Genomic DNA, 54,595 nt, shown 5'->3' on the forward strand with positions numbered 1-54,595 from the left:
CCCCGAGCGGTGTCGCGCCGACGCGGGGCGCGGTCGCGGCCCCGACCGGCGGCGCGGGACACCCGCTGCTGAGCGGCGACAACCTCGGCGGCGACCTCGGCCTGGCCAACTCGCCACAGGAACAGGAGCTGATCGGCACGCTGCTCGCGCCCGCGGTCGGCGAGGTGCCCGGCTGGTCGAGCGTGCTGGTCGGCCCGCTCTACCGCGGCACGGAGGTGACGCTGCGATGAGGAAACTGGCCGCCCCGCTGATCAAGGGCCTGATCTTCGTGCTGGTCACCGGTCTCGCCACGGCCATACTCGCGATCTCGATCGGGAACACGAACGTGGGTGACACGCTGACCTACTCGGCGAGGTTCACCGACGTCACCTCGCTGAACCCCGGCGACGACGTGCGCATCCGAGGTGTGCGCGTCGGCCAGGTCGACGAGATGTCCGTTGTGGACGGTCACCTCGCGCTGGTGCGGTTCTCCGTCGACAAGTCCAAGGCGTTGCCCGCGGACGTCACCGCGACCATCAAGTACCGCAACATGGTCGGCCAGCGATACATCGCGCTCGACCGCGGCGAGAAGCTGTCGGCGGCGCTGCTGGCGGAGAACGCCGAGATCCCGCTCGACCGCACCCGGCCCGCGCTGGACCTGACCGACCTGTTCAACGGTTTCAAGCCGCTGTTCCAGGCGTTGTCACCCGACGACGTCAACGAGCTGTCCGGCGAGATCGTCCAGGTGCTGCAAGGAGAGGGCGGCACGGTCGACTCGCTGCTCGCGCACACCGGTTCGCTGACCAGCACGCTCGCCGACCGCGACCAGGTCATCGGCAACGTGATCAAGAACCTGAACTCGGTGCTGGCCAACATCAACGGCCAGGGTGACGCACTGTCCACACTGGTCTCGACACTGCAGAGGCTGGTGACGGGCCTCGCGGGGGACCGGGCCGTCATCGGCGACGCGATCTCCGGTCTCGCCGACCTGACCGGCGCCACCGCCGGGCTGCTCGACCAGGCCCGCCAACCGCTCAAGGAGAGCATCGCCGGGCTCGGGATGCTCGCATCGAACCTGGCCACCGGGCAGGAGGACCTCGAGCAGTTCCTCACCGCGACCCCCGCCAAGTTCGAGTCGGTCGGCCGCGCCGCGTCGTACGGCTCGTGGCTCAACTTCTACCTGTGCGAAGCGATCCCGGTGGGCCACGAGGACCAGACCTACCAGAGCGCCGCGCCGAGGTGTCACTCGTGAAGAAGTCCTTCCGCGAACGCAGGCCGGTGCCGATCGGCATCATCGGCACCGTGGCGCTGCTCGCCCTCACCGCGCTCGTGTACTTCTGGCCGGACCTGCCAGGGATCAACGGCGCCACGTACGAGGCGGAGTTCTCCGAGGCCGCGGGGCTGCGGCCGGACGACGAGGTGCGGGTGGCCGGCATCAAGGTCGGTGAGGTGACCGACGTCGAGCTGGACGTGGACCGGGTCCTGGTCACCTTCCGCGTCGAGGACACGTGGGTTGGCGACCACACCACCGCCGCCATCAAGATCAAGACATTGCTGGGCCGCAAGTTCCTCGCACTGCACCCGACCGGTGACCGCGACCAGGACCCGGACGTGCGCATCGGGATGGACCGCACGGTCACGCCCTACGACGTGACGCAGGCGTTCGAGGGCCTGGCGGACACCGCGGGCGCGATCGACACCGACCAGCTGGCGATGAGCTTCCGCACCATCTCCGACACGTTCGCGAACTCGCCAGAGCACGTGCGGTCGGCGCTGGACGGGCTGACCGCGTTGTCCCACACCATCTCCTCCCGCGACGACCAGCTGGCCGAGCTGCTACGCAACACCCGCCAGATCACCTCGACGCTGGCTGGCACGAACGAGGAGTTCGACAAGCTGCTCGACGACGGCGAGCTGCTCCTGACCGAGCTGTCGAACCGGCGGGAGGCCATTCACAACCTGCTCACCGGCACCACGGACCTCGCGGAGCAGCTGTCCGGGCTGGTGGCGGACAACCAGAGCCAGCTCGCGCCGGCGCTCTCGCAGCTCGAGGTGGTCACCGACGTGCTGATCAAGTACGGGAACAAGCTGGACCAGAGCCTCAAGCTCGCCGGGCCGTACTTCCGCGTGGTCAACAACGCGACCGGCAGCGGCCGCTGGATCGACAGCTACGTCTGCGGCCTGGTCCCGGAGAACCGGGAACCCTGTGTGCCGCCACGGATTCCGGACAGGGGGCCCCGGTGAGCGGATCTTGCGGAGCGTTCCGCCGCCACGTAGCGGGCGAGGTGGCGTCATGAACGACACGAGGGCACGCCGCCGCCTCGGCCGGTTCGTCGCCATCGCGACGGTGCTCGCCGTGGTCGCGGCCGGCGCGCTGTGGTGGATCTTCGGCGGCGACGACCAGAAGCGGATCACCGCGTACTTCTCCCGTGCGGTCGGCGTGTACGCGGGCTCGGACGTGCAGGTGCTCGGCGTGCGGGTCGGTGCGGTCGAGTCGGTGACCCCGCGCGGTGACCGGGTCGAGGTCGTGTTCACGGTGGACGGCGAGGTCGGCGTTTCGCGGGAGACCAAGGCGGTCGTGGTCGCGCCGAGCGTCGTGTCGGACCGGTACGTGCAGCTCACCGACCTGAGCCGCGGCGGGCCGGTGATCTCCGATGGGGCGGTGATCCCCGAGTCGCGCACGGCGACCCCGGTCGAGCTGGACGAGCTGTACGCGAGCCTGAACACACTGGTGACGGCGCTTGGCCCGGATGGGGCCAACTCCGACGGTGCGCTGTCCGAGCTGCTTGACACGGGTGCCGCCAACCTGGAGGGCAACGGCAAGGCGTTCAACGAGAGCGTCCGCAACTTCGCCGAGGCCGCGCGCACGCTGTCCGGCTCGGCGGGCGACCTGTTCGGCACGGTCGACGCGCTGCAGAAGTTCACCACCATGCTCGCCACCAACGACAAGCAGGTGCTGGGCGTGAACAGCCAGCTCGACCAGGTGTGGCGCACGTTGTCGGCCGACCGTGACGAGCTGAGCACGGCGCTGAGCACGCTCGCCTCCGCACTGGCCGACATCCAGGCGTTCATCCGCGACAACCGCACCGCCATCAAGTCCAATGTGGACAAACTGGCGCGGACGACGCAGCTGCTGGTCGACAACCGTGCCTCGGTCGCGGAGGCGCTCGACGTGATACCCATCGCCGCCACCAACGTGCACGCCGCCTTCGACCCCGCGACACAAACCCTGCAGGGCCGGGGACTCCTGCTGGAGTACCTGAGCGACCCGGCGGCGCCGGTCGTGCCGCTGCCGTTCACCGACGGTGTGCCGTTGGAGGGTCCGCGATGAGTGGAACTTGCGGGGCACAGCGGCGCGGTATGAGGAGACTGGTCGCCGCGTGTGCCGCGGTCCTCCTGCTCGCCGGGTGCACCTCGACCGGCGTGAACGGCATCTACGACATGCCGCTGCCCGGCGGCGCCGACCTCGGCGACCACCCGTACCGGGTCACGGTGGAGTTCGCCGACGTGCTCGACCTCGTGCCGCAGGCCGCGGTGAAGGTCAACGACGTGGTCGTCGGCCGGGTCGAGTCGATCGAGCTCGGCGGCGCCGACCGGTGGACGCCGCAGGTCGTGGTGGTCGTCAACGGTGACGTGGCGCTGCCCGCCGACGCGTCGGCGAGCCTGCGCCAGTCGAGCCTCCTCGGCGAGAAGTTCGTCGAGCTGGCCGCGCCGGACGACAGCGCCAACCCGGCGAAGCTGGCCGACGGCGCGATGATCACCGCGGACCGCACGAACCGGCACACCGAGGTCGAGGAGGTCTTCGGCGCGCTGTCGCTGCTGCTCAACGGTGGTGGCATCGGCCAGCTGCGGACCATCAACCAGGAGCTGTCGAAGGCGCTGTCCGGCAACGAGCCGGAGATCAAGGCCTTTCTGTCCAATGTGGACGAACTGGTGACGAACCTCGACGAGCACCGGGGCGACATCACCGCAGCGCTCAACGGGCTCAACACGTTGTCCACCACGCTCGCCGGGCGGGGCGAACAGATCCGCGGCGCGCTCACCGGCCTCACTCCCGGCCTGCGGGCGCTGACCGAACAACGCAGCGCGCTCGTCACCATGCTGCAGTCGCTGGACACGCTGTCGGACGTCGCGGTCGACACGATCAACCGCAGCCGTGACGACATGGTCGCCGACCTCAAGGCCCTCGCGCCGGTCCTCGACCAGCTGGCCGCGGCGGGGCAGAACCTGCCGAGGGCACTGGAGATCCTGCCGACGTTCCCGTTCACCGACTCGGTGCTCGATGCGACGAAGGGCGACTTCATCAACGTGTTCTTCACCCTCGAGGTCGACCCCGACTTCCCGGAGCCGCTCCCGCCCCTGCCGATCCCGGAAGGGGGCAACTGAATGCTCACCAGAACGGTCCGGGTGCAGGTCATCGCGTTCGTGGTGCTCGCGCTCGCGGCGGTCGCGTTCGTCGGCGCCAACTACGCAGGGCTCGGCAGGCTGTTCGGCGGCGGCACGTACACCGTGCGGTTGCAGCTCGACGACGGCGGCGGCCTGTTCACCAACAGCGAGGTCACCTACCGGGGGGTCGCGGTCGGCCGGGTCGGGCAGCTGCGGCTCACCGACGACGGCATGGAGGCCGACCTCGTCATGGAGGACGACGCGCCGAGGATCCCGGTCGACGCGAAGGCCGTGGTGGCCAATCGGTCCGCGATCGGTGAGCAGTACGTCGACCTGCAGCCACGCGGCGATGGCGGCCCGTTCCTCGAGGACGGGGCGGTGATCCCGAAGGAGTCGACGACCGTCCCCATGCCGGTCACCACGCTGCTCGGCAACCTCTCCGACTTCAACCAGTCGGTGCCGACCGAGTCGCTTCGGGTGGTCGTCGACGAGCTGTACACGGCCATGAACGACACCGGCCCGAGCATGCGCCTGCTGCTCGACTCGACCATGTCGTTCACCGACGAGGCCCGCGACCACCTGCCGCAGACCACGATGCTGATCGACGACGGCGCGACCGTGCTGCGGACACAGCTCGACTCGTCGGACGCCTGGCGGTCGTTCGCGGGCAACGCCAAGCTGTTCGCGCGCGAGCTCGCCAGTGCCGACGGCGACCTGAGGGAGCTGATCGGCGCCGCGCCGGACGCCGCGACCCAGCTGTCGGCGCTGCTGTCCGACACCAACCCCGGCCTTTCCGTGCTGGTGGCGAACCTGCTGACCACCTCGGAGATCTTCGAGTCGCGGATCGCGGGCATGCGGCAGCTGTTCGTGAACGTGCCGAAGGCGGTCGCGGCGACGTCCACGGCGATCACGCCGGAGAGCGGGAACCTGTCGATCGTCATGAACTTCACCGACCCGCTGCCGTGCGTGCGCGGCTACCACACGCCCTACCGGCAGGGCGAGGTGGCGACGCCGCTGCCGTTCGACACCGCCACCGCGTGCACGCTTCCGTACGGCGACCCGCGCCTGGTGCGCGGCTCGCAGAACGTGCCGGACAGCGGGGTGCCCGCGCCAGCGGTGCCGGGTGGCGGGGTGCACATGCCAGGGCCCCTCGGCGCACCGGACCTGCCGCTGGTCGCCAACCTGGAGGAGTTGCTGTGGCTCGGGAAGTGAAGGTGATGCTTGGCGTCGTCGTGGTGGCGCTCGCGTTCGCCGGGTGGGGTGGTTTCACCTGGTGGCAGGCGTCCCGCGACGACTCGCTCGCCTACGCCACCGCCCGTGAGGAGGTGCTCGCCGCGGGCCGCACCCAGGTCGCCACGCTGACCACGCTGGACTACCACGACGTGGACGGTGGCATCGAACGCTGGCTTTCGGTGTCGACCGGTGGCTTGCGCGACGAGCTGGCCGCGACCGACGCCGAGACCCGGGGGCAGCTGAAGGCGAACGCCACGGTCGCCACCGGGCGGGTGCTGGACGCGGCCGTGAGCGAGCTGGACACCCGCTCAGGCTCGGCGAAGCTGCTCGTGTCCGTGGAGATCTCGACCGCCAAGGACGGCTCGCCGCCATCGGCGAAACGCAACCGGTTCGTCGCCGGGATGTCGCAAGTGGACGGTGAGTGGAAGCTGTCCGCGCTGGACCAGGTGCCGTTGGGAGCGCAATGACCACACAGGTGGACGACCTCGACGAGACCGACCTCGACGACGTGGACACGGGTACCGACACCGAGGCGGACCCGCCCGACGAGGACAGCGACCCGCCGGAGCCGACCGGGTTCTTCCGTCCCCGGCGGGTGGCGGTGGCGCTCGGCGTGCTGGCCGCGCTCCTGGTCGGCGCGGGCACCTGGGCGCTGGTGGCGGCCGGTGATCTGCGTTCCTCCGGTGCCGCGCACAACAGCGCGCTCGTGGACACCGGCCGCACCGCCGAGGTGAGCGCCGCCGTCAGCAGTGCGCTCAGTCAGATCTTCTCCTATTCCTACGACAAGACCGAGGTGACGGAGGAGGCCGCTGCCGCGGTGCTCCGGGGTGCGGCACTCGAGGTCTACGACAAGCTCTTCGCCGAGGTCCGCGACAAAGCGCCAGGGCAGAAGCTCGTGCTCACCACCCGCGTCGTGTATTCGGCCGTGCAGTCGCTGGAAGGCGATCGGGCCCGGTTGCTGGTGTTCCTCGACCAGTCCGCGACCCGGGTCGACACGAACACCACGAATGCCGCCGCCGCGCAGTTGTCAGTAACGGCCAAACGTGAGGGCGGCCATTGGGTGATAACGGACATGGCCCCCCGCTGAACTATCAGGAGATGACAAGAAAATAACTGCGGACTGTGCGTCCGGCAGAAAGGGCAAAAATGACTTGATCCTTTTGCGGTAGGCAATTGTGTTTCCTGTTACCGGCAGGTAACGTCATTTGTGCGAGGGCTTGCAAAAGCCGAAATTGCCTTCCGTAGTAATTCCTCACGGAAAGGAACATTCGAATGCGTGGACGATTGATTGGTGCCATTGCCACCGGTGTGGCTTTGGTCGCGACGACCGTGTTCGCGGGGACCGCCTCGGCGCTGCCGCTGGTGTGGGACGTCTCCCGGGACGACGGTGGCACGGGCACCGCCTTCACCGGCGTGGCCGGTGTGACCGTCCTGACCACGGCATCCGGCGTCGAGCTGACCTGCGACTCGGCTACGGCGGCCGGTACGGCGAACCTCGGCGTTGGCGTCTCGAACCCGATCGCGACGCTCCCGCCCGGCAGCACGCAGTTCAACGAGTGCACGGGTCCGTTCGGCCTCACGTTCACCGTTGCCCACCAGGGCACGTGGGCACTGAACGGCGGCACCTACGCCTCGGGTGTCACGACCGGCCAGATCACCAACATCGACGCGGACATCTCGGGTCCGTTCTGTGAGGCGACGGTCACCGGTGCCGTGAACGCCACGTTCACGAACTCCAGCAACGCGCTGGCGGTACTGCCTGCCCAGACGTTGACGGTCAGCTACGTCGACCCGGCGAACGACTGCCTCGGGTTGATCACCCAGGGCGAGGCGGCCGGGTTCTCCGGCACCTTCGTCATCACTCCCGGGCTGACGGTCGTCGGCCGGTAGGACCGGTGGGGCCTGCCCGGCCGCACCCGGGCAGGCCCCACACACTCCCGAAAGGCGGGTAGATGAGGCGGAACCGACGGGCGCTGGCCATCGCGGCCGCGGCGACCTCGCTGGTGGTCGTTCCCGGCATCGCCGGGGCGCAACAGGAACCGCCGCGCTCCGAACCGCTGGTGATCGACACCTCGCTCGGCTACCTGTGTGGCGAGGCGGGGCCGGTCACGCTGCGGGTCACCGCGACGCTCCCGCCGTCGGCCGTGGCCGGCGTGCCGATCGCACCCAAGGACGCCGGTCTCCAGGTGACGGTCCCGGCCTCGGCATTCGCCGGGCTGCCGGGCGCGGCCAGTGTCGCGGCCGTGACCAGGCTCGACGTACTGCCCGCGACGTGGACGGCAGTGCAGTCCGACCCGGTGCCACTCGCCGGCTCCGTGGTGCTCGGCGCCACCGTCACCGCCCCGCCGGTGACCGCCCCGCCGGAAGGCGACCTGGCTTTCGCCGCGGGCGACATGACCGTCGAGATCACCGGGTACGCCGAGGACGGCGCGCCGACCGAGCCGCCAACGATCGGGCTGACCTGCGTGCCCGACCCCGCCGAGACCGCCGAGTTCGCGGTCGTGCCGGTACAGGTGCCAACGCCGGAGCGGGGCTCGTCGCCCGCGCCCGGCGAGCCGGGACAACCCGACGCGGGCGGGCCGTCCGCCGCCCCGCCGTCCATCGCCGCGCCGCCGCCGCCGGAGTGCTACCGCCTCCCCGACGTGCCCGTGGAATACCGGGCGCCGTTCTGCGCGAAGGTGAACGGCCGCGCCAACATCGCGAAGCTGGACGCGGCGGTCTACCAGCCCACCGGCCTGGTGAACATCACCGCGACGAACCTCATGATCAACAAATGTCCGGAGAAACCGCCAGTGGGGTGCCAGGACGCGCTCGTGCTGCCCGAGTTGAACGGTGAGTCCAAGTACCCGCCCGCACCGGGGTCGTTCTACGCGTTCGGTTTCATGCCGGCCACCGGCACCATGCAGCTGACCCAGGTCGGACTCGCCAATGTCCACCAGTGGTCGAAGCTGACCCCGATCCCGGGGCAGCCCGGCGAGTACGACGGCCTCACCACGGTCAAGGTGAAGCTGTCCGCCCAGATCCTGGCCGCCACCGTCAACGGCGTCCCCGTGCCGGTCGGGCCCGACTGCCGCAGCGCGGCGCCCATCGACGCCGTGTTCACCGCGACCTACAGCGGGTCGGACAAGTACTCGATCACCAAGGGCGGCCCGCTGATGGGCACCGTGACGATCCCGCCGTTCAGCGGCTGCGGGGCCGACGAGGACCTCGACCCGATCCTCACCGGCCTGATCTCGGGGCCGGGGAACTACGTCCGGCTCTACCAGGGCGCGGTCTGCACGATCACCGGCAACAACGTCGGCTGCCCGCCGGTGGAGCCGACGGATCCGAAGTATCCGAAACCCTGAGTCACGTTCCGGGCTCGACGTGCCCAGCGCGTCAGTTCCTGCTTTCCGACCCTGACGAAAACCGGCTGTTCCCCTTTTGAGAGGTGACCTATGTCCCGAATCCGAAGAACCGTGCCCCTGGTCGTCGCGGCGGTCGCCGCGTCACTGCTCGCGGTCGTCACTCCCGCCTCGGGCGCCACGCTCGCCGGCGCGTGGGCCCCGCTGAACCGGTGCCCGGTCGACGACCCCGCGATGCTCGCCGCCGACGGGGCGACCGTCTCGGCGCTGTGCCTGTCGTCCAGCGCCGCGACCGGCACGTTCAAGCTCGGCGGGACCACGCTCACGACCGGCGCGACCGACCTCCAGGCCGGGCTGCTCAACCAGAGTGGCACGTACTCGCTCGTGGCCCCGCAGGGCGGCGCGGTCGTCGGCGCGCCGGTCGACATCCCCGGCGGGCTGCTCGGCCTCATGTGCCCGAGCAAGATCCCGGTGATCTCCGACATCTGCGAGAAAGTGGTGAACAACCCGCTCAACCGGGTGACCGCGACCATCCAGTCCGCCGGCGCGCCGAGGGACTTCAACCTCTCCGCTGGCGCTGGCGCTGGCACACCGATCGTGACGCTGCCGGTGAAGATCAGGCTCAGCAACCCGTTCCTGGAGCCGAACTGCTACATCGGCTCGAACAGCAACCCGATCCTGCTGAAGCCCGCGAACAGCACGCGCCCGACGGCCAGCTTCGTGCGGTTCAACGCGGACGGCACGGCGAACCCGACCGGCGAGATGGGCTACCTGTCGCTGTCCGGCGCCGCGCAGACCGACACCACGTTCGCGGTGCCGGGCGCCAACGGCTGTGGTCTGTTCGGACTGCTGTCCGGCGCGGTGAACCTCAAGCAGGGCCTGCCGTCGCCGGCCGGTGCGAACAGCCTGGTGCTGAACGACGCCACGACCAACGTCGGCGGGTTCCAGACCCCGCGCAACTTCGCGCCGACGCAGGGTCGGCAGCTGGCGGACCGCTGGCACGCGGCCGCCACGGGCTGACACCCGCCATGAAGGTGCCCTTCGGGACGGTCAACGTCCCGAAGGGCACCGTCAGCGTCTGTCTCGTTGCGCGGGGAGCACGAGGTCGTGCTCCTTGCGTCGTCCCGGTGCGGTGCGCAGCACCAGTTCCAGCTCGAACCGCTGCTGGGGATCGTGCAGCAGCGAGCCGAGTGACTGCTCCAGCTGCCGCATGCGGTAGCGGACGGTCTGGGGGTGCACGTCCAGCAGCGCCGCCATGTCCGGCACGCTGCCCTGCGCGTCCAGCCACGCACGCACCGTCTCCAGCATCCGTTCCCGCTGCTTTGCGGTGAGGCCACGCAGCGGGGCCAGTATCCGGTCCCGCAGCGTGGCGAGCAGCCGGTCGTCGGAGTGCACGAGAACGGTCGACAGGTGCTGCTCGCAGCGGATCACCTGGCGGTCCGGCAGCACGCCCTGCTGCGCGAGCGTGAGTGCCTTCCTTGCCCACCGCAACGCGTGCGCGGCCGCGTCGAGCCGCACACCGGGGCCGACCGCGAGCCTGCACTGCGGCAGCGCCGCCCGGATCGCCGCGAGGCGCGCGTCGGTCACCTCGCCGGGCACCAGCATCCGTGGCTCGATGCCGTCGAGGTCGGCGAGCACGTCCGCGTCGAGCGTCGGTTTCCGCTGGTTGTGGCCGGTGCCGGGGAGCGTGTGGACGGCGATCGGGGACAACTTGTCCGGCACGGTCCACCCGATCAGCTGCGCCAGCTCCGCGATCGCCGCCGCCGGTGCGGGCGGGGTCTGCAGGATCATGCCGAGCAGACGGCGGCGCCACGTCTCCAGTGCGCCCGCGGACGTCGCCTTGGCCTCGAGGTAGCCGTCGAGCGCGACCGAGGCGAGCTTGTCCATGTACGCGAACACGGCGTCGGCGAGCTGCGACATCACCGCCGACGACAGGCCGTTGCGTTTGCCGATGCGCATCATCCGCTGCCACGCCACCCGCGCGCCGACCCGGTAGGCGGCCTGCAGGTCGTCGAGGCTGCGGCCCTCGCGCATCTCGTTCTGCCCGAGCTTCTGGTGGACCTCGTGGCACTTCTGCGCGGAGGCGTCCGGGTTCGCGATCTGTTCGATGAACAGCGTCAGTGCGTAGTGCACACCCGCCCGGATCGACTTGCCGTACGGGCCGTCGAGCGGGCGCGCGTAGTTCGGGATCTTGGCGCGGATCTCGTCGACGATCTCGGTGGCGAGGCTGGCGAGCTCCGGTCTCAGTACGTCGGCCAGCGGCCTGGGCAGGGCGTTGTTGTCGAGCTGGTACTCGACCGTCATGTGCTGCCCCCAATCGCCACCGTGCGGCGTCGAGCGGTGGCACATCGTGTATCGGCCCGGGACTTCGAGATGTCACATCTGCACGGAACAAACCGACGGTTTGTTTTCCCGGTGACAAGTTCACCCCATCCGTTTGTAGGCAGTCGACAACCCGCGACCCCACGCCCCAGAACCCGCGAGTCCACGGTTCAGAACCCGCGAGTCCACGGTTCAGAACCCGCGAGTTGGCCGTTCGGGACCGCTGAGTTGGCGGTTGGCGCCCTTCTGCGCCGACGGGCTCGCGTTCGACGTGGTGCCGTGTTAATATCGAACAGGCGTTCGAGTTCGCTGCCTTCCCCGCAGCGCCTGGCGGGGGAATGAGGTGCGTGCGAATGCCGGCGTTGGGTGCAGCGTCGTCGCTGGCCACTCCTGGTGCGGTGGGAGTGGCCAGCGACCTCGCGTCCAGCCCGGACGACCGGGCCAGAATGCTGCCGGTGCACCCGGCCCTCGTCGACCTGTTCCCGTGGGGCGGTCTGCGGCGAGGTGTCACGGTGGCAGTCCGCGACTCGACGTCGCTCCTTTTCGCGCTCCTGGCATCGCCGACGGACACCGGTTCGTGGGCGGCGTTGGTCGGCATGCCCGACCTCGGCCTCCGGGCGGCGGCCGAACTGGGGGTCGCGGTGGAGCGGCTCGCCGTGGTCCGCCATCCCGGTGCGAACCTGCCCTCGGTCGTGGCCGCGTTACTGGACGGCATGGACCTCGTCGCGGTCGATCCTGCCCGTCTCACCGACTCTCACCTCCGCCGCCTTTCGGCGCGCGCCCGGCATCGCGGCGCCGTGCTGATCTCGACGGGCCCCTGGCCGGGCGCGGATCTGGACCTGACCCCGGTGCGCACCCGGTGGGCCGGCCTCGGCGACGGCCACGGCTTCCTCGAGGCACGCGAAACCGTGGTCGCCGCCCGGGGAAGGGGCGCGGCGGCCCGTCCCACGCGGGTCGAGGCGTACCTTCCCTCGGCGGGCGGCGCGGTGGCCCCGTGCCGGAGGCACCTGCCGGTGCCCCTGTTCGACAGCGACTGGCGCCGCGAGCGCGCGGAGGTTTCCTGACCGCGTTTTCCCTTGCCACGCATGGGTTTTCACTCGTCAGGGGGAATATCGCCATTCCGCTTGACGCGTTGATCGTTCGAACGTATGTTCGATCACGTGGAACGGATGCTCGTCGTGTGGTGCCCCGACTGGCCGGTGACGGCGGCCGCGTCGGCGGCCAGGCTGACCCCGCACCAGCCGGTGGCGGTGGCCGCGGCCAACCGCGTGGTGGCCTGCTCCGCGCCTGCGCGGATCGAGGGTGTCCGCAGGGGGATGCGCCGTCGTGACGCGCAGGGCCGTTGCCCGGAGCTGGTCGTCTTCCCCGACGACCCGGTGCGGGACGCGCGGCTGTTCGAACCCGTCGCGGCCGCCGTCGAGGAGATGGCGGTCGGCGTCGAGATCATCAGACCTGGCGTGGTCGCGGTCCCTGCCCGCGGCCCCGCCGGCTACTTCGGCGGCGAGGAGCGCGCCGCGGAACGCCTGATCGACCAGGTCGCCGACCGCACCGGCGCGGAGTGCGAAATCGGCGTGGCCGACGGGCTGTTCGCGGCCGTCCTCGCCGCCCGGCGCGGGCGGCTGGTCCCGCCGGGCACGAGCCGGGAGTTCCTGGCGCCGCTGAGCGTCCGCGAACTGCACCGGCCATCGGAGGGCCACCATCGTGCCGACCTCGTCGACCTGTTGCGGCGCCTGGGTCTGCGCACGCTGGGCACGTTCGCCGAGGTGCCGGAAAAGGACGTGTCGGCCCGGTTCGGCGCCGACGCGGTGGCTGCTCACCGGCTGGCCCTCGGCGAGCAGGAACGACCGCCGTCGCGCCGCAGACCGCCGCCCGACCTGGTGGTCACCGAGGCACTGGACCCGCCGGTGGAGCGGGTGGACGCGGCCGCGTTCGCCGCCCGCACGCTCGCCGAGAAGCTGCACGCCGGCCTCGCCGCGCACGGCCTGGCCTGCACCCGCCTCGGCATCCACGCGATGACGGCCAACGGGGAGGAACGCGAGCGGGTCTGGCGGTGCGCGGAACCGCTGACCCCTGGCGGCATCGCGGACCGGGTGCGGTGGCAGCTGGAAGGGTGGCTGAGCGGAGCTTGCGGAGCGAAAGATCAGGCACTGAGCGGAGCTTGCGGAGCGAGAAAGCAGGCACAGGGCGGAGCTTGCGGAGCGAGAAAGCAGGCACTGAGCGGAGCTTGCGGAGCTGGCGGAGCGAAAGATCAAGCACTGAGTGGAGCGGGGGGTCGGCCGTCCGCGGGGATCATCAGGCTGCGCCTCGAACCGGCTGAGGTCGTGGAAGGGTCCGCGCTGCAACTCGACCTGTGGCGTGGCGAGGGCCGCGCTGAGGCCGACGAGCGAGCCGGTCGCGCCATGGTCCACGTGCAGGGCCTCCTCGGTCCGGACGCCGTGGTCACGCCGGTGCTCGGCGGTGGCCGTGAACCCGGTGAGGCGGTGCGGCTGGTCCCGTGGGGCGACGAACAGTCCCCGCGCCGCGACCCGGACGCGCCGTGGCCGGGCCGGTTGCCCGCCCCCTCACCCGCCACAGTGCTCGCGAAACCGTTGCCCGCCAGGGTGTTCGACGCGGCAGGCCGCGTGGTCGACATCAGCGCGCGGCACGAGCTGACCGGCAGACCGTGCCATGTCTCTGTCGACGGTGGCCGCCCTCGGCGGGTGCGTGCGTGGGCAGGCCCGTGGGCCACGGACGCGCGCTGGTGGGTCAGCCCGTGCAGGCGCGCACGCCTGCAGGTGCTGCTGGCGGACGAGGAACAAGAAGAAGACGACACACAGACCGCGCTGCTCCTGGTGCTTTCCGAGGAGCGGTGGACAGTGGAAGGAATCTACGACTGATGGCCAAGTCCTGCCCGGAATGCCGCTTCGCCAACGGGAGCTGCCGGCAGTTCGTCATCGGGCACCCGAACCCGGTGTGCGTCGCGGGCTACCCGCAACGCGTGACTCTGTCGGACGGCCTGGCCGACGACCTCGACCACCTGGATTTACTCGTCCCGGCCCCGCGCCTGTCACCGGAGAACCTCCGGGTGCGGTAATGGGCTGGCACAACCCGCCGGTCCGGTGGTCGGAGGTGGAGCGCATCCTCTCCGGCCGCCCGGAACCGCGGCACGGGGACGGTGGTGACAGTCCCGCGTGGACACACAAGCGCGAGCGCTACACGGCGCCCTCGGGCGTCGGGCCGCCCAGCGTCACCGACCTCGCGGGCAGTGAGGTCCGTGTCCCGTACGCGGAACTGCACTGCCACTCCAACTTCAGCTTCCTCGACGGCGCGAGCCATCCCGAGGAGCTGGTGGAGTCGGCGGCGCTGCTCGGCCTCGACGCGATCGCGATCACCGACCACGACGGCATGTACGGCGTGGTCCGGTTTGCGGAGGCGGCGCGGGAGCTGGGGGTCAGCACGGTGTTCGGCACCGAGCTGAGCATGGGCCTCACCCAGCCGCAGAACGGGATCCCCGACCCGGAGGGCGATCACCTGCTGCTGCTGGCGACCGGTGTGCCCGGCTACGGCAGGCTGTGCCACACGATCACCGACGGCCAGCTCGCGCACGACGGTGACGACGTGGCGGAGAAGGGCCGCCCGGTCTACCGCTTCGACGACATCGTGGACCAGACGCGGGGCGAGGTCGTCGCGCTCACGGGCTGCCGCAAGGCGTCGGTGCGGCGCGCGCTGCTGGCCGACGGCCCGGACGCGGCGTTCGCCGAGCTGTACCGGCTGGCGGACGCGTTCGGCCGCGACAACACGTTCGTCGAGCTGATCGACCACGGCCTGCCGCTCGACACCCGGCACAACGACCTGCTCGCGGAGATGGCGCTCGAGCTGCGCCTGCCACTGGTGGCGACGAACGCCGTGCACTTCGCGCAGCCGCACCGCGGCGAGCTGGCGGCGGCGATGGCCGCGGTGCGGGCCAGGCGCAGTCTCGACGAGCTGGACGGCTGGCTGCCGCCCGCGCCGACCGCGTACCTGCGGTCCGGTGAGGAGATGAAACGCCGGTTCGCGCGCTACCCGGGTGCCGTGCAGCGCGCGGCGGTGCTCGGTGTGCAGCTGTCGTTCGACCTGAAGCTGGTCGCGCCGGAGCTGCCGCCGTTCGATGTGGACGGTCACACGGAGATCAGCTACCTGCGGGAGAAGACGTTCGCTGGCGCGTTCGTCCGGTACGGCACCCGCGAGCAGTCGCCGAAGGCGTACGCGCAGCTGGACCACGAGCTGAGGGTGATCGAGGAACTGGGCTTCCCCGGCTACTTCCTGATCGTCGCGGACATCGTGGACTTCTGCCGTGGCCAGGGGATCTACTGTCAGGGCCGCGGCTCGGCCGCGAACTCGGCGGTCTGCTACGCGCTGGGCATCACGAAGGTCGACGCGGTCCGCTGGGACCTGCTGTTCGAACGGTTCCTCGCCCCGGCCCGCGACGGTCCGCCGGACATCGACCTCGACATCGAGTCGGACCGGCGGGAAGAGGCGATCCAGTACGTCTACGAGCGCTATGACCGGCGGCATGCCGCGCAGGTGGCGAACGTGGTCGCGTACCGGGCGAAGTCCGCGGTGCGTGACATGGCGAAGGCGCTCGGGTACTCGCCGGGCCAGCAGGACGCGTGGAGCAAACAGATCGACCGCTGGGCGCCGGTGAAGGAGACCGTCGGGGAGAACGACCACGACGTGCCGGTGCCGGTGCTGGAGCTGGCGGGTCAGCTGGAGGACTTCCCCCGGCACCTTGGCATCCACTCGGGCGGCATGGTGATCTGCGACCGCCCGGTCAGCGAGGTGTGCCCGGTCGAGCGGGCCCGCATGGACAAACGCACGGTCCTGCAGTGGGACAAGGACGACTGCGCCGCGATCGGCCTGGTGAAGTTCGACCTGCTCGGCCTCGGCATGCTGTCCGCGCTGCGGTACATGGTCGAACTCGTCGCGGAGCACCATGGCGTCGAGGTGAACATCGACAAGCTGGATCTGGCTGACGACAAGGTCTACGACATGCTGTGCCGAGCCGACTCGGTGGGTGTGTTCCAGGTGGAGAGCAGGGCGCAGATGGCCACGCTGCCGCGCCTGAAGCCGAGGAAGTTCTACGACCTGGTGGTGGAGGTCGCGCTGATCCGCCCCGGCCCGATCCAGGGCGGCTCGGTCCACCCCTACATCCGCAGGGCCAACGGGAAAGAGAAGATCACCTATGATCATCCCCTGCTGGAGAAGGCGCTGAGGAAGACCAAGGGTGTCCCACTGTTCCAGGAACAGCTGATGCAGATGGCGGTCGACGTCGCCGACTTCACCCCGGCGGAAGCCGACGAGCTGCGCCGTGCGATGGGTGCCAAGCGCTCGACGAGACGCATGGAACGCCTGCGGGAACGCTTCTACGAAGGCGCGGCGGAGCACGGCATCGAGGAGGAGTTGGCTGGCCGGATCTACGAGAAGCTGATGGCGTTCGCGAACTTCGGCTTCCCGGAGAGCCACGCGCTGAGCTTCGCGTACCTGGTGTTCGCGAGCGCGTGGTTCAAGCTGTATTACCCGGCGGCGTTCTGCGCCGCGCTGCTGAAAGCACAGCCGATGGGCTTCTACAGCCCGCAGTCACTGGTGGCGGACGCGAGACGCCACGGCGTGACGGTGCGGGGTCCGGACATCAACAGGAGCGAGCCGCAGGCGACCCTGGAAGCGGACGAGGCAGGCGACCAGACCGTCCGGACAGGACTGGCCACGGTCCGGAAGATAGGCGAGGACCTGGCGGAGAAGATCGTGGTGGAAAGACAGCACGGCCCGTACCGGAACATGGCCGATCTGGCACGAAGAACCCAGCTGACCAGGCCACAACTGGAAGCACTGGCGACCTCGGGCGCGTTCGCCTGCTTCGACCTGGCCCGCCGCGAGGCGCTGTGGGCGGCGGGCGCGGTGTCAGGCGAACACCCGGACCGCCTTCCTGGCACCACGGTGGGCGCGGCAGCGCCACCACTGCCCGGCATGGACGGCATAGAGACCGCGGTGGCGGACGTCTGGGCGACGGGCCTGTCCCCGGACAGCTTCCCGACCCAGTTCGTCCGCGAGTGGCTGACCAGCCAGGGCGCGTTGCCGGTGGTGGAGCTGCCGAAGGTGAAGAGCGGCACGAGGGTGCTGATCGGCGGCGCGGTGACCCACCGCCAGCGCCCGGCCACCGCGGGCGGCGTCACGTTCCTGAACCTGGAAGACGAGACCGGCATGGTGAACGTGGTGTGCACGCAGGGCCTGTGGACGCGTTACCGGAGAACGGCAAGGAACTCGGCCGCTCTGCTGGTGAGAGGAACGGTGGAGAACGCGGAGGGGGTGACCAGCCTGCAAGCAGACCAGCTGGAGAACCTGGACCTGCGCATCCCCAGCCGTTCCAGGGATTTTCGCTGATCGGATGGCCCTGCTCAAAGTGCGCAACGCCTTGGCGACCCGACGCACGGCCGAGGCCGCCGAGCGGCTGGTCTTCGAGTACCTGGCCGCCACGCGGGTCGAGACCGGGTGGCCGGAGCCGACCGCCATCGGCAGGCTGCCTCCGGTGCTCCAACAGGAATGCCGCGACCTCGGACAGGTCTACCGTCCACCGGGTGGCTTGTGGCTGGCCTACCTCGACGGCAAGCCCGTCGGCTGCGTCGGCCTGGTGTCCCGCGCGCTGGGCACGGCGGAGATCAGGCGCCTCTACGTGCGGCCCGCCCATCGCGGCGGGATCGGCCGCATCCTGATGAACCACGCCCACCAGCACGCCGCGGACCGGTACTTCAACCGCGTCGTCGTGAGCGTCCCGCCCGCCAGCACGACCGTGATCGACTTCTGCCGCCGCCTCGGCTACACCGACGCCGAGCCCTACGACGCGTCCCCGAGTTCGATGGTCAACCTGCAACGGCCGGTCACTCACGTATAACGACCGTTCAACTGTCGGTGGTCACGGCTCTAAGATCCGGACGTGCGTGACTACGAGGTCGGTAAGGACGGGCTTGCCGTGATCGTCGTCGGCGTCGATGGGACGCCGCGCGCACTGCATGCCGCCGCGTGGGCCAGTGGGCTGGCGCGACGGGAACGGGCGCGGCTCGTGTTCGTCTACGTTGAGCCGCTGACCAGCCCCGCGTACTGGTCGCCGTTCGGCATGGCGACCGCCGCGGAGGCGGCAGGCGAGCTGGTCGCCGAGCTGCGCGGCGCGATCGCCGACTACTTCGGCAGCATGGGGGTGCGCTGGGAGCTGGTCCACCACCGCGGCGACCCCGGCCACGGGCTGGAGAAGGTCGCGGAGGAACTGCACGCGGACTGCATCGTCGTCGGGCGCGGCAGCGGTGGCGTCGCGAAGTACCTCATCAACGACGCGCGCAGACCTGTCGTGGTCGTTCCCTAGTCTGCGGGTATGACCGACGAGGACTTCCGCGACGCCGACCTGTCCCACCAGAACTGGGAGGGCAGGCAGTTCTCGCACACCGAGTTCGTCGACGCCGACCTGCGCGGGCTGGTCACCAAGGGCTGCACGTTCGACCACTGCGACTTCACCCGCGCCGACCTTGGCGAGTCGAAGCACACGGCGTCCGCGTTCCGGTCGTGCAAGTTCGAGCGCACCAACCTGATGCACAGCGAGTTCGGCGGCTGCACGTTCCTCGGCGCGAACTTCTTCGAGTGCCGCTTCCGCCCGTGGAAGCTCTCCGACACCGACCTGACGCTCGTGAGTCTCGCCGGTGCGAACCTGCGCAAGACCACGTTGTCGGGCCTGCGTTTCCGGGAGGCGAACCTGTCCGCCGCCGACCTCCGCGACTGCGACCTGACCGGCACCGACCTGCGCGGGGCTCGCCTGCTGGAGACCCAGCTCGCGGGCGCCGACCTGCGTGGCGCCCAGCTGGACGCGAACGGCCTGCGGCAGGCGGCGCTTTCCGGCGCCCGCGTCGACGTCGACACGGCCATCGCGTTCGCCGCCGCCTACGGACTCCAAGTGGGTGAATGACCGGCCCAGCCGTCACGTGGCGGGCCAGCGACCCTCTATCAGTAGGTGGACCTCGAGGTGCGCCACTTCCGGCTGGTGCAGGCGATCGCGCAGGCAGGCAGCATCACCAAGGCGGCGACGGCCCTGGGTGTCTCGCAGCCCGCGCTGACCGCGCAACTGCAACGCATCGAACGCCGCGTCGGCGGCCCGCTGTTCCGCCGCGACCGCCATGGCAGCCATGCGACGGCCCTGGGTGAGGTCGTACTGGCCCACGCGAAGTCCGTTCTTGCGACCGTGCATGAGCTGGACCGCAGCGTCCGCGTGCAGCGCGCGGGCACGCTGACGGTGACGCGGGTGGCGGCGACCCCGGGCACGATCACGTCGGAGATGACCACGCTGGTCCCGGCCGTCGTCCCGGGGACCACAGTGGACCTGACGGTCACCGGCGACCGCGACCACCAGCTCGAGCTGCTGGCGGACGGGCGCCTCGAGCTGGTCGTGTGCCAGGAGGCGCCGGGGCACGAGGTCCAGCTGCCCGCGACCCTGGTGAAGGCGGAGGTGGCGACCGAGCCGCTGTTCGTCGGCGTGGCGGAGGACTCGGGCCTCGCGGCGTGCGAGGAGATCCCGCTGCCTGAGGTGGCGGCGCGGCGCTGGTACACGGCGGCGATCACCGACGACTGGTTCGCGGGCTACGTCCGGGACGTGTGCCTGCGCCACGGCGTGCCGATGCCGGAACTGCAGAGCCTCGACCTGGAGATCGCGGCCGAGCTGGCGGCGACCGGCGCGGGCGTGATGCTGCTGCAGGCGGCGAGCCGGGCCCGGCCGGGCGTGGCGACGCGCCCACTCGCGGGGGCGCCGCTGCGGACCCGGCACCTGATCGTGTGGTCCGAGGAAGGCCCGCTGACGTCGGCGGACATGCGTGACCTGATGGCCCGCGCGACCGAGTGCTACTGGCACAAGGCCCCGGCTCGGCAAGAGGTGTACGCGCGATGGCTGACCAGGCACAGCCACCTGGAGACGTGAAACAGGGTGGCAGGTCGCCTGACCTGCCACCCCGTTTCGCTGATCACTAGGACCGAGGCGGTTCCCCGCTGTCGACCTCCACGATCTGGCCGTGCGCGATCAGGTCGCCGACGGTGTCCGGCAGCAGGTACGCCGTCCCGCCGCCGGGCTGGTCGAACCACGGGATCGCGGAGCCGGTCAGCACCTGCACGGGCTGGCGCACGCGGTACACGTGGTACGGCCGGTCGATCCACTCCGGCACCAGCGACCGCTCCGTGAACGGTGTGCCTGCCACGTACACGAGGTTGCCGTCGTCCTCGCCGAACCGGTCGAACTCCATGCCCGGCTCCAGTTCGACCATCCGCTTGCCACGGAACAGCGTCAGCGGCGGCTCACCCGGCAGCGGCGTGATCGGCCACTCCGCTCCTGGCCCTGCCGCGGCGGCACCGTTGGTGGGCCGCGGCGCGAGGACCGTCGCCTGCTGCTCGCCACGCGGGGGTGACGGCGGCTCCTTCGAGTGCGCGGGCTCGCCACGCGGTGGCGTGCCGGGCGGCGGGGTGAACCCGGGCGTGCCGGGCGGCGGACCGACCGGACCAGCCGGACCCGGCGGCGGCGTGAAGCCCGGCGTACCGGGCGGCGGGCCGACGATCCTGGTCCCGAACTCCTCGCGGCCCCCGGACCCACCGAAGTCGTTCCGGCCGGGCGACCCGAACTCGCCTGGTGAGCCGAAGTCCCTGCCGGGGCCGCCGTCTCTTCCGGTTCCGGATGATGCGAAGTCACCCGGCGAGCCGAAGTCCCTGCCGGGACCGCCGTCCCTTCCGGACCCGGACGATGTGAAGTCGCCTGGTGAGCCGAAGTCCCTGCCGGGACCGCCGTCTCTTCCGGTTCCGGACGACGCGAAGTCACCCGGCGAGCCGAAGTCCCTGCCGGGACCGGCAGCGGCGAAGTCGTCCCGGCCCGATCCGGATGAGCCGAAGTCCCGACCGGCACCGAAGTCGCGCCCCGGCTCTCTCGCCGCACCTGCTCCGGCGAAGTCCTCGACCGGCGCGGACATCGGTTCGAACTCCTCGATCGGGGCCGACATCGGCTCGAAGCCGTGGCTGTCCGCGGGAGGCACGGGCAGCGGCACCGGCGGCGGCAGCTCCGGGTTCTTCGGCCCGGCGGCCCACCTGTCGGTGTCCAGCAGCAGCTTGCCCAGCAGGAACGCCGACGCGTCCGCGACGTCCTCGAACACCGCGGGCGCGACCCAGTCCTGGTCGTGCCAGCCGACGCGCCAGCCATCGTCCGTCTGCTCCATCGTCCAGCCGCGGCCGGTCGGCGGGCCGACCCGGTATGCCGTCTCCGGCACGTCCAGGTCGTCGAGCCGCGCACGCAGATGGTCGACCTCGGCCGAGGCGGGCCCCTGCGACGGCAGCGCGGCGCGCGGCGGCGTCATCGGGGACATCTTCGGCGCGGGGACGGGTGCGGGCACCGGCATGGCACGGGTCGGTGCCGCGGCCGGTGCGGGTGGCGGCGGTCCCGGGCGCGGCCCGGGGCCTGGCGGCGGCGGGCCGAGGAACTGCTGTGCCGCCACGCGGGTCTGCTCGTCGACCGTCGGCAGCTGGAAGCGCATCCGGCGGATGTGCTCCACCAGGTCCGGCTCCGGTGCGATGTCGTGCTCGCGCAGGAAGTAGTTCACCGCGGCCGGCCAGATCCACGTGCCGTCCGTGTGGAACGCGACCGGCACGGACTGCTGGCCGTTCGGGTCGAGCCGGTCAACGTCGTAGCCGCGGGCAGGACCCACCAGCGGGCCGTTGTCCAGGTAATCCAGGATGTCCTGGATGTCCATCTCGTCGACCTGCGGGCGGTTGACCGACGGGCGGCCGTCCTCGCCGGGACCGTCGAAGATCCGGGCGACCCGGAACCTCGGCGGTCCGGGGGCCCGGTCCGGCATGGGGGCGCCCGGTGGCGGTCCAGGTGGCGCCGAGGCGAGCCTGCGCCGCAGCCAGTCCGGCACGTTGTCGTCCGTGCGCGGGAACAGCCGCATGTCGTCGGGGTACGCCTGAGGCGGCGGCGGGAGGTCCCAGCCCGGCTCCTCGCGGTCGTACTCCAGGTTGTAGCTCGACGGGTGGTCGAGCTTGTAGCGCGCGTTGAACCAGGTCCCGCGCCCCTCCCGGTACATCCCTGCCCGGAGGCGTGCGAACAGTCCCTGCAGGTCGGCCGGCATCGTCCACGGCTCTGTGCCGCCGTCGGAGTAGGTGACCTGGCCGGTCGACTCGGCGTAGCGGCCGACCGCGCGATAGTCGACGGTGAGCTGCTCCCAGTCATCGGGGGCGACGCGCAGCATCGCCAGCCCGATCTGTTTGACCAGGGCGTCCTGCTCAGTCGGGGTTAGCTGGGTCGGTTGTGCCACGGTGACATCTTCCCTTGTCCTTCGGTCGGCGTCACAGCCCGCTTATCTACCTGGCCCTCGTGGCACTCGCAAGGCCGCGTGAACGAGGATGACGACACGTGACGACGCCCGCTCTTTCCTCAGCACACCACCCGACCGCCCGGCTTCGTGCGGCGGGGGGCGCACTGGCCGCTCTCGGCGGGGTGGGGCTGGCAGTGCAGGGCCGGATCAACGGCCAGCTCGGCCAGCAGCTGCACGACGGGGTTCTCGCTGCTCTGATCTCCTTCTCCGTCGGGTCTGTCCTGCTGCTCGCCGCGTTGCCGATCTTGCCAGCTGCTCGTGCCGGTGTTGGTCGTTTGCGGCAAGCCCTGCGGACGATGGCACTACGCCCGTGGCAGCTGTTGGGCGGCACCTGTGGCGCGTTCCTCGTGTCCACCCAGGGCTTCACGGTCTCGATCCTCGGTGTCGCGGTCTTCACGGTCGCTGTCGTCGCAGGTCAGATCGTCTCCAGCCTGCCGGTCGACCGTGCCGGGCTCGGACCGGGCGGCCCGCAGCCCATCACGTTCCCCAGGGCTGCCGGCGCGTCACTCGCTGTGATCGCAGTGATCGTTTCGGTCTCCGACCAGCGCGTTGTCACCGATCCGGGTGGACTTTGGTGGGCGTTGTTACCGGCAGTAGCCGGGGTGGGCCTCGCATGGCAGACGGCGGTGAACGGGCGGGTCCGCGCGGCGGCGGACAACGCCGTCGTTCCCACGATCGTGAACTTCCTCGTAGGCACCTCCGCACTGCTGTTGGCGGCCGTGATCGACGTTGTCGTGAACGGCCTGCCTGAGTCATTACCCACCCAGTGGTGGCTCTACACCGGCGGCATGTTGGGCATCGTCGCGATCATGACCGCGGTTACGGCCGTCAGGTGGACCGGCGTGTTGCTGCTCGGCATGTCGTCGGTCGCGGGGCAGCTGTCCGGCGCGGTGCTGCTGGACCTGTTCGTCCCGGCGCGGGGCGCTGGGCTGTCGCCGACGAGTCTCGTCGGCATCGCGCTCACGATGGTCGCGGTCGGCATCGCCGCCATCCGCGTCCGGCCGCGCTCCGCCCGGTGAGCGGCCGGTGAGAAGATGGGCCACGTGACCGCGACGATCCTGGACGGCAAGGCCACCCGAAACGCGATCTTCGAGGACCTGAGCGTGCGTGTGCGGGCGCTCGCGGCCCGGGGTGTGGTGCCCGGCCTCGGCACCGTGCTGGTCGGTGACGACCCCGGCTCCCACTCCTATGTCCGAGGCAAGCACAACGCGTGCGCCAAGGTCGGCATCACCTCGATCCGCCGAGACCTGCCTGCCGACACCACCCAGGCGCGGCTCGGTGAGGTCATCGACGAGCTGAACGCGGACCCGGCCTGCACCGGCTACCTGATCCAGCTGCCGTTACCCGCCCACCTCGACGCGGGCGCCGCGCTGGAGCGCGTCGACCCGGCGAAGGACTCCGACGGCCTGCACCCCATGAACCTCGGCAAGCTGGTTCTGGGGGAGACGGGCCCGCTGCCGTGCACGCCGCTGGGCATCATCGAGCTGCTGAAGCGCTACGACGTACCGCTCGCCGGTGCGAACGTCACGATCGTCGGCAGGGGTGTCACGGTGGGCCGCCCGCTCGGTCTCCTGCTGACCCGCCGCTCGGAGAACGCGACGGTCACCCTGTGCCACACCGGCACCAAGGACCTGGCCGCCGAGGTCCGCCGCGCCGACATCGTCGTCGCGGCGGCGGGCAACCCCGCCCTGATCACGCCGGACATGGTCAAGCCGGGTGCCGCGGTCCTGGACGTCGGCATCACCCGCACCGACGATGGCCTCGTCGGCGACGTGCACCCCGGCGTGCGCGAGGTGGCCGGCTGGCTGGCCCCGATGCCGGGCGGCGTCGGCCCGATGACCATCGCGATGCTGCTGACCAACACCGTGCTGGCGGCGGAGCGGTCATGAGTACCCCGCACCGCCGCAGGCATCCGGTGGTGGCACACCTGCCGTTCGGCATGGTGCTGGCGGTGGTGGCGTTCGGCCTGTTCCGGATCGTGCTCTACCACTGGCGGCAGGGCACCGTGCTCATCGGCCTGGCCCTGTTCCTGGCGGCGGGCCTGCGCGCACTGCTGACCGACGAGCAGGCGGGACTGATCCGGATCCGAGGCCGAGGCGTGGACGTGCTCACCTACTCGGCCTTCGGCGCCTGCATGATCTTCGTCGCGATGACGATCGAAGGCGGCCCGCTGGGCAACTGAACGGGCGGGTCGTGCGTGTCCGTCACATGTACGAGGTGCTCGACGCCAGGGGCCTGCGGTGGACGATCGAGCGGCGCGGCACGCCGTGGCGCCGTGCCGTGCGCCCGGTGTCGCTGGTCGCCGGGCGGTATCCCAGGCACACGCTGGACTGGCCCGTCGAGGAGCCGCCCGACGAGCCCCGGGAGCGCACCCGGCTGAGCCGCGGCGAGAAGGCCATCGTGGTGGCGCTCGCGCCGTTGGCGATCTTCGACGCACTCAAGGCGGTCGTCGGCTACGTCATCGGAGGACTGCTCGCGCTCCCCGTGGTCGTGCTGGAGCTGGCGCTCCTCGCGGTCGCCGCGGCCGGTCTCGCGCCGCTGCGGGCGGTGGGCCTGGTCCGGTACCGCGTCGACGTGACCTGCCGCACCGGGCGCTACCTGCACGCGGAGACCGTGCTCCTCGTGCGCGGCCGCCGCCGTGCCCGGCAACTCGCGCACGAACTGGCGGCGGGCCGCCAGGGCGCCAGGAAGTCGTTCTGGCCGACCAGGCTGCCCGACGACGTGACCGTCCGCGCGCACCGCAGCATCTGGCAGTCGTCGGCGGAATGGGTCACAAAGTGATCTGGCACCCGCGTGACCCGCGTAAACCCGGCGCCTTGATAGCCTCGCCGCACCGGTTTTTCTCTTCTTATTCGGGAGGATCTTCCCCGTGGCAAGCAAGGCTGCCGTCAAGGTCACCGTCACCGGTGCCGCCGGCCAGATCGGTTACGCACTGCTGTTCCGCATCGCCTCCGGGCAGCTCCTCGGGCCGGACACGCCCGTCCGGCTGTCACTGCTGGAGATCCCCCCGGCGCTGAAGGCCGCCGAGGGCACCGCCATGGAACTCGACGACTGCGCGTTCCCGCTGCTCTCCGGCATCGACATCACCGACGATCCGAAGCGTGCCTTCGACGGCGTGAACGTCGCACTGCTCGTCGGCGCCCGGCCCCGCACCAAGGGTATGGAGCGTGGCGACCTGCTCGAGGCCAACGGCGGCATCTTCAAGCCGCAGGGCGAGGCCATCAACGCGGGTGCCGCCGATGACGTGCGGGTCTTGGTGGTCGGCAACCCGGCCAACACCAACGCGCTGATCGCGCAGTCGCACGCGCCCGACGTGCCCGCCGAGCGGTTCACCGCCATGACGCGCCTGGACCACAACCGCGCGCTGTCGCAGCTCGCGGCGAAGCTCGACGTCCCGGTCGGCGACATCGCGAAGCTGACGATCTGGGGCAACCACTCCGCGACCCAGTACCCGGACCTGTTCCACGCCGAGGTCGGTGGCCAGACCGCGGCGGCCGCCGTGAACGACGACGAGTGGCTGAAGAACACCTTCATCCCGACCGTCGCCAAGCGGGGCGCCGCGATCATCGAGGCCAGGGGCGCGTCCTCGGCCGCGTCGGCAGCCAACGCGGCGGTCGACCACGTCCACGACTGGGTGAACGGCACCGACTGGACCTCCATGGCGGTCGTCTCAGACGGCTCCTACGGCGTCCCAGAGGGCCTGATCTCGTCGTTCCCGGTCCGCTGCGCCGACGGCAGGTGGGAGATCATCCAGGGTCTGGAGATCGACGACTTCTCCCGCGAGCGCATCGACGCGTCGGTGCGTGAGCTGTCCGAGGAGCGCGACGCCGTTCGGGGACTCGGCCTCATCAGCTGAAGGTAAACCGCAGGTCGCGCGTTAGTGGTGTGGCCCGGTTCATACCTGATGGCGTGAACATCCGGCATCGTTCGTCAGACCTGGCGCTAGACCGCATCTCACCCTTGACCGACCCACGCAGACATGGGCGCCGTCGAGGAGGAGGGCCAGAGATGACCACCGAAGCTATTCACGCAGAGCTTGTCGCGTTGTACGACGGCAGCACGCCGGTCCGTTCGCGCTGGTCCTACCGCGGTGACCACCCGTACACGGTGGTCGCCGCGTTCCAGACCGATCGCGAGCACTGGGTCGAGTGGGTGTTCTCCCGCGAACTGCTCGTCGCGGGGCTGACCGAGTCCGCCGGTGTCGGCGACGTCCGGTTCAGCCCGATCGAGGAAGGCGGGATGCGCATACTGATCGTCGAGATCGAGTCGCCGGAGGGCTACGCCCTGCTGGAGCTGGACCACCAGTCGGTCGCCGACTTCCTCGGTGCCACCGAGAAGATGGTCCCGCTCGGCGGTGAGGACGAGCACTTCGACGTCGACGCGCTGATCGACGAGCTCACCAGGGTCTGACCGGTCGGCCGGTCGGCCACGGGCGGTGTGCCCAGGGGCTCTGGACAGCCCCGGGGCGCACCGCTCATGGCGCTTCTTTCTCCACGACGCAGTCGGGGCCGGGGAAGACGAGGCCCTCGTGGCCGTCCGGGTAGCGGACGAGGTATGGCGGCGCGCCCTCCTCCCCTCGTACCTCGAGGATTTCGGCGGTCTGGTCCGGGTTTCCTACTGTGCGACCGTGCACGTGCAGCCGGTCGCCGGTCGTGGCCTGCATGTCCCCAGGGTAAGTCCGGGCCGTCATGATCGCTTCTAGGCTGTTGGGGTGGTCTCCGAGGTTGTGGCGCGTGTCGACGGTGTGTGCGGCGAGTTGGTGCTGAGGCGCGCGGGCCCGCACCACGAAATCATCGCGAACGGCGTGTTCCTGATGGACACCCGCAACGGCGAGTCCGAGCGGCTGATGGTCGCCGCGGCGGCCGACCGTATGCCACCCGGCACGACGATGCTGATCGGTGGCCTCGGCGTCGGCTTCTCGCTCCGGGAGGCCCTCGACCATGCCGTGATCCGGTCGGCCGTCGTGGTGGAGCGGGAACCCGCGGTCATCGAGTGGAACCGGGACGTGCTCGGCAACGCCGACCTGCTCGCCGACCCGCGCGTGCGGCTGGTGCGTGACGACCTCCTCAGGTGGCTGCCGACCGCGGGCAGGTTCGGCGCACTGTGCCTCGACATCGACAACGGTCCGGAGTGGACGGTCGACGAGGCCAACGCGTCGCTCTACGGCCCGGCGGGCCTCGCGATGCTCGACGCCGCGCTCGCGCCCGGCGGCGTGCTGGCGGTGTGGAGCGCGGCCAGGGCACCGGCGTTCGCCGCCGCGCTGGCCCAACGGTTCGGGCCGGTGGAGACCCTGGCGGTCCCGGTGCCGCGCGGCGAGCCCGACCTCGTGTTCCTGGTGATCAGATCGAGATCGGGACGGGGTAACTGACCATCGGCGAACCGCGATCTCCGGAGTGAAGCCCTGGAGGTGCGATGCTCCGCCGCCGACCGCGCCGAACCGCGCCATCGTGGGTGCGCCACCCGGCGGCCGGAATGCTGTTGCTGGCGGCGCTGTACCTGACCGCGACGGTGGTCAACGTGCTGCTGGCCGTCACCATGAACACGTGGTGGCCCGCCCTGTTCGCGACGCTACTGGCACTGGTGAGCGTGCTCTGTGCGACCACGGCGTGGCGCCGCCTGCGGTAGTGCGGTGCCGATCAGGCTACATAGGCCGAACGGGTGACTTTCCGTGCTGCTCAGAGTAGAAGTTCGTGATCAGCGGCGGCGTGCTCACCTGCGCAGGTGCAGATGCACCCGACACCGATACGTCGTTTTGTGGATAGAGGTCGGCGTTTACCCATGTGGAAGGCATCGCTACGCTGGGCCGGTCCCACGAGTCTTCTGCCTGCGAGGTTGCGATGTCCGACACGGCGTCGAAATACGAAGCGCCGAGCATGGTTCCGGTCGGGGTGGATCCGACCAGGGCGAGCATCGCTCGCGTCTACGACGCGTTCCTGGGCGGCAAGGACAACTACGCGATCGACCGGGAGGTCTTCCACAAGGTGCGGAAGGTCGCGCCAGAGGCGCAGGACCTCGCGTGGTCGAACCGGAACTTCCTGACCAGGGCCGTGCGGTTCCTCACCGACCAGGGCGGCATCCGCCAGTTCCTCGACTGCGGCTCCGGCCTGCCCACCGCCGAGAACACGCACCAGATCGCGCAGCGCGTCGACCCTGAGGCGCGGGTCGTCTACGTCGACAACGACCCGGTGGTCATCGCCCACGGCGAGGCATTGCTGGAGGACAACGACTTCACGCACTTCGTGGCGGCGGACATCTTCGAGCCGCAGGATGTGTTGCAGCACCCGGTCGTGCGCAAATACCTCGACTTCACCAAGCCGATCGGCCTGCTGCACGTCGGCACACTGCACCACTACACAGCCGAGAACGGCGGCGACCTGATGAAGGAGTACATCGACGCGCTGCCGTCCGGCTCCTTCGTCGCGATGTCGCACTTCCTCGACCCGGAGACCCCGGGACACAGCGAACTCGCGCGACGCATGGAGGACGTGTTCATCCACAGCCCCATGGGTTCTGGCCGGTTCCGCAACAAGGAGAAGCTGCGGGAGTTCCTGCCCGGCCTGGAGATCATCCCACCGGGCCCCGGCAAGGACGCCGACTTCGAACTGTCTGACCTCTGGTGGCCGGACGGCCCGCGCCTGCGCCCGCTGAGCCAGGTCGAGGAATGCAGCGCGGCGGCTGTGGGCCGCAAGCCCTGACGTCCGGTTCGCCTCGGGCGAACCGGTACGGTCGCCGCCGTGCCGACATTTCTCGAACTCCAGGACGACGCCGCGCTGCTGTCGTTCGAACACCAGCTGCACCTCGCCGAGACCATCGGTGAGCACTCGTGGCAGGTCGACTTCGCCGTGCCGAGGTTCAGCTTCACCGGCGACCACCCCGTGACGGCCACCGCGGTGCACCTGCTGGGCAGCGCCGCCCCGGGCCCGCGCTCCTGGCTCTGGTCGTGGGCGAACCCGACGGGCTACCGGCAGGAGGTCGTCTGGCTGGCCGAGCAGCTGCGTGACTTCGGCAAGCAGCACGGCATCGCGGAGTTCTCCGAACCCGAGGTCCCGTTCGGCGACCTGCCCGGCTCGCCGACCGATCCCGTGCAGGTGACGTCGTTGATGACCGAGGCCGCGAAGGCCGTCATGACACGCTGGACCGGCTACCAGGGGCCGGTTGGTGGCGGCACGCGCGCCGGCATGCTGATCGAGCACCCGGACTTCGCACTGCCCGCCCCGGAAGGTCCTCGGGTGTCACGAGTGTTGCAGCAGGGCCTCGCGGAGCTGCGCTTCACCGACCAGCGCCGCGGCTTGCGCTCCTACGCGGTCAACCGGGGCCTGCGGCTGGCCGAGCACGAGACGCAGATGCTGATCGAGGGCCCGGCCTTCTTGCTGACCGTCGAGTTCACCGAGCATGACCTGGTGAAGGTCATGACCATGAACATGGGTGGTGCGCGGTAGGTTCCGAGGGCTCGGATCCAGTGTCCCGGTTCGGGACACTAGGCCGTCGCGGCTTTCGCGGCCGCCTTCATCTGCTTCTTGTAGGCACGCACTTCCAGCAGGCTCGCCTGATCGGTGATGTCCGCGACCGACAGGTGCGTGCCCTTCCTGCCGAACTCGCCTGCCGCCTTCTGCCAGCCGGTCGCCTTCAGGCCACGCTGCTTGCCCAGCAGGGCAAGGAAGATCTGCGCCTTGATGTCGCCGTAGCCGGGTAGCGCCTTGAGCCGCTTGAGCACCTCGGCACCGTTCGGGTTGCCCACCGTCCACAGTGCTTCCGCGCTGCCGTCGTACTCGTCGACCAGGCCCTGGCACAGCGTCTGGATGCGCTTGGCCATGGAGCCGGGGAAGCGGTGGATCGCGGGCGGTGTCGAGCACAGCGCCGCGAACTTCTCCTGGTCGTACTCGGCGATCGTGCGCGCGTCGAGCGAGCCGATGCGGTCGAGGATCTTCTTCGGGCCGAGGAACGCGACCTCGATCGTGATCTGCTGGTCCAGCAGCATCCCGATGACAAGGGCCAACGGGTCGCGTTCGAGCAGCTCGTTGGCCTCGGAGTCGGTGGTCAGCCAGATCGCCATGGCGCCATCATGGCACGCCCGCCTACCTCCGGGAGAGTAGCCACGGCCGGTTCGCTACCCCGGCGGGCGCACCGCGAGTGTCGCGCCGACGCTGACGACACGGCGGCGGCGGGAACCGACCATAGTGGGCATGACCATCACCGCGCGTGCCACGAGAAGACTGACCCCGACGAGGCACAAGTTGCTGCTGTTGCTGCACATCGTCGTCTCCGTCGGGTGGCTCGGCCTCAACGTCGGCAACCTGACGCTCGCGGTCACCGGTCTCACCACGGACGACCCTGGCACACAGCACGCCGCGCTCGGCGCCATGTACCTGGTCGGCGGGCCGCTGCTGATCCCCGTGAGCCTGCTGACGCTGGTGTCCGGGGTGTTGCTGGGGATGTACACGAAGTGGGGTCTGGTCAGGTACCGGTGGGTGCTGGTGAAGCTCGTGCTGACGGTGATCGCCGTCGTGCTGATCCCGTTGTCGCTACTGCCGGGTCTCGCCGAACTGTCGCGGCTGATCGCCGGCACCCCGGCCGGCCGGCTGGCCGACACCGGGCCGCTGGCGCTGGACATGCTGGCGGCCGGCGTCGTGTCGACGTCGATGTACGTGACGAGCGCGGTGTTGTCGGTGCTCAAGCCGTGGGGCCGCACACGCAGGCTCGCGTAACGTGGCTGGTGTGCTCAAACCCGATTATCCGATCAGGACAGCCCGGCTGATCCTCCGCCAGTTCGCCGATTCCGACCTGGACACCCTGCACGCCTACCACAGCCTCCCCGAGGTCGCCCGCTTCCTGTTGTGGGAGGCGAGGACGCGTGCGGAGTCCGCGAAGTCGCTGAAGTTCCGCATCGAACACCCGACGATCGAGAAGGAAGGCGACGGCGTCGTGTTCGCCGTCGAGCACCAGGAGACCGGCGAACTCGTCGGGGAGGTGAACCTGCGGTGGTTGTCGGTCGAGCAGGGCAGCGGCGAGCTGGGGTTCATCTTCGATCCGCGCCACCAGGGCCACGGGTACGCGAGAGAGGCCACAGTGGAGGTGCTGCGGATGGGGTTCGAACAGCTGGGACTGCACCGGATCATCGGCAGGGCAGACGGAAGGAACGCCGCGTCGGCGAAGCTGATGGAGCGACTCGGCATGCGCAAGGAGGCGCATTTCGTGCAGAACGAGATCGTGAAGGGCGAATGGGCCGACGAGGTCGTGTACGCCATGTTGGCGCGGGAGTGGAAAGCCCGGTCCTGAGGGCTGCCCCCTTATCGGCCACCGGCAGGGCACCTCCGGCGTCTCCAATGTCCACATTGGACAGAAGGTCCGCATCGACGGCCGGTGCCGGATCGGCAGCGTGACCAAAGGCGTTCACCGCGACCGCCGCGCGCCGGCTCGTCGCGCGCGGGAGGCTCGGCAGCCGTCGCACCGTCCAGTCCTGCGTGCCGGGCCTCCTGCCCGCCGAGTTCCCGCCCATCGCCGTCGGCCACCCGCTCACCTACACGTCCGGCCTGCCCGGCAAGTGAGCAGCCGGTGGTCACGCAGAAGATCATCGCGGCGGTCTCGGGCCTCGCGTGAGCGGTGCTAGCAGTACGCGTGTACCGTTTGCGGCGGCTGAAGGTACCGCACGCGCGCACCGAAGACGCGGAGAGGAGCATCCCGGCACATGGCCAAGATCAAGGTCCAGGGGACGGTCGTCGAGCTCGACGGCGACGAGATGACCCGCATCATCTGGCAGTTCATCAAGGAAAAGCTGATCCACCCGTACCTGGACGTCAACCTGGAGTACTACGACCTGGGCATCGAGCACCGGGACGCGACCGACGACCAGGTCACCGTCGACGCCGCGAACGCCATCAAGCAGCACGGCGTCGGGGTGAAGTGCGCCACGATCACCCCGGACGAGGCGCGGGTCGAGGAGTTCGGCCTGAAGAAGATGTGGGTCTCGCCCAACGGCACGATCCGCAACATCCTCGGCGGCGTGGTGTTCCGCGAGCCGATCATCATCTCCAACATCCCCCGGCTGGTCCCTGGCTGGACCAAGCCGATCATCATCGGCCGTCACGCCCACGGTGACCAGTACAAGGCCACCAACTTCAAGGTGCCCGGCGCTGGCGAGCTGACGATCACCTTCACGCCGGAGGACGGCTCCGAGCCGATCAGGCACGTCGTGGCGAACTACGGCCCCGACGGCGGCGTCGCGATGGGGATGTACAACTTCAACAAGTCCATCGAGGACTTCGCGCGGGCCTCGTTCTCCTACGGCCTGCAGCGTGAGTACCCGGTCTACATGTCGACCAAGAACACCATCCTCAAGGCCTACGACGGCGCCTTCAAGGACATCTTCCAGAAGATCTTCGACGAGGAGTTCAAGGCCGACTTCGACGCCAAGGGGCTCACCTACGAGCACCGCCTGATCGACGACATGGTCGCGGCGGCCATGAAGTGGGAGGGCGGCTACGTCTGGGCGTGCAAGAACTACGACGGTGACGTCCAGTCCGACACCGTCGCGCAGGGCTTCGGCTCGCTCGGCCTGATGACCTCCGTGCTGTCCACCCCGGACGGCCGCACGGTCGAGGCCGAGGCCGCGCACGGCACCGTGACCCGGCACTACCGCCAGCACCAGGCGGGCAAGCCGACCTCGACCAACCCGATCGCGTCCATCTACGCGTGGACAAGGGGCCTCGCCCACCGGGGCAAGCTGGACTCGACCCCCGAGGTCACCGGCTTCGCGGAAGCGCTGGAGCAGGTCGTGATCGAGACCGTCGAGAGCGGCAGGATGACCAAGGACCTGGCCCTGCTGATCAGCAAGGACCAGGAGTTCCAGACCACCGAGGAGTTCCTCGCGACCCTGGACGAGAACCTGCAGAAGAAGATGGCCTCGGCCTGATCGCACGTTCGAGGAAGCCACGCCCGCACGTCAGCGGGCGTGGCTTCCTTGGTTTCACGGAGCGTGCTGGGCACCCCCGGTCGCTGCGTCGAGCGAGTGGATCGTCGCGCTGTCCATTTGATTCTCGAAGCGCCTGCGTTATACAGGTTGTGCAGTCTCCGCACGTTGAGGAGCGATGCCGGTGAAGGTCAAGTGGAGTGGCAAGCGGACGCTGGTCACGCTCGTGCTGCTCGGCGGGATCGGGTTGCTGTACGTGCAGGGTTCCGATCAACGCCGTGAGCAGGGCCAGGAGGGCGGGGCGCCCGCGTCAAGCGACACGTCCGCCTGCCGGGTGGAATCGACCGAGGACGGGGTGCGGGTGCGGTCCGCGCCTGCCATCGACCCGGCCAACGTGGTCGACGAGCTGGCCTCGGGCGAGGAGGTGGACGCCTCGACCGAGGTCAAGAACGACTTCCGCAAGCTCAGTGAGGGCCGCTGGGTGTCGGTGGACTACACCCGTCCGCTGGAGGGCACCACCTGTTAGCCCACCCGGCACACGCCCGCCCGGGTTCCGGCCAGGCTGCGCAGCTGCCGAGCACGGTGACCTTCACGACGCGGCAGCCTAACCGGCTTGCCCAAGCTTCTGCGGGAATGACAGGGTCGCGGACGTGGACGAACCCTTGCTTGTCGAGCGTCGGCCGCTGCCCATCGACGGGCGGCTCGGGCAGCAGCTGGCCTTCCTGATCGAGGTGGACCGGCTCAAGACGGTGCTGCGGGCGTCGCCGCTCGCGGCCGCCGAGCGGCGGGAGAACGATGCCGAGCACTCCTGGCACCTCGCGCTGATGGTCCCGGTGCTCGCCGAGTACGCCGATGAGCCCATCGACGTCGGGCACACCATCCGGCTGGTCGTCGTGCACGACCTCGTCGAGATCTACGCGGGCGACACGCCGATCTACGACGACAAGCTGCGCATCGACCAGGCCGAGCGCGAGCTGGCCGCCGCCGACAGGCTCTTCGGGCTCCTGCCCGCCGACCAGGCGCGGGAGTTCCGCGCGCTGTGGGACGAGTTCGAGGAGCGCAGGACACCGGAGGCCCGGTTCGCCAAGGCCATCGACCGGCTCGAGCCGAACCTGCTCAACTGGATGGCGGGTGGCGGCACCTGGCTGACCCCGGGCGTCACTGCCGATGTCGTTCGATCAAGAACCGCGCACATCGGCGACGCGTCTACCGCATTGGGAGAGGCAATGACGGCGCTCATCGCGGGCGCGGAGCACAACGGGTGGGTTGCCGCTGGTCAGCAGGGTGTCACCGGACCCGCGTGATCGCCAGCGCAACCAGGGGACTACTGTCCCGCGACGTACCGATTGGGCTAACTACACGCCACCGTGTGTAGGGTTCCCAATCTGCGGTCCCCCAAACGGGGGCGGCCCAATGGTGACGAGCGCAGGAGGCTCTCCAGTGCGCAACCGAGTTGTCTTGGCGGTCGCCAGGCTGGTTCGGCTGAGTGCGGTCCTGGCCATGGTGCCGGTGGCCCTGGTAACCAGTGCGGTGACGGCGAGCGCAAGCGCGGCAGACGGCGTCGCCGCCTCCACGATGCAGTTCCCCATCGGCCCGGTCGGCATCGCGGCCGTCGTGGTCGGTCTGGGTGGGCTCGTGACGGGTCTGGTGCGCCACCACCGCCGCGTCGCCGCGGCGCAGCCCGCGCCCGCTCCTGGCGTCGAGCAGGGGCCCGCGAGCGGCTAGGCCGCTGCCTGACGGTGTCTTTCGGTCATCGGCGGTCCTCGCGTGGATCGAGGGGGTCCGAGGTCACGGCCATCCGGCTCTGGGAGAATTGATCTGTGCCGGAAACGCAAGAGCGTCGCCCCCGAGTCCTGTCCGGGATCCAGCCGACAGCCGACTCGTTCCACCTCGGTAACTACCTCGGCGCGGTCCGCCAGTGGGTGGCGCTGCAGGAGACACACGAGACGTTCTACTGCGTGGTCGACCTGCACGCGATCACCGTCGAGCACGACCCCAAGCTGCTCCGCAAGCGGACCCGCGTGTCCGCAGCGCAGCTGCTGGCGCTCGGCATCGACCCCGAGCGGGCCACCCTCTTCGCGCAGAGCCACGTGCCGGAGCACGCGCAGCTCGGCTGGGTGATGCAGTGCCTCACCGGCTTCGGCGAGGCCAGCCGCATGACGCAGTTCAAGGACAAGTCCGCGAAGCAGGCACAGGACCGGATCACGCTCGGCCTGTTCGGCTACCCGTCGCTCCAGGCCGCGGACATCCTTTGCTACCAGGCGAACCACGTGCCCGTCGGGGAGGACCAGCGTCAGCACCTCGAGCTGACGCGTGACCTCGCGCAGCGCTTCAACTCCCGGTTCGGCCGCACGTTCGTCCTGCCGGAGCCCTACATCCTCAAGGACGCGGCCAAGATCTACGACCTGCAGGATCCCGGCTCGAAGATGAGCAAGTCCTCGTCCTCGCCAGCGGGCATCGTCGACCTGCTCGACGACCCGAAGGTGTCGGCCAAGAAGATCCGGTCCGCGGTCACCGACGCCGAGCGGGAGATCGTCTACGACCCGGAACGCAAGCCGGGGGTGTCCAACCTGCTGGTGATCCTGTCGGCGTTCACCGGCCGCACGGCGGCCGAGCTGCAGGCGGACTACGACGGCAAGGGCTACGGCGATCTCAAGAAGGACGTCGCAGAGGCGCTCGTGGAGTTCGTGACGCCGGTGCAGGCCCGCGTGAAGTCCTATCTCGATGACACGACCGAGCTGGACAAGATCCTCGCGCGGGGTGCAGAGCAGGCGCGCGAGGTGGCGTCGCGGACGCTGGCGCGCACGTACGACAAGCTGGGCTTCCTGCCGCCCGCGTAACGGTATTCGCTCTGCGAACGCGGTCCGTGAAGGCTAGCGTTTGTCTGTGGCGGACAAAGAATCCTTCCTGGCCCGGCAGCGCGCGAAACGACGGTGGCTCGACCATCTGGTGCGGTCAGGCAAGTCGTACACCGAGCGTTACGGCGACCACTACGCCGCCGCGATCACCTACTTCAGCGTGCTGTCGCTGATCCCGCTGCTGATGATCGCGTTCGCCGCCGCCGGGTTCGTACTGGACGGCAACGAAGCGCTGCTGAAGCAGATGAGGACCGACATCACGGAAGCGGTGCCGTCCGGACTCGGCGTGGCGATCAACGAGGTGATCAGCCAGGCGATCGAGTCCCGGGGCGCCGTTGGCATCTTCGGTCTGCTCGCCGCGCTGTACGCGGGGCTCGGCTGGATGTCGAACCTGCGGGACGCGCTCACCGCCCAGTGGGGCCAGGAGTACAAGCAGCGGCCGTTCCTGTCCACGACCGCCAAGGACCTGCTCTCGCTGTTCGGCCTCGGCCTTGCGCTGGCCATCTCGTTCGGACTGTCCGCCGCGGGTACCGGACTCGGCTCGTGGCTACTGGACCTGATGGGCCTCGACGACGACGCGTGGGCGCTGTTCCTGTTGGGAGGGGCCACGATCGCGCTGGCGCTGGCCGCCAACTGGGTCGTGTTCCTGTGGGTGCTGTCCCGCCTGCCACGCGAACGGGTGGGCGCCCGGTCCGCGATGAGGGGCGCCATCGCCGCGGCGATCGGGTTCGAGGTGCTGAAGCAGGTCTTCACCTTCTACCTGACGATCGTCACGGAGTCGCCGTCCGGCAAGGTGTTCGGCTCGACCCTCGGCCTCCTGTTGTTCGCGAACTTCGTGTCCCGCTTCCTGCTGTTCATCACGGCCTGGACGGCGACGGCGCGGGAGAACATCGTCAGGGAGCCGCCACCGCCGCCCGCGCCCGCGGTGATCAGCCCACGCGTGGTTGTCAGCAAAGGACCGAACACGGCCGGCGCGGTGGGCCTGTTCGGCGCGGGCGCGGTGCTCGGCCTGTTGCTGCGCAGGAAGAAGCGCCCGGTGGAGTAGACGGCGTGTCTCGAAGGCGACGCGGAACGCCAGGCCAGTCGCCGCGCGGGTCAGCCGTGGCTTGCGGCGCGGGCGGCGCGGGCCCGGCGGCGGCGTAGCCACATGGCCAGCGTGGCCAGGATCGCGATGCCCGCGAGGATCACCAGCGGCAGGCCCACGTTGCCGAACGCGGAGCGCTCCGATTCCGACTCGTTCGACGAGGACGCCGTGTCGTCTTCGCCTGCCGACTCGCTGGCCTCGCTCTGCTTGTTCGGGTTCGGCTTGGGCTGGGCCTCCGGCGACTTGGTCACCAGCTCGCCGACCGGCTTCGTGTCCTGCGCCGCCAGGCTGAAGCCGTAGTCCAGCAGCGACGCGCCCTGGACCGCGAGCGGGTCCGTTTCGCGTTCGCCGCGCAGCAGGACCACCACCAGGCGACGGCCGTCGCGTTCCGCGGCGCCGACGTAGGTGTGGCGTGAGTCGTCCGTGAAGCCGGTCTTGCCACCCAGGAAACCGTCGTAGGTCCCCAGCAGGCGGTTGTCGTTGTTGACCTGGAAGCCGGGCTTGCCCGCGTAGCCGGGGAAGTCGATCTTCCTGGTCTTCACCGCCTCCTCGAACTCCTCGTGCGCCATCGCGGCGCGGAAGATCAGGCTCTGGTCGTACGCCGACGTCGTCATGCCGGGGCCGTCGAGGCCGGAGGGGGTCGCCGCGCGGGTGTCCAGCGCGCCGAGCTCGCCTGCCAGCGAGTTCATCTTCTCGAGCGCGGCCTCGGTGCCGCCGAGGGTCCTGGCCAGCGCGTGCGCCGCGTCGTTGCCGGAGCGCATCACCAGCGCGTGCAGCAGCTGGTCGACCGTGTACCTGCCGCCGGGGCCGATGCCGACCCTGGTGCCCTCCTGGTTCGCGTCCTCCTGCGTGCCCTCGACGACCGTCTCGGGACGCAGTTCGCGGATCACCGCGATGGCGAGCAGCACCTTGATCAGCGACGCCGGGCGTTCACGGGCGTGCGGGTCCTTCGCGGCGAGCACGGCGCCGGAGTCGAGGTCGGAGACGATCCACGTGGCCGAGGTGACGGGTGGCGGGGCCGCACCGCCCTCGGGCTGCACGAGGCCACACTCACCCATGCGGGTTCCCCCGACCGGGTCCTCCGGTACGGGGAGTGGCTCCGGGCTGGGTTGGCCGGGCTGCGGCTCCTCCGACGTGTCGATCGGCGGCGGCGGGAGCTGGCGGTTCTGGCATGCGCCCTGCGAGGGATCGGTATCCCCGGCGGTCGGCTGTGCCTGGCGTGCTGAGCGTGCGGCAACGGCGCCCGGAGCGGCGACAATTGCGGAGATGACCAGGGCACACAACGACAGGACGAGTGCCGGAACGAACCTGGTGGCTGCAAGGCGCACGATGGCAGCCTAGGGCGTCATTGTCGTGTTGCGACGCCGACCCTCTAGGAAGCCCGGAAAGTGGGCTTTGCTAGCCAGCGGCTCACAAAGCCCCTTCCGGGTGAAATTCCGGGTCAGGCGGTGGTCTTGTCGTCGATCTCCGCTTCGGCGGCGGCTCGCTTGACCGCGTCGACGCCGTTGATGACGCCCGACTTGGTCGTGTAGCTCTCGCCGGTGGCGACGACCTCGCCGTTGCCGGCCTTCAGACGGAACCGGAACTCGTTCTTCGCGTCTGTGTAGATCTCGAACTTCGCGGCCATGAGGTGCTCCAAGTACGTCCGACGTGTGGGTCGCCGCGGCCACGGTGGGGATCATGGGGACGCGGGCGCCGCAGTTTACGTCCGCTGACTACCCGGTGGGGGCTAGATTAGGCATGTGAACGCGCCGAGCCCCGGACAGCAGGCGAGGGTGTCCTCCAGGCAGCAGTCGAGGCTGCTCGCGCTCCTCCGCGACGAGGGCCCGATGTCGCGGGTGGCGCTGGGTGAGCGGCTCGACCTGCCCCGGGCGAAGCTGACCGGCGAACTGACCAGGCTGGTCGACACGGGTCTCGTCGAGATCGGTGGGCCCGCCGCGAGCCGGGGTGGTCGCCGGTCGACGCTCGTGCACCTGGCCGACGACCTCCGTTTCGTCGCGGCCGACGTCGGTGCGACGTCGGTCAACGTTGCCGTGACCGACGGCCGTTGCGAGGTGCTCGCGAGCCAGAGCGAGGAGTGCGAGGTCCGCCTCGGGCCGACGCCGGTGCTCGGCCGCGTCGTCGACCTCGCGGAACGGGTGCTGGAGAAGGCGCCCGGCCGGTTGATGGGTGCCGGCATCGGCCTGCCGGGTCCGGTGAGCTTCCGTGACGGCATGCCGGTGGCGCCGCCGATCATGCCCGGCTGGGACCGCTACCCCGTGCGAGACGAGCTGGCGGGCAAGTGGGGCTGCCCGGTCACGGTGGACAACGACGTGAACGTCATGGCGCTGGGTGAGCGGCACGCCGGGGTGGCACGGTCGCTCGACGACCTCATCTTCGTGAAGGTCGGCACCGGTATCGGCTGCGGGATCGTGCTCGGCGGCAAGGTGTACCGGGGCGTGGCGGGCACGGCGGGCGACATCGGGCACATCCGGCTCGACGACTACGGGCCCGCGTGCGCGTGTGGTGAGGTCGGCTGCCTTGAGGCGTACTTCGGTGGCGCGGCGCTGGCCCGTGACGCGCTGACGCTGGCGCGGTCCGGCCGGTCGACGATGCTCGCGGAGAAGCTGAACGAGCACGGCAGGCTCAACGCGATGGACGTCGGCGAGGCGGCGGTGGCGGGCGACTTCGCGGCGGCGAACCTGGTCCGCGAGGGCGGGCGGCGGCTCGGGCACGTGGTCGCGTCGCTGGTGAGCTTCCTGAACCCGGGGATGGTCGTGATCGGCGGCGGCGTTTCGCGGCTCGGCCACCCGCTGCTGGCCGAGGTCCGCAGCTCGGTGTACCGGCGGTCGCTGCCGCTGGCGACGGGGAACCTGCCGATCGTGCTGTCGGAACTTGGCGACCTGGCAGGCGTGACCGGCGCCGCGTGGTCGGCAACCGACCGCGCCTTCGCCCCGATGAACTGACCCTCGACCCCGCCACCCGCGGGGTGAGGTCGGCTTCGCCGCTGGGCCTCGCCTTTCAGCACCGCGTCTGTCCTCCACTCCTGACCGGGCCGGGCGCTGCGCGCCCGGCCCGCGCGGCGGGCCGTCAGCGGAACCAACCACTCGTGCATCTGCGTGGCCCTACTTCCAACCGGTTCGACCCGACTTTTGCCTAGACTGCGCGAAAGATCGATCGGGATGTTAGGCCAAATGGGGTATTGCGAGATCCAAGACCCCTGGGACACCCTTCATTGTGAGTTAGAGCACCGGTCTTCGATCGGGCACTCAACGAAGTGGAGCACCGGTGGGCCAGAGTCGCCCAGCAGATCAGGCTGGTCTGCGCCGAGGGAACCTCGCGCTGCTCGTGCGTACCCTCCGCGAGCACGGTGCGTTGTCCCGTGCGCAGCTGGCCGTGCGGTCGGGGCTGTCCAAGGCAACCGTCTCGAGCCTCGTCACCGACCTCGACGCGCGCGGCCTCGTCCACGACGCCGGGGTGTCCGCCGGCGGGCAGGGCAGGCCGGGTCAGCTCGTCGACCTGCGGCCCGACAGTGTGTGCGGCGTCGGGCTCGACGTGCACGTTGGTCACGTCGGCGCGTTCGTCACCGATCTCGGTGGGCAGGTCCTGTTCCAGCGGCGCGTCGTGTGTGACGTGCCGGGCATGGGGCCGGAGCGGGCACTCGACCAGGTCGCGCAGCTCGCCGCCGAGGCCATGGCCGGGCTCGAGAACGCCGTCGGTGTCACCGTCTCGGTGCCGGGGCTGGTCGACACCGCCGCGGGCATCGTCACCTTCTCGCCACGGCTGCGCTGGCGGGACGTCGCCGTCGCAGACGGGCTCGCCGCGCGCACCGGGCTGGCGCTGGACCGGATCGTCGTCGACAACGACGCGAACCTCGCCGCGCTCGCCGAGCTGGCCGAGATGGACGTCGCGGACCTCGTCTACCTGACCGGCGACTTCGGCATCGGCGGCGGGGTGATCGCGGGCGGGCGCCTCGTGCGCGGCTCGATCGGGTTCGCGGGCGAGATCGGGCACATGGCCATGGACCCGCTCGGTCCCTACTGTTCCTGCGGCCGTCGCGGGTGCTGGGAGACGCAGGTCGGGCTCGGGGCGCTGCTGCACGCGTGCGCCGACCCCGACGACCCGATCCGCGACCCCGCGCTCGACCTCGACCAGCGGATGCGCATGGTCCGTGCCCGCGCCGAGCAGCAGGACCGGCGCACGCTCGACGCGCTCCACCAGATCGGCACGGCGCTCGGGCTCGGCGTCTCCTTTCTGGTGAACCTGCTCAACCCGGCCGTTGTGGTGCTCGGCGGGTACTTCGCCGCGCTGCCAGAGTGGCTCGTCGAGCCGATCCGCAACCAGGTCGTCGCCAACGTGCTCGCGCCAGGCGCGGGCGGCGCCAGGGTCGTCGGCTCGCGGCTCGGCTTCACCGCGGCCACCACCGGCGGCGCGCTGGCCTCGCTGCGCCGGGTGCTCGAGGACCCGACGGTCGTGCCCGTCATCCAGACCGAGGAAGAACCCGAGGAGGCGCCGGCATGAGTGATCCTGGCGAGGTGTTGCTGACGATGTCCGGCATCGTCAAGACCTTTCCCGGCGTGCGTGCTCTCGACGGGGTGGACCTCGAGGTCCGCGCCGGTGAGGTGCACTGCCTGCTCGGGCAGAACGGTGCGGGCAAGTCGACGCTGATCAAGGTGCTGGCGGGGGCGCACCAGCCGGACGAGGGCCTCATCACCTGGCGTGGCGAGCCCGCCACGCTCGGCTCGCCGGTCGCCGCGCTCAAGCTCGGCGTCGCGACCATGTACCAGGAGCTGGACCTCGTCGAGGGCCTCTCGGTGGCGGAGAACATCTTCCTCGGCCACGAGCCCGCCACGTTCGGCTTCAGCAACCGCCGCGCGGCCCGCAACAAGGCGCGCGAGCTGATGACCCGCCTCGGCCACCCGGAGATCCCGGCGAACCGCGAGGTCGGCCTGCTGTCCTCGGCCGGGCAGCAACTGGTGTCGATGGCGCGGGCACTCGTGCACGACGCGCGGCTGATCGTGATGGACGAGCCGACCGCGGCACTCGCGGCCGACGAGGTCGACAACCTGTTCCGGGTGGTCGAGGACCTCACCGACGACGGCGTCGCGGTCGTCTACATCTCCCACCGCCTCGACGAGATCCGCCGCATCGGTGACCGGGTCACCGTGCTCAAGGACGGACGCACGGTCGGGGCGAACCTGCCCGCGGACACCCCGACCTCCGAGCTCGTGAACCTGATGTCCGGCCGCATGGTCGAGACGGTGTTCCCGCGCCGCGAGGTGAGCACCGTGGACGAAGACAACGAGGTGCTGCGGGTCGAGCACCTCACCCGGGGCAGCGAGTTCGCCGACGTCAGCTTCACCGTGCGGGCCGGTGAGATCGTGGGCATCGCCGGGCTGGTCGGCGCCGGGCGCAGCGAGGTGCTCGAAACCGTCTACGGGGCGCGCAAATCCGACTCCGGCGCGGTGTGGGTGAACGGGAAGCGCCTGCGGCCGGGCAGTGTCACCGCCGCGGTCGCGGCCGGGATCGGGCTCGCGCCGGAGGAGCGCAAGAGCCAGGGCCTGCTCCTGGACCAGTCGGTGGCGAACAACGTGACGCTGGCGAGCCTGCCCGCGTACAGCAGGGCCGGGTTCACCGACCGCCGCAAGGAACTGCGTGACTCCCGCGCCACGCTGGAGCGGCTTGACCTGCGCCCGGCCGACCCGCGCCGCGACGTCCGCACGCTGTCGGGCGGCAACCAGCAGAAGGCGGTGGTCGCGCGCTGGCTGGTGCGGGACACGAAGGTGCTGCTGCTGGACGAGCCGACCCGCGGTGTGGACGTCGGCGCCAGAGCCGAGCTGTACCGGCTGATCAACGAGCTCGCCGCGACCGGTGTCGCGGTGGTGCTGGTCTCCAGCGAGGTGCCGGAGGTGCTCGGGCTGTCCGACCGCGTGCTCGTCATGAGGGAGGGCCGGATGCTCACGGAGGCACCGGCCGGTGAGCTGACGGAGGCAGCCATTTTGGACATGGTGATGGAAGGTAGCGAGGTCATGACATGAGCGGCGTGAGTGAACAGACTCCGTCCACTGTGGAGGAGCCGGAGCCGGTCCAGACCGGGCCGACCAAGGGTGTGCGCACGCCGAGCGGGCTGCGCATGGACATCCGGCTGATGATCCTCATCGGCGTGCTCGCCGCGCTGTGCGCGGTCGGCTACATCCTCAGCCCGGAGACGTTCCTCGGCGAGAGCAACATCTCCATCATGCTGCGGCTCGCCGCCGCGATCGGCGTGGTGAGCGTCGGCATGACGTTCGTGATCATCTCGGGCGGCATCGACCTTTCGGTCGGCTCGATGGTGGCGCTCGCGAGCGTGTGGATGACGACGCTGGCCACGCAGGAGTACGGCCCGTTCGTGATGGTGATCTGCGCGCTGGTCGTCGGCCTCGGCGCCGGTCTGATCAACGGTGTGCTGATCGCTTACGGCAAGATCGTGCCGTTCATCGCGACGCTCGCCATGTACGCGTCCGCGCGCGGTCTGGCCGAGCGCCTGTCCGGGCGGCAGACCCAGACCGTGTCCGAGCAGGCCTACCTGGACTTCTTCCGCGGCGACTTCCTCGGCATCCCGGCGCTGATCTGGATGCTCGCCATCGTGTACGCGGTCGGCTGGGTGCTGCTGAACCGCACCACGTTCGGGCGCCGCACGTTCGCCGTCGGCGGCAACGCGGAGGCCGCGCGCCTGGCGGGCATCAACGTCAAGCTGCACACCGCGTTGGTCTACGGCATCGCCGGCCTGTGCTGCGGCATCGCCGCGGTCATGGTCGTCGCCCGCACCACATCGGGTTCCTCGACCAACGGCATGTTCTACGAGCTGGACGCCATCGCGGCGGTCGTCATCGGCGGCACGCTGCTCTCCGGTGGGCGCGGCACCCTGATCGGCACCCTCATCGGCGGGCTGATCTTCACCGTGGTGAACAGCATCTTCACCCAGAACAACCTCGACACCGCCACACAGAACATCGCGAAAGGCGTGATCATCGTGGCCGCCGTGCTGTTGCAGACCGCAAGCGCACGTACCCGCAAGACCGCGAAAACCTGAAGACCTGCAACGAAAACCCGACACCCACAGACCACCAGTACAAGGGAGTACCCATGACCATGGACCCGTCCCTGGCCCGCCGCCGGTTCCTCTTCGGCGCAGGCGCACTCGGCGCGAGCGCCGTGCTCGTCGGCTGCACCTCCAACGAGTCCGGCGCGGACCAGCCACAGCAGGTCGCGCAGGGCGGTGGTGACAACGCCGCGAAGGGCAAGCAGGTCATCATCGGCTTCTCCGCGCCCGCCGCGGACCACGGCTGGATCGCGGCCATCACCAAGAACGCGCAGGCGCAGGCCGAGGCGTTCGAGGACGTCACGTTCAAGGCCACCGAGGGCACGAACGACGTCAACCAGCAGATCGCACAGGTCGAGACGCTGCTCAACGACAAGGTCGACGTGCTCGTGATCCTGCCGTTCGACGGCAAGGCACTCACCGCGACCGGCCAGGAGGCCATGGACGCGGGCATCCCGGTGATCAACCTGGACCGCATCTTCGACACGCCGCTCGCCTACCGCACCTGGATCGGCGGCGACAACTACCGCATGGGTGTCAACGCGGGCAACTACATCGCCGAGCAGATGAAGGCGAAGGGCGTCACGAACCCGATCATCGGCGAGGTGGCGGGCATCGACTCGCTGCCGCTGACCCAGGAACGCAGCAAGGGCTTCAAGGACGCGCTCGCCAAGGCCGGTCTCAAGGTCGGGCCCCGGGTCGCGGCCGAGTTCACGGTGGAGACCGGTCAGAAGCAGACCGCGAACCTGCTGCAGGGCGCGCCGAAGCTCGACGCGCTGTGGAACCACGACGACGACCAGGGGGTCGGCGTGCTGGCGGCCATCCAGGAGGCCAACCGCACCGAGTTCATCATGGTCGGCGGCGCGGGTTCGAAGGCCGCGATGGACCACATCAAGGCCGACGACTCCGTCCTGAAGGCGACCGTCCTCTACAGCCCGTCGATGGCGTCGTCCGCCGTCTCGCTGGCCCGCCTGCTCGGCCAGGGCAAGGGCATGGGCGACCTCGCGGAGCACGAGATCCCCTCGTCGATCACGACCTACTCGGCCGTGGTCACGAAGGAGAACGTCGACGACTACTTGGACGTCGGCTTCTCCTGATCCCGGGGACCACGAAGCGGGTGTGACGGCGTTCTTCTTGTGACACAGACGGAGGGTGAGATGACAGAGGGCAGCGGGGGACGGATCGGGGTCGGCATGGTCGGCCACGCGTTCATGGGAGCGGTGCACTCCCATGCGTGGCGGACCGCGCACCGGTTCTTCGACCTGCCGGTGACACCGGAACTCGCCGTGCTCGGTGGGCGTGACCTCGCGCGCACCAAAGCCGCCGCGGCGAAGTTCGGGTGGGCCAGCGTGCAGACCGACTGGCGTGAGCTGGTCAGCTCGCCCGACGTGCAGATCGTGGATGTCTGCACGCCGGGCGACACGCACTGCGAGATCGCCATCGCGGCACTTGAGGCAGGCAAGCACGTCCTGTGCGAGAAGCCGCTCGCCAACACCGTCGCGGAGGCGGAGGCGATGACGGCCGCGGCGGAGGCCGCCAAGGAGCGGGGGGTTCGCTCCATGGTGGCCTTCAACTACCGCCGCGTGCCCGCCATCGCCTATGCCCGCAAGCTCATCGAGGCAGGCCGCCTCGGCGAGATCCGGCACGTCCGCGCCCTGTACCTGCAGGACTGGCTGTCCGACGAGAACGCGCCGATGACGTGGCGGCTGCGCAAGGAGACCGCGGGCTCCGGCGCGCTCGGCGACCTCGGCGCGCACATCGTCGACGCGACGCAGTACCTCGTGGGCGACCTGCTCACGGGTGTCTCCGCGATCACGAACACCTTCGTCACCAAACGGCCGGACGAGAGCGGCGAGCAGGTCGACGACGTCACCGTCGACGACGCCGCCGTGTTCCTTGGCCGTTTCGGGAACGGCGCGCTCGCCACCTACGAGGCCACCCGGTTCGCGCTCGGCCGCAAGAACGGCATGTCCGTCGAGATCAACGGCTCGCTCGGGTCGCTGCGGTTCGAGTTCGAGTCGATGAACGAGCTGTGGTTCTTCGACGGCGCGAACGGCGCGGAGGAGGCGGGCTTCCGCCGCATCCTGGTCACCGAGGACACGCACCCGTACGTCGGCGCCTGGTGGCCGCCGGGGCACCTCCTCGGCTACGAGCACACCTTCACCCACGAGGTCGTGGACTTCGTGCGCGCGATCCACACTGGGATCGACCCGGCACCGTCCTTCGCGGACGGGCTACAAGTGCAGCGGGTGCTCGGTGCTGTCGAGAGCAGCGCCGCGAACGGTTCGGCATGGACGGAGATCCAGGCATGAGATCAGGTGGAGCGACGGAGCGGGCGCCGTCTGGACTGAGGAGCGCGCGCAGACCCGAGGAACGAGGGCCGAGCACGCGACGAGGGAAGACGGCGCGTGAGCGAAGGAGCGAAGCGATCCGATGAACACTGATTTCACCCCACGACCTGAGCACAGGTTCAGCTTCGGGTTGTGGACGATCGGCTGGCAGGGGGTCGACCCGTTCGGGGTCGCGACCCGTGCCCCGATGGACCCCGCGTACGCGGTGGAGAAGCTGGCGGAGCTCGGCGCGTACGGCGTCACGTTCCACGACGACGACCTGATCCCGTTCGGCTCGTCGGAGTCCGACCGGGACTCGCGGATCGCGAGCTTCCGCAAGGCGCTCGACGCCACCGGCCTTATCGTGCCGATGGCGACGACCAACCTGTTCTCCCACCCGGTGTTCAAGGAGGGCGCGCTCACCGCGAACGACCGCGACATCCGCCGGTACGCGCTGAAGAAGATCCTGCGCAACCTGGACCTCGCGGCCGAACTGGGTGCGAAGACCTACGTGCTGTGGGGCGGCCGCGAAGGCGCCGAGTCCTCGGCGGCGAAGGACACCGGCGCCGCGCTCGACCGCTACAAGGAGTCGCTCGACATCCTGTGCGCGTACGTGCGGGAGCAGGGCTACGACATCCGGTTCGCGCTGGAGCCCAAGCCCAACGAGCCGCGTGGCGACATCTTCCTGCCGACGATCGGGCACGCGATCGCGTTCATCTCCGAGCTGGAGGAGCCGGACCGGGTCGGCCTCAACCCCGAGGTCGGGCACGAGCAGATGGCGGGCATGTCCGTCGTCCAGGGCTACGCGCAGGCGCTGTGGCACGGCAAGCTGTTCCACATCGACCTGAACGGCCAGAACGGTCCGCGTTTCGACCAGGACCTGCGGTTCGGCAACGGTGACGTGAAGTCCGCGTTCCTGCTGGTCGACCTGCTGGAGCGCGGTGGCTACGAGGGCCCGAGGCACTTCGACTTCAAGCCGGGCCGGATCGAGGACGAGTCCGGTGTGTGGGAGTCGGCCAGGGGCTGCATGCGCAACTACCTGATCTTCGCGGAGAAGGCGCGGGCGTTCCGCGCCGACCAGGAGGTCACCGACGCCCTGGCCGCGGCCAGGGTCGACCAGCTGTCGGTGCCGACCCTCGGTGCCGGCGAGAGCCTCGCGGACCTGCGCGCCGAGGAACTCGACATCGATGCGGCCGCCGCTCGCGGTGCGCACGTGGAGAAATTGGACCAACTCGCACTCGAGCACCTTTTCGGCACTCGTTGACGTCCGCATAGAAAAGCGGCGTCGCCCGACCGGCACGTCAGGCGACGCCGCATCACGGAAAGGAGTGACAACCCCTTCTCGCGGTCCCCATATCGGTGAGAACAAGGAGAAACTACCAGTGCGAGGGAACAGCAACAGTAATAATGCGGTTAAACCACCCGGGGTGAGGCGGGGACTACGCCGCGCATCGCGATTCACCGTGGCCGGCGTGGCATTGCTCACTACCATCGGCGGCGTCGCTTCGGCCGAACCCGTTGGCGCCCCTTCGGCCCAGCACGATACATCCGTCCTGGTGTTCTCGAAGACCGCCGGCTTCCGCCACGACTCCATTCCCGCGGGTATCGCCGCCATCCAGGCGCTCGGTGAGCAGAACGACTTCCACGTCGAGGCCACTGAGGACGCGGCCGCGTTCACCTCGGAAAACCTGTCGCGATTCGCCGCGGTCGTCTTCCTTTCCACGACCGGCGACGTGCTGAACGCCGAGCAGCAGACCGCGTTCGAGAGCTATGTCGACGGTGGCGGCGGGTATGCGGGCGTGCACGCCGCGTCGGACACGGAGTACGACTGGCCCTGGTACGGCGACCTCGTGGGCGCGTACTTCAAATCGCATCCGCAAATTCAACAGGCCACCGTGGACGTCACCGCGCGGGACCACCCGTCGACCGCGCCGCTGCCGGACCAGTGGACCCGCACCGACGAGTGGTACAACTACCGGTCCAACCCGCGTGCGAGCGTGAAGGTGCTGGCCACGCTGGACGAGTCCAGCTACGACCCTGGCGGCGACGCCATGGGTGACCACCCGATCATGTGGTGTCACGCGCAGGAGTCGGGCCGGTCCTGGTACACGGGCCTCGGCCACACGCAGGAGTCCTACGCCGAGCCCGAGTTCCTGGCCTCGCTGGCCGGTGGGATCAGGTACGCGGCGGGCCTGGAGGCCGCCGACTGCGCACCCGGCGGCGGTCCGGCCGAACCGCCGGTCGACGCCGACTTCGACCAGATCACCCTCGCGAAGGGTGAGCCGAGCACCGGTGAGCCGATCGCGCTCGCCGTACTGCCGGACCGCAAGGTGATCCACACCTCCCGCGACGGTCGCGTGTGGCTGACCACCCCGGAGGCCACGACCACGCTCGCGGGCCGGCTCCCCGTCTACAACCACGACGAGGACGGCCTGCAGGGCGTCGCGATCGACCCGGGCTTCGCCACGAACCGCTGGGTGTACCTGTACTACGCGCCGCCGCTCGACACCCCCGCCGGTGACGCACCGGAGAACGGGGCCGCTGCGGACTTCGAGCCGTTCAAGGGCCACAACCAGCTGTCCCGCTTCGAGCTTAGTGAACAAGGCTCGCTCGACCTCGCGAGCGAGCAGCAGATCCTGCGGATCCCGGCCGACCGCGGCCTGTGCTGCCACGCCGGTGGCGAGATCGACTTCGACGGTCATGGCAACCTGCTGCTGTCCACCGGTGACGACACCAACCCGTTCGCCTCCGACGGCTACAGCCCGATCGACGAGCGCCCGACCCGCAACCCGGCGTTCGACGCCCGCCGGTCGTCGGCCAACACCAACGACCTGCGCGGCAAGATCGTCCGGATCACCGTGGCCGACGATGGGTCCTACACGGTCCCCGACGGCAACCTGTTCGCCCCCGGCACCGAGAAGACCAGGCCCGAGATCTACGCCATGGGCTTCCGCAACCCGTTTCGGTTCGCCGTGGACAAGGCGACCGGCTGGATCTACCTCGGTGACTACGGCCCGGACGCCGGCGCGGCCGACCCGGCACGCGGCCCGGGGGGCACCGTCGAGTTCAACCTGATCAAGGAGCCGGGCAACTACGGCTGGCCGCTCTGCGTCGGGGACAACCAGCCGTTCATCGACTACGACTTCGAGACCGGCACCTCCGGCGCGGCGTTCGACTGCGCGGCACCGAAGAACGAGAGCCCGCACAACACGGGTCTCGTGGACCTGCCGCCGGTGCGGCCCGCGTGGATCCCGTACGACGGCGGTTCCGTGCCCGAGTTCGGCACCGGTGGCGAGTCGCCGATGGGCGGCCCGGTCTACCACTACGACGCGGACCTGGAAACGGTCACGAAGTTCCCCGAGTTCTACGACGGCAAGAACTTCGCCTACGAGTGGGACCGAGGCTGGATCAAGACGATCGAGGTCGGCGCGGACGGCGAGCGCGGCGCGATCGAGCCGTTCTTCGACTCGATGACGCTGACCAGGCCGATGAACCTCGAGTTCGGCCCGGACGGTTCGCTGTACGTGCTGGACTACGGCAGCGGCTACTTCGGCGGCTCCGAGGACTCTGCGGTCTACCGGATCGACTACACCAAGGGCAACCGGACCCCGGCCGTGCGGCTGGCGGCGGACAAGACGTCCGGCCCGGCGCCGCTGACCGTCCGGTTCGACCCGGCGGGCACGTCCGACCCGGACGGCGGTGAGCTGACCTACGCGTGGGACTTCGACGGGGACGGCACGACGGACTCCACCGAGGAGACCCCGGTCTCGCACACCTACGAGACCCCCGGCCAGTACACCGCGCACCTGTCGGTGACCGACGAGACCGGGCTGACCGGCGCCGCGAGCGTCGTGATCACGGCGGGCAACACCCAGCCGGCCGTGACGCTCGACCTGCCGGTGAACGGCGGCTTCTTCGGCTACGGCGACACCGTGCCGTTCAAGGTCACCGTCAGCGACCAGGAGGACGGCACGATCGACTGCTCGAAGGTGACCGTGGAGTACATCCTCGGCCACGACAACCACGGGCACCCGCTCTCGCGTGCCACGGGTTGTGATGGCGAGATCGTGACACCGGCCGACGAGGGCCACGGCCTGGACGCCAACGTGTTCGGTGTGCTCAACGCGAGCTACACCGACGCGGGCTCCGGCACCGTCCCGCCGCTGACCGGCTCGGACGAGATCGTGCTGCAGCCCAAGCTGAAGCAGGCCGAGTTCTTCACCGAGCACAACGGTGTCCAGATCGTCAACGCCGATGGTGCGAGCGGCGGCAAGCGCGTCGGCTACATCGACGCAGGCGACTGGATCAAGTTCGACCCGATCAACCTGACCGGGGTCGACGCGATCGGCTACCGGGTGTCCTCCGGCGGCACCGGCGGCACGATCACCGTGCGCAAGAACGCGGTGGACGGCCCGGTGGTGCAGACGGTGGACGTGGCAAGCACGGGTGGCTGGGACACCTACGTGGACATCCCGCCCGCGCCGATCACCGACCCGGGCGGCACCGGCTCGCTGTACCTGGTGTTCTCCGGCGGCTTCGACGTGGACAACATCCAGGTGCGGGGCGACGGCGTCGCGGGTGGTCCGACCGGTCCGCAGGAGTGCACGCCGTTCACGCCGGACGAGGGCTACCGCGCCATCTACGACGGCACGGCCGCGAGCCTGGACGGCTGGAAGATGTCCGGGCCGGGCGAGTTCGTCCAGCAGGAGGACTGCACGATCCTCTCCACGGGCGGCATGGGCCTGCTCTCCTTCAACGAGGAGTTGGGCGCCTACAGCCTGAAGCTGGACTGGAAGATGGGCGGGGACGACAACTCCGGTGTCTTCGTCGGCTACCCGGACCCGGGCGACGACCCGTGGGTGGCGGTCAACCAGGGCTACGAGATCCAGATCGACGCCACGGACGCGGAGGACCGGACCACCGGCTCGGTCTACACGTTCCAGGCCGCGGACATCGCGGCCAGGGACGCGGCGCTCAACCCGCCGGGTGAGTGGAACGCCTACGAGCTGGTCGTGGTGGGGCAGACCATCAAGGTCCACCTCAACGGGATGCTGATCAACGACTTCACCAGCACCGACCCGGCCCGCGACCTCACACAGGGGTTCGTCGGCATCCAGAACCACGGCAACGGCGACGACGTCTGGTTCCGCAACGTCCAGGTCAAGGAGATCGTGGACGAGACCGCACCGGTCACGACCGCGACCTTCGCCCCGCCCGCGTCGACCGGCTGGCACCCGGGCACCGTCCCGGTGTCGCTGGCCGCGGCGGACGATGGCCAGGGCGTCGCCTTCGTCGAGTACAAGCTCGACGGTGGCGAGTGGACCCGCTACACCGACACGGTCACCGTGACCGGCGACGGCGAGCACACGCTGCTCTACCACGCGGTCGACCGGGCAGGGAACTCCGAGGCCGAGAAGGCGGCGACCATCAGGATCGACGGCACCCGGCCGACGCTCATGGTGGCGGGCGTGGCCGACGGGCACATCTACGGCGACGCCGCCGACGTGGTGCTGTCGTGGCACGCGGAGGACGCCACGTCCGGGGTCGCCTCGGTGACCGGTGCGCTGGACGGGGAGACGGTCACGTCGGGCCGTGTGTTCGCGCTGTACCAACTGCCGCTCGGCACGCACGGGTTCACCGTGGCGGCGACCGACACCGCGGGGAACGTGACGTCGCAGTCGCTGACGTTCGCGACGACCACGTCCACGCGGGACATCGGGCAGCTGCTGACGCGCTTCCGCGCGACCGGCCGGCTGTCGCTGTCGGCGTACCAGCAACTGTCCGGCCTGCTCACCAAGGTCCGCAAGGCCGAGGCGAGCGGGAACGACGCTAGGGCGGCGCGTTTCCTCGGCACGTTCGTGCGGCTGGCCATCGACGAGACGCTCGTCGGTGATCAGGACGTGCGCTCGGTTCTGGAACGCGACGCCGAGGCGGTCATCGACGATATCGAAGGGGTAGCGGTGCTGCCTCGGGCCGCTCGATGACCGGGTGAGGCAGCCGGTGGACCGGCGGCGCGGCTCGGCGCCGCCGGTTCGGTCGGAGTCACGCTTTTCGTTCGAGGAAGGAATCGCGGGATGGCGGGAACGGGTTTATGGCTGGTCGGGGCGCGCGGCTCCGTGGCCACGACGGCCGTGGTGGGACTGCTCGCGTTGCGGGCCAGGCTCGTCGAGCCGGTCGGCTGCGTGACGGAACGCCCCGAGTTCACGGGGGTGCCCCTGCCCGCGTGGGAGGACATCGTCGTCGGCGGCCACGACGTCGTCCACACACCGCTCGAGAAGCGGGCTGAGCAACTGGCCGACGCGGGCCTGATCCCGCACCGCGTCCTGGCCGCCACGGCGACCGGACTGCGCTCGGTCGACGCCCGCATCCGCGACGGCTACCACCCGGCGACCCACACGGGTGCGCAGGAGGACGCCGTCGCCAGGCTGGTCGAGGACATCACCGCGTTCCGCAGCACCCACGGGCTGGACCGGGTGGTCGTGGTGAACGTGTCGTCGACCGAGCCGCCGGTGCCGGCCCTGCCGGAACACTCGGACCTCTCGCTGCTGGAAGCCGCGCTGGCGGACCCCGCACGGGCCGTGCTGCCGCCCAGTTCGCTGATGGCCTACGTCGCGTTGCGGGCCGGCTGCGGCTTCGTGGACTTCACCCCGTCGCCGGGCATGCGGCTGCCGGTGCTGCACGACATGGCCATGTCGCTGCGCCTGCCGTACGCGGGCTCGGACGGCAAGACCGGCGAGACGCTGCTGCGGACCGTCCTCGCGCCGATGTTCACCGCACGTGCGCTGCGGGTCCGCTCGTGGGCGGGCACGAACCTGCTCGGCGGCGGCGACGGCGCCAACCTGGCCGACCCGGTGCAGGCGGCCGGAAAGCTGGAGTCGAAGGCACGCGGCCTCGCCGCGCTACTCGGCGAGGGCGTGACCGCGCCGCTGCACATCGACAACGTGCCCGACATGGGCGAGCAGAAGACGGCATGGGACCACGTGTCGTTCGAGGGTTTCCTCGGCGCGCGGATGAACCTGCAGTTCACGTGGACCGGCCTCGACTCGTCGCTGGCCGCGCCGCTGGTCCTGGACCTGGCCCGCCTGACGGCGGCCGCGCACGCGGACGGGCAGTCGGGCCCGCTGGCGGCGCTGGCGTTCTTCTTCAAGGACCCCGTGGCCACCGACGAGCACCGCCTCGCACAGCAGACGGACCTGCTCACGACATGGGCCAAGGGACTTGTCCACAGCGAGGCGAGCTATCCACAACCGACCGGTAACAACCCGCCAACGTCACCCCCAGCCGATACGCTGGCAAGGCGGGACGCCCCCGGGACAGGGTGGGGGCTGGGTACCGGCGGCGACGATGATCAACTGGGTGCTGGGGCGTCGTCGTGAAGGCGTATCTGCAGCTTGTGCGGGCGCCCGCCGCGTTGACCGTCATCGGTGACACCGTCGCCGGGGCCGCCGCCGCCGGTAGGCCGTTGCGCGGGCGGCGTTTGCTTCTTCCGCTTTCCTCGGCATCCTTCTACTGGGCCGGGATGGCGCTCAACGACTGGGCCGATCGCGAGCTCGACGCCGTCGAGCGCCCCGAGCGGCCCATCCCGTCGGGACGCGTCAGTCCCGACCAAGCACTCGCGGTCGCCGGCGGGCTCACCGCCGCGGGCCGGGGCCTGGCCCGCGCCGCCGGCGGCCGCGACACCCTCAAGATCGCCGTGC

52 protein-coding genes and 2 pseudogenes are annotated in these 54,595 nt (G+C 70.0%); 48 read left to right on the forward strand and 6 right to left on the reverse strand.

The features are described from left to right. The 11 genes and pseudogenes from WBA97_RS11535 to WBA97_RS11585 all read left to right on the forward strand — a co-directional run. Positions 1-230, forward strand: a pseudogene (locus WBA97_RS11535) (MCE family protein); the annotation flags it as partial. Beyond that, positions 227-1,231, forward strand: coding sequence for an MCE family protein (locus WBA97_RS11540; RefSeq protein WP_424230746.1), 1,005 nt, complete (start codon positions 227-229; stop codon positions 1,229-1,231). The pseudogene WBA97_RS11535 and the gene WBA97_RS11540, both read left to right, overlap by 4 nt. After that, positions 1,228-2,223 carry an MCE family protein gene (locus tag WBA97_RS11545; protein WP_424230747.1) on the forward strand — a complete coding sequence of 332 codons (996 nt, stop codon included), beginning with the start codon at positions 1,228-1,230 and terminating at the stop codon, positions 2,221-2,223. The genes WBA97_RS11540 and WBA97_RS11545 overlap by 4 nt, the downstream gene beginning before the upstream one ends. A 49-nt stretch (positions 2,224-2,272) precedes the next feature. Next, on the forward strand, positions 2,273-3,310 hold the full coding sequence (locus tag WBA97_RS11550) for an MCE family protein (protein ID WP_424230748.1): 1,038 nt from the start codon (positions 2,273-2,275) through the stop codon (positions 3,308-3,310). 29 nt (positions 3,311-3,339) lie between these two features. Then, positions 3,340-4,365 (forward strand): MCE family protein, encoded by a 1,026-nt coding sequence (locus WBA97_RS11555; RefSeq protein WP_424230749.1) that lies wholly within the window; start codon positions 3,340-3,342, stop codon positions 4,363-4,365. After that, complete coding sequence (locus WBA97_RS11560; protein ID WP_424230750.1) at positions 4,366-5,577, forward strand: MlaD family protein; 1,212 nt, start codon at positions 4,366-4,368, stop codon at positions 5,575-5,577. After that, the gene (locus WBA97_RS11565; protein WP_424230751.1) at positions 5,562-6,065 is read left to right on the forward strand and encodes a hypothetical protein; all 504 of its coding nucleotides are present in this window, start codon (positions 5,562-5,564) and stop codon (positions 6,063-6,065) included. The genes WBA97_RS11560 and WBA97_RS11565 overlap by 16 nt, the downstream gene beginning before the upstream one ends. Next, positions 6,062-6,685 (forward strand): hypothetical protein, encoded by a 624-nt coding sequence (locus WBA97_RS11570; protein ID WP_424230752.1) that lies wholly within the window; start codon positions 6,062-6,064, stop codon positions 6,683-6,685. Before WBA97_RS11565 ends, WBA97_RS11570 begins: the two co-directional genes overlap by 4 nt. A 221-nt stretch (positions 6,686-6,906) precedes the next feature. Continuing rightward, complete coding sequence (locus tag WBA97_RS11575; protein ID WP_424230753.1) at positions 6,907-7,488, forward strand: hypothetical protein; 582 nt, start codon at positions 6,907-6,909, stop codon at positions 7,486-7,488. 62 nt (positions 7,489-7,550) lie between these two features. After that, the gene (locus tag WBA97_RS11580) at positions 7,551-8,945 is read left to right on the forward strand and encodes a DUF6801 domain-containing protein (protein ID WP_424230754.1); all 1,395 of its coding nucleotides are present in this window, start codon (positions 7,551-7,553) and stop codon (positions 8,943-8,945) included. A gap of 90 nt (positions 8,946-9,035) precedes the next feature. Then, the gene (locus tag WBA97_RS11585; protein WP_424230755.1) at positions 9,036-9,962 is read left to right on the forward strand and encodes a hypothetical protein; all 927 of its coding nucleotides are present in this window, start codon (positions 9,036-9,038) and stop codon (positions 9,960-9,962) included. Between the two features lie 51 nt (positions 9,963-10,013). Here WBA97_RS11585 and WBA97_RS11590 read toward each other — a convergent pair whose 3' ends face one another. Then, positions 10,014-11,246, reverse strand: a complete 1,233-nt coding sequence (locus WBA97_RS11590; RefSeq protein ID WP_424230756.1) for a helix-turn-helix domain-containing protein — start codon at positions 11,244-11,246, stop codon at positions 10,014-10,016. Between the two features lie 371 nt (positions 11,247-11,617). On the opposite strand from WBA97_RS11590, the gene WBA97_RS11595 reads away from it, so the two are divergent. The 8 genes from WBA97_RS11595 (at position 11,618) to WBA97_RS11630 (ending at position 20,229) form a co-directional block, all read left to right on the forward strand. Beyond that, on the forward strand, positions 11,618-12,328 hold the full coding sequence (locus WBA97_RS11595) for a hypothetical protein (protein ID WP_424230757.1): 711 nt from the start codon (positions 11,618-11,620) through the stop codon (positions 12,326-12,328). Positions 12,329-12,412: 84 nt separating this feature from the next. After that, positions 12,413-14,140: a DNA polymerase Y family protein gene (locus WBA97_RS11600; RefSeq protein WP_424230758.1), complete on the forward strand. Its 1,728-nt coding sequence runs from the start codon at positions 12,413-12,415 to the stop codon at positions 14,138-14,140. Next, positions 14,140-14,337: a hypothetical protein gene (locus WBA97_RS11605; RefSeq protein ID WP_424230759.1), complete on the forward strand. Its 198-nt coding sequence runs from the start codon at positions 14,140-14,142 to the stop codon at positions 14,335-14,337. Before WBA97_RS11600 ends, WBA97_RS11605 begins: the two co-directional genes overlap by 1 nt. Next, positions 14,337-17,660, forward strand: coding sequence for an error-prone DNA polymerase (locus WBA97_RS11610; protein WP_424230760.1), 3,324 nt, complete (start codon positions 14,337-14,339; stop codon positions 17,658-17,660). Before WBA97_RS11605 ends, WBA97_RS11610 begins: the two co-directional genes overlap by 1 nt. Before the next feature lie 4 nt (positions 17,661-17,664). Next, entirely contained in the window at positions 17,665-18,168 is a 504-nt protein-coding gene (locus tag WBA97_RS11615; protein ID WP_424230761.1) for a GNAT family N-acetyltransferase, read from the forward strand. 42 nt (positions 18,169-18,210) lie between these two features. Next, complete coding sequence (locus WBA97_RS11620; RefSeq protein WP_424230762.1) at positions 18,211-18,633, forward strand: universal stress protein; 423 nt, start codon at positions 18,211-18,213, stop codon at positions 18,631-18,633. Between the two features lie 9 nt (positions 18,634-18,642). Continuing rightward, positions 18,643-19,227 (forward strand): pentapeptide repeat-containing protein, encoded by a 585-nt coding sequence (locus tag WBA97_RS11625; protein WP_424230763.1) that lies wholly within the window; start codon positions 18,643-18,645, stop codon positions 19,225-19,227. Between the two features lie 45 nt (positions 19,228-19,272). Continuing rightward, positions 19,273-20,229: a LysR family transcriptional regulator gene (locus WBA97_RS11630; RefSeq protein WP_424230764.1), complete on the forward strand. Its 957-nt coding sequence runs from the start codon at positions 19,273-19,275 to the stop codon at positions 20,227-20,229. Positions 20,230-20,275: 46 nt separating this feature from the next. Here WBA97_RS11630 and WBA97_RS11635 read toward each other — a convergent pair whose 3' ends face one another. Then, positions 20,276-22,600, reverse strand: a complete 2,325-nt coding sequence (locus WBA97_RS11635) for a glycohydrolase toxin TNT-related protein (RefSeq protein ID WP_424230765.1) — start codon at positions 22,598-22,600, stop codon at positions 20,276-20,278. A gap of 98 nt (positions 22,601-22,698) precedes the next feature. Between WBA97_RS11635 and WBA97_RS11640 the strand changes: the two genes are divergently transcribed. The 6 genes from WBA97_RS11640 (at position 22,699) to WBA97_RS11665 (ending at position 27,070) form a co-directional block, all read left to right on the forward strand. Next, positions 22,699-23,679 carry a DMT family transporter gene (locus WBA97_RS11640; protein WP_424230766.1) on the forward strand — a complete coding sequence of 327 codons (981 nt, stop codon included), beginning with the start codon at positions 22,699-22,701 and terminating at the stop codon, positions 23,677-23,679. A gap of 24 nt (positions 23,680-23,703) precedes the next feature. Then, positions 23,704-24,549, forward strand: coding sequence for a bifunctional methylenetetrahydrofolate dehydrogenase/methenyltetrahydrofolate cyclohydrolase (locus WBA97_RS11645; protein ID WP_424230767.1), 846 nt, complete (start codon positions 23,704-23,706; stop codon positions 24,547-24,549). Next, a complete protein-coding gene (locus WBA97_RS11650) occupies positions 24,546-24,842 on the forward strand; it encodes a DUF3017 domain-containing protein (protein ID WP_424230768.1) in 297 nt (98 codons plus the stop codon). The genes WBA97_RS11645 and WBA97_RS11650 overlap by 4 nt, the downstream gene beginning before the upstream one ends. Before the next feature lie 11 nt (positions 24,843-24,853). Beyond that, positions 24,854-25,441, forward strand: coding sequence for a hypothetical protein (locus WBA97_RS11655; protein ID WP_424230769.1), 588 nt, complete (start codon positions 24,854-24,856; stop codon positions 25,439-25,441). A gap of 88 nt (positions 25,442-25,529) precedes the next feature. After that, entirely contained in the window at positions 25,530-26,516 is a 987-nt protein-coding gene (locus tag WBA97_RS11660; protein ID WP_424230770.1) for a malate dehydrogenase, read from the forward strand. A gap of 152 nt (positions 26,517-26,668) precedes the next feature. Then, a complete protein-coding gene (locus WBA97_RS11665) occupies positions 26,669-27,070 on the forward strand; it encodes an SsgA family sporulation/cell division regulator (RefSeq protein ID WP_424230771.1) in 402 nt (133 codons plus the stop codon). 64 nt (positions 27,071-27,134) lie between these two features. Here the strand turns inward: WBA97_RS11665 and WBA97_RS11670 are convergent, their stop codons facing one another. Further along, positions 27,135-27,323: a DUF1918 domain-containing protein gene (locus WBA97_RS11670; RefSeq protein ID WP_424230772.1), complete on the reverse strand. Its 189-nt coding sequence runs from the start codon at positions 27,321-27,323 to the stop codon at positions 27,135-27,137. Positions 27,324-27,371: 48 nt separating this feature from the next. On the opposite strand from WBA97_RS11670, the gene WBA97_RS11675 reads away from it, so the two are divergent. The 4 genes from WBA97_RS11675 (at position 27,372) to WBA97_RS11690 (ending at position 30,099) form a co-directional block, all read left to right on the forward strand. Beyond that, positions 27,372-28,028 (forward strand): spermidine synthase, encoded by a 657-nt coding sequence (locus WBA97_RS11675; protein ID WP_424230773.1) that lies wholly within the window; start codon positions 27,372-27,374, stop codon positions 28,026-28,028. Positions 28,029-28,072: 44 nt separating this feature from the next. Next, on the forward strand, positions 28,073-28,285 hold the full coding sequence (locus tag WBA97_RS11680) for a hypothetical protein (protein ID WP_424230774.1): 213 nt from the start codon (positions 28,073-28,075) through the stop codon (positions 28,283-28,285). Between the two features lie 212 nt (positions 28,286-28,497). Further along, positions 28,498-29,355, forward strand: a complete 858-nt coding sequence (locus WBA97_RS11685) for an SAM-dependent methyltransferase (protein WP_424230775.1) — start codon at positions 28,498-28,500, stop codon at positions 29,353-29,355. Positions 29,356-29,394: 39 nt separating this feature from the next. Continuing rightward, positions 29,395-30,099 carry a DUF6882 domain-containing protein gene (locus WBA97_RS11690; RefSeq protein WP_424230776.1) on the forward strand — a complete coding sequence of 235 codons (705 nt, stop codon included), beginning with the start codon at positions 29,395-29,397 and terminating at the stop codon, positions 30,097-30,099. Between the two features lie 38 nt (positions 30,100-30,137). Here the strand turns inward: WBA97_RS11690 and WBA97_RS11695 are convergent, their stop codons facing one another. Further along, on the reverse strand, positions 30,138-30,713 hold the full coding sequence (locus WBA97_RS11695) for an HhH-GPD-type base excision DNA repair protein (RefSeq protein ID WP_424230777.1): 576 nt from the start codon (positions 30,711-30,713) through the stop codon (positions 30,138-30,140). 130 nt (positions 30,714-30,843) lie between these two features. Here WBA97_RS11695 and WBA97_RS11700 point away from each other — a divergent pair, with 130 nt between their 5' ends. From WBA97_RS11700 to WBA97_RS11740, 9 genes and pseudogenes are all read left to right on the forward strand, one after another. Further along, positions 30,844-31,365, forward strand: a complete 522-nt coding sequence (locus tag WBA97_RS11700) for a hypothetical protein (protein ID WP_424230778.1) — start codon at positions 30,844-30,846, stop codon at positions 31,363-31,365. Between the two features lie 10 nt (positions 31,366-31,375). Continuing rightward, positions 31,376-31,936, forward strand: coding sequence for a GNAT family N-acetyltransferase (locus WBA97_RS11705; protein ID WP_424230779.1), 561 nt, complete (start codon positions 31,376-31,378; stop codon positions 31,934-31,936). A gap of 119 nt (positions 31,937-32,055) precedes the next feature. Then, a pseudogene (locus WBA97_RS11710) lies at positions 32,056-32,205 on the forward strand (hypothetical protein); the annotation flags it as partial. A 140-nt stretch (positions 32,206-32,345) separates the two neighbouring features. Then, positions 32,346-33,569 carry an NADP-dependent isocitrate dehydrogenase gene (locus WBA97_RS11715; RefSeq protein WP_424230780.1) on the forward strand — a complete coding sequence of 408 codons (1,224 nt, stop codon included), beginning with the start codon at positions 32,346-32,348 and terminating at the stop codon, positions 33,567-33,569. Positions 33,570-33,744: 175 nt separating this feature from the next. Then, entirely contained in the window at positions 33,745-34,092 is a 348-nt protein-coding gene (locus tag WBA97_RS11720) for a hypothetical protein (RefSeq protein WP_424230781.1), read from the forward strand. Between the two features lie 124 nt (positions 34,093-34,216). Further along, positions 34,217-34,870 (forward strand): HD domain-containing protein, encoded by a 654-nt coding sequence (locus WBA97_RS11725; RefSeq protein WP_424230782.1) that lies wholly within the window; start codon positions 34,217-34,219, stop codon positions 34,868-34,870. 136 nt (positions 34,871-35,006) lie between these two features. After that, positions 35,007-35,291: a hypothetical protein gene (locus tag WBA97_RS11730; protein ID WP_424230783.1), complete on the forward strand. Its 285-nt coding sequence runs from the start codon at positions 35,007-35,009 to the stop codon at positions 35,289-35,291. Positions 35,292-35,386: 95 nt separating this feature from the next. Continuing rightward, a complete protein-coding gene (trpS, locus tag WBA97_RS11735) occupies positions 35,387-36,406 on the forward strand; it encodes a tryptophan--tRNA ligase (RefSeq protein WP_424230784.1) in 1,020 nt (339 codons plus the stop codon). 46 nt (positions 36,407-36,452) lie between these two features. After that, entirely contained in the window at positions 36,453-37,469 is a 1,017-nt protein-coding gene (locus tag WBA97_RS11740; protein ID WP_424230785.1) for a YhjD/YihY/BrkB family envelope integrity protein, read from the forward strand. Positions 37,470-37,519: 50 nt separating this feature from the next. Here WBA97_RS11740 and WBA97_RS11745 read toward each other — a convergent pair whose 3' ends face one another. Both WBA97_RS11745 and WBA97_RS11750 read right to left on the reverse strand, forming a co-directional pair. Then, a complete protein-coding gene (locus tag WBA97_RS11745) occupies positions 37,520-38,566 on the reverse strand; it encodes a D-alanyl-D-alanine carboxypeptidase family protein (protein WP_424230786.1) in 1,047 nt (348 codons plus the stop codon). A gap of 383 nt (positions 38,567-38,949) precedes the next feature. Continuing rightward, positions 38,950-39,135, reverse strand: coding sequence for a YegP family protein (locus WBA97_RS11750; protein WP_424230787.1), 186 nt, complete (start codon positions 39,133-39,135; stop codon positions 38,950-38,952). 202 nt (positions 39,136-39,337) lie between these two features. On the opposite strand from WBA97_RS11750, the gene WBA97_RS11755 reads away from it, so the two are divergent. The 10 genes from WBA97_RS11755 to WBA97_RS11800 all read left to right on the forward strand — a co-directional run. Continuing rightward, positions 39,338-40,453 (forward strand): ROK family transcriptional regulator, encoded by a 1,116-nt coding sequence (locus WBA97_RS11755; RefSeq protein WP_424230796.1) that lies wholly within the window; start codon positions 39,338-39,340, stop codon positions 40,451-40,453. 322 nt (positions 40,454-40,775) lie between these two features. Next, a complete protein-coding gene (locus WBA97_RS11760; protein ID WP_424230788.1) occupies positions 40,776-42,008 on the forward strand; it encodes an ROK family protein in 1,233 nt (410 codons plus the stop codon). Beyond that, entirely contained in the window at positions 42,005-43,525 is a 1,521-nt protein-coding gene (locus tag WBA97_RS11765) for a sugar ABC transporter ATP-binding protein (protein WP_424230789.1), read from the forward strand. The genes WBA97_RS11760 and WBA97_RS11765 overlap by 4 nt, the downstream gene beginning before the upstream one ends. A 95-nt stretch (positions 43,526-43,620) precedes the next feature. Beyond that, positions 43,621-44,559 (forward strand): ABC transporter permease, encoded by a 939-nt coding sequence (locus WBA97_RS11770; protein ID WP_424230797.1) that lies wholly within the window; start codon positions 43,621-43,623, stop codon positions 44,557-44,559. A gap of 53 nt (positions 44,560-44,612) precedes the next feature. Next, positions 44,613-45,665 (forward strand): substrate-binding domain-containing protein, encoded by a 1,053-nt coding sequence (locus tag WBA97_RS11775; protein WP_424230790.1) that lies wholly within the window; start codon positions 44,613-44,615, stop codon positions 45,663-45,665. Between the two features lie 60 nt (positions 45,666-45,725). Then, positions 45,726-46,880: a Gfo/Idh/MocA family protein gene (locus WBA97_RS11780; RefSeq protein WP_424230791.1), complete on the forward strand. Its 1,155-nt coding sequence runs from the start codon at positions 45,726-45,728 to the stop codon at positions 46,878-46,880. Positions 46,881-47,001: 121 nt separating this feature from the next. Then, positions 47,002-48,162 (forward strand): xylose isomerase, encoded by a 1,161-nt coding sequence (gene xylA, locus WBA97_RS11785; RefSeq protein ID WP_424230792.1) that lies wholly within the window; start codon positions 47,002-47,004, stop codon positions 48,160-48,162. Between the two features lie 163 nt (positions 48,163-48,325). Continuing rightward, positions 48,326-52,882 (forward strand): ThuA domain-containing protein, encoded by a 4,557-nt coding sequence (locus WBA97_RS11790; protein WP_424230793.1) that lies wholly within the window; start codon positions 48,326-48,328, stop codon positions 52,880-52,882. A gap of 90 nt (positions 52,883-52,972) precedes the next feature. Beyond that, the gene (locus WBA97_RS11795; RefSeq protein ID WP_424230794.1) at positions 52,973-54,274 is read left to right on the forward strand and encodes an inositol-3-phosphate synthase; all 1,302 of its coding nucleotides are present in this window, start codon (positions 52,973-52,975) and stop codon (positions 54,272-54,274) included. Next, the coding region (locus WBA97_RS11800; protein WP_424230795.1) for a UbiA family prenyltransferase at positions 54,271-54,595 on the forward strand (325 nt) is incomplete at its 3' end. The genes WBA97_RS11795 and WBA97_RS11800, both read left to right, overlap by 4 nt.

Source organism: Actinophytocola sp., assembly GCF_049647105.1.
Lineage (GTDB): Bacteria > Actinomycetota > Actinomycetes > Mycobacteriales > Pseudonocardiaceae > Actinophytocola.

What these genes read in the sequence shown, in the direction of transcription:
- WBA97_RS11540 (WP_424230746.1), top strand. Translation starts at nt 227, where the DNA reads ATGAGGAAACTGGCCGCCCCGCTGATCAAGGGCCTGATCTTCGTGCTG.
- WBA97_RS11550 (WP_424230748.1), top strand. Translation starts at nt 2,273, where the DNA reads ATGAACGACACGAGGGCACGCCGCCGCCTCGGCCGGTTCGTCGCCATC.
- WBA97_RS11555 (WP_424230749.1), top strand. Translation starts at nt 3,340, where the DNA reads ATGAGGAGACTGGTCGCCGCGTGTGCCGCGGTCCTCCTGCTCGCCGGG.
- WBA97_RS11560 (WP_424230750.1), top strand. Translation starts at nt 4,366, where the DNA reads ATGCTCACCAGAACGGTCCGGGTGCAGGTCATCGCGTTCGTGGTGCTC.
- WBA97_RS11570 (WP_424230752.1), top strand. Translation starts at nt 6,062, where the DNA reads ATGACCACACAGGTGGACGACCTCGACGAGACCGACCTCGACGACGTG.
- WBA97_RS11580 (WP_424230754.1), top strand. Translation starts at nt 7,551, where the DNA reads ATGAGGCGGAACCGACGGGCGCTGGCCATCGCGGCCGCGGCGACCTCG.
- WBA97_RS11585 (WP_424230755.1), top strand. Translation starts at nt 9,036, where the DNA reads ATGTCCCGAATCCGAAGAACCGTGCCCCTGGTCGTCGCGGCGGTCGCC.
- WBA97_RS11590 (WP_424230756.1), bottom strand. Translation starts at nt 11,246, where the DNA reads ATGACGGTCGAGTACCAGCTCGACAACAACGCCCTGCCCAGGCCGCTG.
- WBA97_RS11595 (WP_424230757.1), top strand. Translation starts at nt 11,618, where the DNA reads ATGCCGGCGTTGGGTGCAGCGTCGTCGCTGGCCACTCCTGGTGCGGTG.
- WBA97_RS11600 (WP_424230758.1), top strand. Translation starts at nt 12,413, where the DNA reads ATGTTCGATCACGTGGAACGGATGCTCGTCGTGTGGTGCCCCGACTGG.
- WBA97_RS11605 (WP_424230759.1), top strand. Translation starts at nt 14,140, where the DNA reads ATGGCCAAGTCCTGCCCGGAATGCCGCTTCGCCAACGGGAGCTGCCGG.
- WBA97_RS11610 (WP_424230760.1), top strand. Translation starts at nt 14,337, where the DNA reads ATGGGCTGGCACAACCCGCCGGTCCGGTGGTCGGAGGTGGAGCGCATC.
- WBA97_RS11615 (WP_424230761.1), top strand. Translation starts at nt 17,665, where the DNA reads ATGGCCCTGCTCAAAGTGCGCAACGCCTTGGCGACCCGACGCACGGCC.
- WBA97_RS11625 (WP_424230763.1), top strand. Translation starts at nt 18,643, where the DNA reads ATGACCGACGAGGACTTCCGCGACGCCGACCTGTCCCACCAGAACTGG.
- WBA97_RS11650 (WP_424230768.1), top strand. Translation starts at nt 24,546, where the DNA reads ATGAGTACCCCGCACCGCCGCAGGCATCCGGTGGTGGCACACCTGCCG.
- WBA97_RS11665 (WP_424230771.1), top strand. Translation starts at nt 26,669, where the DNA reads ATGACCACCGAAGCTATTCACGCAGAGCTTGTCGCGTTGTACGACGGC.
- WBA97_RS11670 (WP_424230772.1), bottom strand. Translation starts at nt 27,323, where the DNA reads ATGCAGGCCACGACCGGCGACCGGCTGCACGTGCACGGTCGCACAGTA.
- WBA97_RS11680 (WP_424230774.1), top strand. Translation starts at nt 28,073, where the DNA reads ATGCTCCGCCGCCGACCGCGCCGAACCGCGCCATCGTGGGTGCGCCAC.
- WBA97_RS11685 (WP_424230775.1), top strand. Translation starts at nt 28,498, where the DNA reads ATGTCCGACACGGCGTCGAAATACGAAGCGCCGAGCATGGTTCCGGTC.
- WBA97_RS11695 (WP_424230777.1), bottom strand. Translation starts at nt 30,713, where the DNA reads ATGGCGATCTGGCTGACCACCGACTCCGAGGCCAACGAGCTGCTCGAA.
- WBA97_RS11700 (WP_424230778.1), top strand. Translation starts at nt 30,844, where the DNA reads ATGACCATCACCGCGCGTGCCACGAGAAGACTGACCCCGACGAGGCAC.
- WBA97_RS11715 (WP_424230780.1), top strand. Translation starts at nt 32,346, where the DNA reads ATGGCCAAGATCAAGGTCCAGGGGACGGTCGTCGAGCTCGACGGCGAC.
- WBA97_RS11720 (WP_424230781.1), top strand. Translation starts at nt 33,745, where the DNA reads ATGCCGGTGAAGGTCAAGTGGAGTGGCAAGCGGACGCTGGTCACGCTC.
- WBA97_RS11745 (WP_424230786.1), bottom strand. Translation starts at nt 38,566, where the DNA reads ATGGGTGAGTGTGGCCTCGTGCAGCCCGAGGGCGGTGCGGCCCCGCCA.
- WBA97_RS11750 (WP_424230787.1), bottom strand. Translation starts at nt 39,135, where the DNA reads ATGGCCGCGAAGTTCGAGATCTACACAGACGCGAAGAACGAGTTCCGG.
- WBA97_RS11755 (WP_424230796.1), top strand. Translation starts at nt 39,338, where the DNA reads ATGTCGCGGGTGGCGCTGGGTGAGCGGCTCGACCTGCCCCGGGCGAAG.
- WBA97_RS11765 (WP_424230789.1), top strand. Translation starts at nt 42,005, where the DNA reads ATGAGTGATCCTGGCGAGGTGTTGCTGACGATGTCCGGCATCGTCAAG.
- WBA97_RS11770 (WP_424230797.1), top strand. Translation starts at nt 43,621, where the DNA reads ATGGACATCCGGCTGATGATCCTCATCGGCGTGCTCGCCGCGCTGTGC.
- WBA97_RS11775 (WP_424230790.1), top strand. Translation starts at nt 44,613, where the DNA reads ATGACCATGGACCCGTCCCTGGCCCGCCGCCGGTTCCTCTTCGGCGCA.
- WBA97_RS11780 (WP_424230791.1), top strand. Translation starts at nt 45,726, where the DNA reads ATGACAGAGGGCAGCGGGGGACGGATCGGGGTCGGCATGGTCGGCCAC.
- xylA (WP_424230792.1), top strand. Translation starts at nt 47,002, where the DNA reads ATGAACACTGATTTCACCCCACGACCTGAGCACAGGTTCAGCTTCGGG.
- WBA97_RS11795 (WP_424230794.1), top strand. Translation starts at nt 52,973, where the DNA reads ATGGCGGGAACGGGTTTATGGCTGGTCGGGGCGCGCGGCTCCGTGGCC.